61 protein-coding genes are annotated in these 56,177 nt (G+C 73.1%); 33 read left to right on the top strand and 28 right to left on the bottom strand.

What is annotated here, in order from left to right; genetic code table 11:
- Positions 1–146: 146 nt before the first annotated feature.
- Positions 147–578, bottom strand: coding sequence for an NUDIX hydrolase (locus AB7F12_RS27920; protein WP_428498424.1), 432 nt, complete (start codon positions 576–578; stop codon positions 147–149).
- A gap of 70 nt (positions 579–648) precedes the next feature.
- Between AB7F12_RS27920 and AB7F12_RS27915 the strand changes: the two genes are divergently transcribed.
- From AB7F12_RS27915 to AB7F12_RS27850, 14 genes are all read left to right on the top strand, one after another.
- The gene (locus AB7F12_RS27915; RefSeq protein ID WP_428498425.1) at positions 649–1,425 is read left to right on the top strand and encodes a GntR family transcriptional regulator; all 777 of its coding nucleotides are present in this window, start codon (positions 649–651) and stop codon (positions 1,423–1,425) included.
- Between the two features lie 110 nt (positions 1,426–1,535).
- Positions 1,536–1,913: a hypothetical protein gene (locus AB7F12_RS27910; protein WP_428498426.1), complete on the top strand. Its 378-nt coding sequence runs from the start codon at positions 1,536–1,538 to the stop codon at positions 1,911–1,913.
- Between the two features lie 35 nt (positions 1,914–1,948).
- Positions 1,949–2,146, top strand: coding sequence for a hypothetical protein (locus tag AB7F12_RS27905; protein ID WP_428518031.1), 198 nt, complete (start codon positions 1,949–1,951; stop codon positions 2,144–2,146).
- 318 nt (positions 2,147–2,464) lie between these two features.
- The gene (locus AB7F12_RS27900; RefSeq protein WP_428498428.1) at positions 2,465–2,668 is read left to right on the top strand and encodes a hypothetical protein; all 204 of its coding nucleotides are present in this window, start codon (positions 2,465–2,467) and stop codon (positions 2,666–2,668) included.
- A 3-nt stretch (positions 2,669–2,671) separates the two neighbouring features.
- Entirely contained in the window at positions 2,672–4,108 is a 1,437-nt protein-coding gene (locus AB7F12_RS27895) for an FtsK/SpoIIIE domain-containing protein (RefSeq protein ID WP_428498429.1), read from the top strand.
- 8 nt (positions 4,109–4,116) lie between these two features.
- Positions 4,117–4,323 carry a hypothetical protein gene (locus AB7F12_RS27890; RefSeq protein ID WP_428498430.1) on the top strand — a complete coding sequence of 69 codons (207 nt, stop codon included), beginning with the start codon at positions 4,117–4,119 and terminating at the stop codon, positions 4,321–4,323.
- Complete coding sequence (locus AB7F12_RS27885) at positions 4,320–4,883, top strand: hypothetical protein (RefSeq protein ID WP_428498431.1); 564 nt, start codon at positions 4,320–4,322, stop codon at positions 4,881–4,883. Before AB7F12_RS27890 ends, AB7F12_RS27885 begins: the two co-directional genes overlap by 4 nt.
- A complete protein-coding gene (locus tag AB7F12_RS27880; protein ID WP_428498432.1) occupies positions 4,880–6,214 on the top strand; it encodes a replication initiator in 1,335 nt (444 codons plus the stop codon). Before AB7F12_RS27885 ends, AB7F12_RS27880 begins: the two co-directional genes overlap by 4 nt.
- A gap of 5 nt (positions 6,215–6,219) precedes the next feature.
- Positions 6,220–6,399, top strand: coding sequence for a helix-turn-helix transcriptional regulator (locus AB7F12_RS27875; RefSeq protein WP_428498480.1), 180 nt, complete (start codon positions 6,220–6,222; stop codon positions 6,397–6,399).
- A complete protein-coding gene (locus AB7F12_RS27870; protein WP_428498433.1) occupies positions 6,399–7,658 on the top strand; it encodes a tyrosine-type recombinase/integrase in 1,260 nt (419 codons plus the stop codon). Before AB7F12_RS27875 ends, AB7F12_RS27870 begins: the two co-directional genes overlap by 1 nt.
- A gap of 295 nt (positions 7,659–7,953) precedes the next feature.
- A complete protein-coding gene (locus AB7F12_RS27865) occupies positions 7,954–8,703 on the top strand; it encodes an RluA family pseudouridine synthase (RefSeq protein ID WP_428498434.1) in 750 nt (249 codons plus the stop codon).
- 13 nt (positions 8,704–8,716) lie between these two features.
- Positions 8,717–9,271 carry a VOC family protein gene (locus tag AB7F12_RS27860; protein ID WP_428498435.1) on the top strand — a complete coding sequence of 185 codons (555 nt, stop codon included), beginning with the start codon at positions 8,717–8,719 and terminating at the stop codon, positions 9,269–9,271.
- A 252-nt stretch (positions 9,272–9,523) separates the two neighbouring features.
- On the top strand, positions 9,524–10,207 hold the full coding sequence (locus AB7F12_RS27855) for an SAM-dependent methyltransferase (protein WP_428498436.1): 684 nt from the start codon (positions 9,524–9,526) through the stop codon (positions 10,205–10,207).
- 31 nt (positions 10,208–10,238) lie between these two features.
- Complete coding sequence (locus AB7F12_RS27850) at positions 10,239–10,847, top strand: acid phosphatase (protein WP_428498437.1); 609 nt, start codon at positions 10,239–10,241, stop codon at positions 10,845–10,847.
- Positions 10,848–10,857: 10 nt separating this feature from the next.
- On the opposite strand, the gene AB7F12_RS27845 is transcribed toward AB7F12_RS27850, so the two are convergent.
- On the bottom strand, positions 10,858–11,370 hold the full coding sequence (locus AB7F12_RS27845; RefSeq protein ID WP_428498438.1) for a L,D-transpeptidase: 513 nt from the start codon (positions 11,368–11,370) through the stop codon (positions 10,858–10,860).
- Between the two features lie 125 nt (positions 11,371–11,495).
- Here AB7F12_RS27845 and AB7F12_RS27840 point away from each other — a divergent pair, with 125 nt between their 5' ends.
- Positions 11,496–12,023, top strand: coding sequence for an N-acetyltransferase family protein (locus AB7F12_RS27840; protein WP_428498439.1), 528 nt, complete (start codon positions 11,496–11,498; stop codon positions 12,021–12,023).
- On the opposite strand, the gene AB7F12_RS27835 is transcribed toward AB7F12_RS27840, so the two are convergent.
- On the bottom strand, positions 11,968–12,396 hold the full coding sequence (locus tag AB7F12_RS27835) for a hypothetical protein (protein WP_428498440.1): 429 nt from the start codon (positions 12,394–12,396) through the stop codon (positions 11,968–11,970). The two genes, AB7F12_RS27840 and AB7F12_RS27835, sit on opposite strands and share 56 nt — an antisense overlap.
- 33 nt (positions 12,397–12,429) lie before the next feature.
- On the opposite strand from AB7F12_RS27835, the gene AB7F12_RS27830 reads away from it, so the two are divergent.
- Together AB7F12_RS27830 and AB7F12_RS27825 are read left to right on the top strand one after the other, a co-directional pair.
- Positions 12,430–13,359, top strand: a complete 930-nt coding sequence (locus AB7F12_RS27830) for a diacylglycerol/lipid kinase family protein (RefSeq protein ID WP_428498441.1) — start codon at positions 12,430–12,432, stop codon at positions 13,357–13,359.
- Positions 13,360–13,781: 422 nt separating this feature from the next.
- A complete protein-coding gene (locus tag AB7F12_RS27825) occupies positions 13,782–14,033 on the top strand; it encodes a WhiB family transcriptional regulator (protein ID WP_428498481.1) in 252 nt (83 codons plus the stop codon).
- 263 nt (positions 14,034–14,296) lie between these two features.
- Here the strand turns inward: AB7F12_RS27825 and AB7F12_RS27820 are convergent, their stop codons facing one another.
- Complete coding sequence (locus AB7F12_RS27820; RefSeq protein WP_428498442.1) at positions 14,297–15,796, bottom strand: sensor histidine kinase; 1,500 nt, start codon at positions 15,794–15,796, stop codon at positions 14,297–14,299.
- A gap of 130 nt (positions 15,797–15,926) precedes the next feature.
- On the opposite strand from AB7F12_RS27820, the gene AB7F12_RS27815 reads away from it, so the two are divergent.
- Positions 15,927–16,001, top strand: a complete 75-nt coding sequence (locus AB7F12_RS27815) for a 50S ribosomal protein bL37 (protein WP_103380071.1) — start codon at positions 15,927–15,929, stop codon at positions 15,999–16,001.
- Between the two features lie 69 nt (positions 16,002–16,070).
- On the opposite strand, the gene rsrA is transcribed toward AB7F12_RS27815, so the two are convergent.
- Both rsrA and AB7F12_RS27805 read right to left on the bottom strand, forming a co-directional pair.
- Positions 16,071–16,406, bottom strand: a complete 336-nt coding sequence (gene rsrA / locus AB7F12_RS27810; protein WP_428498443.1) for a mycothiol system anti-sigma-R factor — start codon at positions 16,404–16,406, stop codon at positions 16,071–16,073.
- Positions 16,403–17,206 carry a sigma-70 family RNA polymerase sigma factor gene (locus AB7F12_RS27805; protein ID WP_428498482.1) on the bottom strand — a complete coding sequence of 268 codons (804 nt, stop codon included), beginning with the start codon at positions 17,204–17,206 and terminating at the stop codon, positions 16,403–16,405. The genes rsrA and AB7F12_RS27805 overlap by 4 nt, the downstream gene beginning before the upstream one ends.
- A gap of 77 nt (positions 17,207–17,283) precedes the next feature.
- Here AB7F12_RS27805 and ybaK point away from each other — a divergent pair, with 77 nt between their 5' ends.
- Positions 17,284–17,760 carry a Cys-tRNA(Pro) deacylase gene (gene ybaK / locus AB7F12_RS27800; protein WP_428498444.1) on the top strand — a complete coding sequence of 159 codons (477 nt, stop codon included), beginning with the start codon at positions 17,284–17,286 and terminating at the stop codon, positions 17,758–17,760.
- A gap of 10 nt (positions 17,761–17,770) precedes the next feature.
- On the opposite strand, the gene AB7F12_RS27795 is transcribed toward ybaK, so the two are convergent.
- From AB7F12_RS27795 to AB7F12_RS27785, 3 genes are all read right to left on the bottom strand, one after another.
- Positions 17,771–18,085, bottom strand: a complete 315-nt coding sequence (locus AB7F12_RS27795; RefSeq protein WP_428498445.1) for a YbjQ family protein — start codon at positions 18,083–18,085, stop codon at positions 17,771–17,773.
- Positions 18,086–18,198: 113 nt separating this feature from the next.
- Positions 18,199–18,822, bottom strand: coding sequence for an alpha/beta family hydrolase (locus tag AB7F12_RS27790; protein ID WP_428498446.1), 624 nt, complete (start codon positions 18,820–18,822; stop codon positions 18,199–18,201).
- Entirely contained in the window at positions 18,819–19,631 is an 813-nt protein-coding gene (locus AB7F12_RS27785; RefSeq protein WP_428498447.1) for an SOS response-associated peptidase, read from the bottom strand. Before AB7F12_RS27785 ends, AB7F12_RS27790 begins: the two co-directional genes overlap by 4 nt.
- Positions 19,632–19,670: 39 nt before the next feature.
- On the opposite strand from AB7F12_RS27785, the gene aroA reads away from it, so the two are divergent.
- The 4 genes from aroA to AB7F12_RS27765 are packed head-to-tail and all read left to right on the top strand — an operon-like array spanning position 19,671 to position 24,263.
- A complete protein-coding gene (aroA, locus tag AB7F12_RS27780) occupies positions 19,671–20,936 on the top strand; it encodes a 3-phosphoshikimate 1-carboxyvinyltransferase (RefSeq protein WP_428498448.1) in 1,266 nt (421 codons plus the stop codon).
- Positions 20,937–20,987: 51 nt separating this feature from the next.
- Entirely contained in the window at positions 20,988–21,989 is a 1,002-nt protein-coding gene (gene rsgA / locus AB7F12_RS27775; RefSeq protein WP_428498449.1) for a ribosome small subunit-dependent GTPase A, read from the top strand.
- A gap of 25 nt (positions 21,990–22,014) precedes the next feature.
- A complete protein-coding gene (locus AB7F12_RS27770) occupies positions 22,015–22,827 on the top strand; it encodes a hypothetical protein (RefSeq protein ID WP_428498450.1) in 813 nt (270 codons plus the stop codon).
- Positions 22,824–24,263, top strand: a complete 1,440-nt coding sequence (locus tag AB7F12_RS27765) for a protein kinase domain-containing protein (RefSeq protein WP_428498451.1) — start codon at positions 22,824–22,826, stop codon at positions 24,261–24,263. Before AB7F12_RS27770 ends, AB7F12_RS27765 begins: the two co-directional genes overlap by 4 nt.
- A gap of 6 nt (positions 24,264–24,269) precedes the next feature.
- Here the strand turns inward: AB7F12_RS27765 and AB7F12_RS27760 are convergent, their stop codons facing one another.
- A complete protein-coding gene (locus AB7F12_RS27760; protein ID WP_428498452.1) occupies positions 24,270–24,848 on the bottom strand; it encodes a TetR/AcrR family transcriptional regulator in 579 nt (192 codons plus the stop codon).
- A 90-nt stretch (positions 24,849–24,938) separates the two neighbouring features.
- On the opposite strand from AB7F12_RS27760, the gene AB7F12_RS27755 reads away from it, so the two are divergent.
- Positions 24,939–25,316 carry a DUF4267 domain-containing protein gene (locus tag AB7F12_RS27755; RefSeq protein WP_428498453.1) on the top strand — a complete coding sequence of 126 codons (378 nt, stop codon included), beginning with the start codon at positions 24,939–24,941 and terminating at the stop codon, positions 25,314–25,316.
- A 20-nt stretch (positions 25,317–25,336) separates the two neighbouring features.
- On the opposite strand, the gene pruA is transcribed toward AB7F12_RS27755, so the two are convergent.
- Complete coding sequence (gene pruA, locus AB7F12_RS27750; RefSeq protein WP_428498483.1) at positions 25,337–26,965, bottom strand: L-glutamate gamma-semialdehyde dehydrogenase; 1,629 nt, start codon at positions 26,963–26,965, stop codon at positions 25,337–25,339.
- A 93-nt stretch (positions 26,966–27,058) separates the two neighbouring features.
- Between pruA and AB7F12_RS27745 the strand changes: the two genes are divergently transcribed.
- A complete protein-coding gene (locus AB7F12_RS27745) occupies positions 27,059–27,619 on the top strand; it encodes a DUF1707 SHOCT-like domain-containing protein (RefSeq protein WP_428498454.1) in 561 nt (186 codons plus the stop codon).
- Between the two features lie 27 nt (positions 27,620–27,646).
- Here AB7F12_RS27745 and AB7F12_RS27740 read toward each other — a convergent pair whose 3' ends face one another.
- Positions 27,647–28,522 carry an enoyl-CoA hydratase-related protein gene (locus tag AB7F12_RS27740; protein ID WP_428498455.1) on the bottom strand — a complete coding sequence of 292 codons (876 nt, stop codon included), beginning with the start codon at positions 28,520–28,522 and terminating at the stop codon, positions 27,647–27,649.
- Positions 28,523–28,626: 104 nt separating this feature from the next.
- On the opposite strand from AB7F12_RS27740, the gene AB7F12_RS27735 reads away from it, so the two are divergent.
- Positions 28,627–29,424, top strand: a complete 798-nt coding sequence (locus tag AB7F12_RS27735; protein ID WP_428498456.1) for a formate/nitrite transporter family protein — start codon at positions 28,627–28,629, stop codon at positions 29,422–29,424.
- Here the strand turns inward: AB7F12_RS27735 and AB7F12_RS27730 are convergent.
- The 3 genes from AB7F12_RS27730 to AB7F12_RS27720 are packed head-to-tail and all read right to left on the bottom strand — an operon-like array spanning position 29,412 to position 32,067.
- Positions 29,412–30,077: an HAD hydrolase-like protein gene (locus AB7F12_RS27730; protein WP_428498457.1), complete on the bottom strand. Its 666-nt coding sequence runs from the start codon at positions 30,075–30,077 to the stop codon at positions 29,412–29,414. The two genes, AB7F12_RS27735 and AB7F12_RS27730, sit on opposite strands and share 13 nt — an antisense overlap.
- 50 nt (positions 30,078–30,127) lie before the next feature.
- Positions 30,128–30,634 (bottom strand): DUF6912 family protein, encoded by a 507-nt coding sequence (locus tag AB7F12_RS27725; RefSeq protein ID WP_428498458.1) that lies wholly within the window; start codon positions 30,632–30,634, stop codon positions 30,128–30,130.
- Positions 30,635–30,657: 23 nt separating this feature from the next.
- Positions 30,658–32,067, bottom strand: coding sequence for a WS/DGAT/MGAT family O-acyltransferase (locus AB7F12_RS27720; RefSeq protein WP_428498459.1), 1,410 nt, complete (start codon positions 32,065–32,067; stop codon positions 30,658–30,660).
- A gap of 36 nt (positions 32,068–32,103) precedes the next feature.
- Between AB7F12_RS27720 and AB7F12_RS27715 the strand changes: the two genes are divergently transcribed.
- The 4 genes from AB7F12_RS27715 (at position 32,104) to AB7F12_RS27700 (ending at position 36,055) form a co-directional block, all read left to right on the top strand.
- A complete protein-coding gene (locus AB7F12_RS27715; RefSeq protein ID WP_428498460.1) occupies positions 32,104–32,874 on the top strand; it encodes a TrmH family RNA methyltransferase in 771 nt (256 codons plus the stop codon).
- 74 nt (positions 32,875–32,948) lie between these two features.
- Entirely contained in the window at positions 32,949–34,487 is a 1,539-nt protein-coding gene (locus tag AB7F12_RS27710) for a hypothetical protein (protein WP_428498461.1), read from the top strand.
- An 80-nt stretch (positions 34,488–34,567) separates the two neighbouring features.
- Positions 34,568–35,788 carry an alpha-hydroxy acid oxidase gene (locus AB7F12_RS27705; RefSeq protein WP_428498462.1) on the top strand — a complete coding sequence of 407 codons (1,221 nt, stop codon included), beginning with the start codon at positions 34,568–34,570 and terminating at the stop codon, positions 35,786–35,788.
- A gap of 45 nt (positions 35,789–35,833) precedes the next feature.
- Positions 35,834–36,055 carry an antitoxin gene (locus AB7F12_RS27700; protein ID WP_428498463.1) on the top strand — a complete coding sequence of 74 codons (222 nt, stop codon included), beginning with the start codon at positions 35,834–35,836 and terminating at the stop codon, positions 36,053–36,055.
- A 4-nt stretch (positions 36,056–36,059) separates the two neighbouring features.
- Here the strand turns inward: AB7F12_RS27700 and AB7F12_RS27695 are convergent, their stop codons facing one another.
- Together AB7F12_RS27695 and AB7F12_RS27690 are read right to left on the bottom strand one after the other, a co-directional pair.
- Entirely contained in the window at positions 36,060–36,458 is a 399-nt protein-coding gene (locus AB7F12_RS27695; protein ID WP_428498464.1) for an HAD-IA family hydrolase, read from the bottom strand.
- On the bottom strand, positions 36,455–36,877 hold the full coding sequence (locus AB7F12_RS27690; RefSeq protein ID WP_428498465.1) for a MarR family transcriptional regulator: 423 nt from the start codon (positions 36,875–36,877) through the stop codon (positions 36,455–36,457). Before AB7F12_RS27690 ends, AB7F12_RS27695 begins: the two co-directional genes overlap by 4 nt.
- A 143-nt stretch (positions 36,878–37,020) precedes the next feature.
- Between AB7F12_RS27690 and AB7F12_RS27685 the strand changes: the two genes are divergently transcribed.
- The gene (locus AB7F12_RS27685; RefSeq protein WP_428498466.1) at positions 37,021–37,569 is read left to right on the top strand and encodes an Rv3235 family protein; all 549 of its coding nucleotides are present in this window, start codon (positions 37,021–37,023) and stop codon (positions 37,567–37,569) included.
- Positions 37,570–37,591: 22 nt separating this feature from the next.
- Here the strand turns inward: AB7F12_RS27685 and secA are convergent, their stop codons facing one another.
- From secA to AB7F12_RS27635, 10 genes are all read right to left on the bottom strand, one after another.
- A complete protein-coding gene (gene secA / locus AB7F12_RS27680) occupies positions 37,592–40,441 on the bottom strand; it encodes a preprotein translocase subunit SecA (protein ID WP_428498467.1) in 2,850 nt (949 codons plus the stop codon).
- Between the two features lie 205 nt (positions 40,442–40,646).
- Positions 40,647–41,378 (bottom strand): ribosome hibernation-promoting factor, HPF/YfiA family, encoded by a 732-nt coding sequence (gene hpf, locus AB7F12_RS27675; protein ID WP_428498468.1) that lies wholly within the window; start codon positions 41,376–41,378, stop codon positions 40,647–40,649.
- A gap of 392 nt (positions 41,379–41,770) precedes the next feature.
- Positions 41,771–42,553, bottom strand: a complete 783-nt coding sequence (locus AB7F12_RS27670; RefSeq protein WP_428498469.1) for a ComF family protein — start codon at positions 42,551–42,553, stop codon at positions 41,771–41,773.
- Between the two features lie 151 nt (positions 42,554–42,704).
- A complete protein-coding gene (locus tag AB7F12_RS27665) occupies positions 42,705–44,462 on the bottom strand; it encodes an LpqB family beta-propeller domain-containing protein (protein ID WP_428498470.1) in 1,758 nt (585 codons plus the stop codon).
- The gene (mtrB, locus tag AB7F12_RS27660) at positions 44,459–46,249 is read right to left on the bottom strand and encodes an MtrAB system histidine kinase MtrB (RefSeq protein WP_428498471.1); all 1,791 of its coding nucleotides are present in this window, start codon (positions 46,247–46,249) and stop codon (positions 44,459–44,461) included. The genes AB7F12_RS27665 and mtrB overlap by 4 nt, the downstream gene beginning before the upstream one ends.
- Positions 46,250–46,265: 16 nt before the next feature.
- Positions 46,266–46,943, bottom strand: a complete 678-nt coding sequence (gene mtrA / locus AB7F12_RS27655) for an MtrAB system response regulator MtrA (protein ID WP_428498472.1) — start codon at positions 46,941–46,943, stop codon at positions 46,266–46,268.
- 47 nt (positions 46,944–46,990) lie between these two features.
- Positions 46,991–47,635, bottom strand: a complete 645-nt coding sequence (locus AB7F12_RS27650) for a dTMP kinase (protein ID WP_428498473.1) — start codon at positions 47,633–47,635, stop codon at positions 46,991–46,993.
- A gap of 9 nt (positions 47,636–47,644) precedes the next feature.
- Positions 47,645–48,130 carry an NUDIX hydrolase gene (locus tag AB7F12_RS27645; protein ID WP_428498474.1) on the bottom strand — a complete coding sequence of 162 codons (486 nt, stop codon included), beginning with the start codon at positions 48,128–48,130 and terminating at the stop codon, positions 47,645–47,647.
- Between the two features lie 13 nt (positions 48,131–48,143).
- Entirely contained in the window at positions 48,144–49,652 is a 1,509-nt protein-coding gene (ahcY, locus tag AB7F12_RS27640; RefSeq protein WP_428498475.1) for an adenosylhomocysteinase, read from the bottom strand.
- Positions 49,653–50,023: 371 nt separating this feature from the next.
- Positions 50,024–51,322 (bottom strand): glutamate mutase L, encoded by a 1,299-nt coding sequence (locus AB7F12_RS27635; RefSeq protein WP_428498476.1) that lies wholly within the window; start codon positions 51,320–51,322, stop codon positions 50,024–50,026.
- Positions 51,323–51,499: 177 nt separating this feature from the next.
- On the opposite strand from AB7F12_RS27635, the gene AB7F12_RS27630 reads away from it, so the two are divergent.
- The gene (locus AB7F12_RS27630) at positions 51,500–53,140 is read left to right on the top strand and encodes a long-chain fatty acid--CoA ligase (RefSeq protein WP_428498477.1); all 1,641 of its coding nucleotides are present in this window, start codon (positions 51,500–51,502) and stop codon (positions 53,138–53,140) included.
- Positions 53,141–53,306: 166 nt separating this feature from the next.
- A complete protein-coding gene (locus AB7F12_RS27625; RefSeq protein ID WP_428498478.1) occupies positions 53,307–54,440 on the top strand; it encodes a YeiH family protein in 1,134 nt (377 codons plus the stop codon).
- Here AB7F12_RS27625 and AB7F12_RS27620 read toward each other — a convergent pair.
- On the bottom strand, positions 54,437–55,969 hold the full coding sequence (locus AB7F12_RS27620) for an amino acid permease (protein ID WP_428498479.1): 1,533 nt from the start codon (positions 55,967–55,969) through the stop codon (positions 54,437–54,439). The genes AB7F12_RS27625 and AB7F12_RS27620 overlap by 4 nt on opposite strands.
- Positions 55,970–56,177 lie beyond the last annotated feature (208 nt).

Raw genomic sequence — 56,177 nt, 5'->3', positions numbered from 1 at the left:
TCTTCACCCGCACGACCAGCGGAGCGATCCGTAATCTCAAGGCCCAGAACCGCTCAGTTTCCTAGCCCGGACGTCAACCATCACCCGGGACAGGAACGTCAAGCGTCAGGTGAGACCAGACAACGCTGACGCCGCGCCGTCGACGACTACGGGTCAGAGATGACCTGGACACCGTCGTGCGCTCGGGCAGCCACGCCATCGCCGAGAGCGTCGAGGACGCGGACCGCGTAGGCCGGCGCCATGAGCTGCTCGACCTCGACGGGCGTCAGCCAGCGGACGCGCTGGGCCTCGTCAGACTCTCCCGGGTCGCCACCGACAGCGGCGCATCGGAACACGAGTGCGACGACTCCGCGAGGCAGGTTCTTGTAGGCGCCGGTGAGCCGCTCGACCTCGACGTCGACACCGGTCTCTTCAGCGACCTCGCGCCGCACGCCTTCTTCGAACGTCTCGCCGAGTTCGAGCACGCCGCCCGGCGGTTCCCAATGCGCATTGTCTCGACGCTGCACAGCGAGAATGCGGCCGTCGTCGCGCACGACAATCCCGGCTACGCTCACGGAATGCTTCGGCGTGTCGGTCATGCCCCTGCTTTCCCTCGTTGACTCCGCGCAACTACGGTAACAGTCGTCTGGACGACTGGAGGAGTTCGAAGTGCAGCTCGGGAGCATCGACCGCGGCGATGATCGACCGCCGTACCGGCAGATCGCGGCCCAGCTGCGCGACGCCATCAACCGCGGCGAGCTGCGTCCCGGCGACCGCCTCCCGTCCGAGGCCGAGCTCACCGGCCACTACAGCGTCGCCCGCATGACCGCGCGGCAGGCTATCCAGGAACTGCGCACCGAGGGCCTGGTTGTGGCTGAGCACGGGCGCGGGGTGTTCGTGCGGCTTCCGGCCCCCGTACGGCGTCTGGCGTCGGACCGGTTCGCGCGCAAGCACCGTGAGGCCGGACAGGCCGCGTTCCTCGCCGAGGCAGAAAAGGCCGGCGTGCGCGCCCAGGTCGACCAGATTGAGGTCACCACCGCTCCCCCGGCTCCCGACGTGCGTGAACGCCTCCGACTCTCTGACGGTGACGCCGTGCTCGTGCGCTCGCGGCGCTACCTGGCCGACGACCGGCCGATCGAGGTCGCCGTCTCCTATCTGCCCGCCGAGATCGCTGAGGGCACTCCGATCGCGGCGGTCAACACCGGCCCGGGTGGCATCTACGCCCGCCTGGAAGACGCCGGGCACACCCTCGACCACTTCGTCGAAGAGGTCACCGCGCGGATGCCGACCGCCGACGAGCGCCGACGCCTGGAGTTGGCCGACGGGGTGCCCGTGCTCGTCGTCGTCCGGACCGCGTTCGACACGACTGGCCGCCCGGTCGAGGTCTGCGACACCGTCAAAGCCGCACCCGCGTACGTCCTTGAGTATGAGGTCCCAGCACGCTGACGTGCGACTACGGACAAATCCTCGCGACTTGTTGCGACTTGTCTAGACGTTCTGTTAGCCTCTTCTAACTCCCCTAGACGTCCAGTCAAGGGCAAGTGACGGAGGACAGCATGCGTGACATCCCGGTCAACCTCGGCGGCTACAAGCTCGTGATCGTCGAGCCCCCGGCACCGAAGATGCGCGAGGACGCCAACGGCGCGCAGGTCCCGGTGACAGACAAGGCCGGCGCCACCCAGTTCGTCGTCGCGCTGTTCGCGAAGCTGCGGACCAACCCCGGTGAGCGGTCGCAGAAGGGCGAGGAGATCAAGGTGACCCTGGCGACCGACCCGGGTGAGGGGTTCGGGGAGGACGTGCGGGTCGAGCTGCTCGACGCGCGCGTGAGCCAGTACCAGATCGACAACGGCGCGGGCCGGGTCACGTCTGGGCTGTCGTTCAAGGCGATGGGCATCAAGCACGCCCCGGCCCCGCGTGGTGGTGGCGACAAGTGAGCCGCCCCGACTGGCTGCCCTCAACCTCGGTGGACGTGAACGTGCACGTCCACGAGACGGCGCGGCTGATCCCACACCTCTACACGCAGGAGCAGCGGGCCACCGTGCGGGCCGAGGGCTCTGGCGGCTCGGTGACCCTCTACGCCACCCGCGACGGCCTCGTCCGCCTGCGCGACATCCTGGCCAAGGTCGTGGCCCAGCTCGACGCCGCCCGCCACAACCCGGCCGCCTGACCTTTTCCCGGCCTGCGGGGTAGCCACCCCGAATCTCGTCCGCGCCATTTCTGCGCACCCATCCCGCAATTCGCCGAATTCGGCTGTGGCTACCCCCATGCCCAAATCCGGAAGGACATCAGCGATGACCTGCACGGACTGCTCCGGCAGCGGCGCTTGTGACTGCTGCCAGGGCTACGGCACCACCGCCGACACCTACCCCGGCGCCGAGGACGGGACCGACTGCCCGGCCTGCGACGCCACAGGCGCCTGCTCGACCTGCCACGGCACCACCCACCCCTGCACGACTCAGCCCGTCACGACTCAGGAGGTCCTGACATGCAGGTGATCACCACGACCCGCCCCGGCGGCCGTACCCGCCCCACGACCTTCGGCGTCGGCCGCCTGGTCCGCCGGTTGGAACGCGAGCGGCGCCAATGGATCGTCCCGGACGGCCCGGAGCTGCCCACCGAACAGGCCTGGCGCGCCGGGATCGCCGAAGGTCTCCGCCTGGCCGCGCTCGCGATCCGCAAGGGGGTCTGAGCGATGGCCCACGCGTCCACGACGTCGCTGACCCGCGTCTACCCCCACGGCCGCAACCACCGCCCGTCCTCGCGCACCGCAGGCGCCGAGTGGCGCGCACTCGCCTGGCTGGCCCGCCACCCCGCGTTCCTGCTCGTCCTCGCCGCGATCATCGCTGCACTGGTGCTCGTCGGACCGGTCCTCACCGGCGCCGTGCTCGGCGCCCTGGTCCTCGCCGTGCTCGTGTGGGGCCGCTGCCACCCCGCCAGCTTCGACCGCTGGGCCGCCCCGATCCTGCGCCCGCTCTGGCGACGCTGGACCTGCTACCGCGGCCGCCGCTGGGCCGACACCCTCGCCGACTGCGACCTCGCCCGGGAGAACCGGCGCACCGGTCGCCTCGTCATCCCCCGCATCCTGCGCGTCCGCTCCGCCACGCTGTCGATCGACACCCTCTACGTCCGCCCCGCCCGTGGTCAGGACCTGCGCACCTGGACCGACCGCGCCGACGCCCTCGCCGACGCACTCACGGCGCATCGGGTCGCGATCACCCGCACCCGCCCCGGCGTCCTGGCCATCGTCGTCGAGCGGGACATGCCGTTCGACCACGTCATCCCCGCCCCCGCCATCCCCGTCGACGCTGCTGACGCAGACCTGTCGGCCCTCGACGTCGGCGACAACGAACACGGCCAGCCGTTCACCCTGCGCGTCCTCGGCACCCACGTCCTCGTCGCCGGCGCCTCCGGCTCGGGCAAGGGGTCGCTGTTGTGGGCGCCCATGCGCGCCATGGGACCCGCGATCCGTGACGGCCTGGTCCGGCTGTGGGTGATCGACCTCAAGGGCGGCGCCGAGACCTCACGCGGCGCCCCACTGTTCCACCGCCACGCCACCACCATGACCGACGCCCTGCGCGTCCTGCACGACGTCCGCGACGTCCTCAAGAACCGCCAGGAACACATGCGCGCCAACAACCTCCGCCGCCTCGACGTCTCCACCGACCGGCCTCTCGATGTCGTGGTGATCGACGAGATGGCCATGCTCACCGCCTACGGCGAACGCTCCGACGTCCGCGACGCCCTCCGCCTGCTCGCCGAGCTGCTCACCCAGGGCCGGGCCTGCCTCATCAGCGTCATGGGCTACGTCCAGGAGCCCTCCAAGGACGTCGTGGACGTCCGTGAGCTGTTCCCCACCCGGGTCTGCCTCGGGGTCACCGCCGCCTCCCACGTCGACATGGTGCTCGGCGACGGAGCGCGGGAGCGGGGTGCGCTGGCCGATGAGATTCCTGGCGACCCCCGCCACGCCGGGATCGGGTTCGTCATCGACCAGGGCTCGCGGCTGCCCGTGCGGTTCCGTGCCGCCTACGTGAGCGACACCGAGATCGACGAGCTCGTTGACCGCTGCACCCCACGGCCCCGTCTGCAGGCGATCGGGCTGCCCGCCGACGACGATGAGGGGGTGGCGTGATGTGGACCGTGACCGGTTGGGCGGTCGCCGTCTGGCTCAAGCTCACCCTGTTTCTCGCCGTCGCGGTCGGCGCCGCGTGGTGGCTGCTGCCCACCGGCTCCGGCTGGTTCCCGCTGATCCTCCTCACCGCCGCTCTGGTCGAGCTGTGGTCGGTCCGCGCACTGGCCGCTGAGTGGGCCTCGGAGGCCCGTAGCTCCTGGTGGTGGCACCGATGACCCGGCACCCCGAATCCGCCGGGCAAGCCCTGCTCTTCGACGACGACCTGACCCACCGGGTCCTGCGCGAGGCACGGGACCCCGGCTACGTGCTGGTCGGCATCGCAGAGAAGGTCCACAGCCGCGCGGTCGGCACCCGCGCCGCGGAGATGGCGATCCCGGCCCGACCCGACGAGGCCGCCACCGTGGCCCAGCTGCTCGCCGCCGGGCGACTCCTGCACGGTGCACGGGTGGCGGTCCTGCTCGACAGCCGCCGGGAACCCGAACCCGCCGTCCTGGTCGACGTCCCCGCCACCGCGACCACCGCCCCCGCCCCGGACGGCCTGGTCCGGCTGCTCGTCGACGTCGTCCGGCCCGGCCTGGGCCTGGTCACCGCCGCCGACGGGACGTTCTCCGGGTCAATCGTCCGCCAGGACGGCGCCTACCTCGTGGAGACCGAACACGGCGACGTCATCGGCCGGGCCTCGTCCTACCGGGCTGGGGCCGCCCGCTTGGCCCGCCACCACCAGCGCCGACCCGGTGCCGTCGAGATCGAGCACGAACGCGAGGTCTACCCATGACCACCACCCACGACACCGACAGCGCGTTGTCCGCCCGGCTGCGCTCGTTCGACTACCCGACCTGGCGGGCCCGCGTCGAAGCCACCGGCGGATGCGCCCACCCCGTCCGGCTCCGCGGCTCCTCCACCATCACCACCACCTCCGGCCGCGTCCTCGTCGAGCGCACCGGCGAGGTCTGGGCACCGTGCGGGAACCGCCGCGAAACCGTGTGCCCCGCCTGCTCGGACCGCTACGCCGCCAACGCCTTCCACCTCATCCGCGCCGGACTCGCAGGCGGCGACAAGGGCGTCCCGACCACCGTCACCGACCGGCCCCGCCTGTTCCTGACCCTCACCGCGCCCTCGTTCGGCTCGGTCCACTCCCGACGCCTCTCGGCTCGTGGGCGGGTCATTCCGTGTCCCTGCGGCACCCACCATCGTGACGGCGACCCGAATATCGGGACCCCGCTCGACCGAGACACCTACGACTACGTCGGGTCGGTGCTCTGGCAGGCCCACGCCGGGAAGCTGTGGCACCGCTTCACCATCGCCCTGCGCCGCGCCCTGGCCGCCGGGCTCGGACTCTCCGCCCGCGAGTTCGCCGGACGTGCCCGGCTGTCCTACGCCAAGGTCGCCGAGTACCAACGTCGCGGGCTGGTCCACTTCCACGCCGCGATCCGCCTCGACGGCCCCGACGGACCCACCGACCCGCCGCCCTCCGGCGCCACACACGACCTGCTCGCCGACGCGGTCCGTGACGCCGCCCGGTCGGTGCTGCTCGAGGTCGCCCGACCCGACGGCGAATCACTCGCGCTCGCCTGGGGGGCGCAGGTCGACGCCCGCCGCATCACCGCCACCGCAGCGGCCGAGGTCACCGACGACCGCGGCGAGATCACCGACCAGCGGTTGGCCGGCTACATCGCCAAGTACGCCACCAAGGGCACCGGCAAGACCGACCAGCACCCCGACCGCCCCATCCGATCGCTGGCCCACCTCGACCACCTCCGGCTGCACCCGCACTACCGGCGGATCATCGAAACCGCCTGGCAGCTCGGCGGCCTCGACACCTACGAGCCGCTCAACCTGCGGAAGTGGGCGCACATGCTCGGGTTCTGCGGCCATTTCCTCACCAAGTCCCGCCGCTACTCCACGACGTTCCGCGCCATCCACCACGACCAGCGCACCTGGCGTCTTGCCGAGCAGCTCGACGAGCTCGGCCACGACCCCGCCACCGAGCCGGTGATCGTCGTCAACAACTGGCACCTCGTCGGCATCGGCCACCGCGACCAGACCGATCGCGAACTCGCGATAGCCCACGCCGAACGCATCCGATCGACTCGGAGGACCCAGTGAGCACGATGGACAAGCTCCTGACGCTGCAGCAGCTTGCGGAACTCCTCGGGGTCCCGGAGGCGACCGTCTACCAGTGGCGTTCAAAGGGCTACGGCCCGCGCGGGCTGCGGGTGGGCAAGCACGTCCGCTACCGCCCCGCCGACGTCGAGAAGTGGCTGACGTCGCTCGCTCACGAGGTGGCCTGATGGCCCACGTCCAGGATCGGTGGTTCCGCACGCGCCCGGACCCCGACAACCCCGACAAGACCCTGCGCGAACAGACCGCACGCCACGGGCAGGGCCACCGCTACAAGGCACGATTCGTCGCGCCAGACGGCAACGAGGTGTCCCGATCGTTCGCCGATGGTCAGCTCAAGGTCGCCAAGCAGTGGCTCGCCAAGCAGCAGGTCGACCAAGCACTCGGAGTGTTCGTCGACCCACGCGCCGGAAAGATCACGGTCCGCGCCTTCGCGGCGCGATGGCTGGCCGATCTCGACGTCGACGAGATGTCGCGTGAGGCGTTGGAGATGCGCTTCCGCTCGCGAATCCTGCCTGAGCTGGGCTCACTGCAACTCGCAGCCGTCACGTCGAGCACGATCCGCGGTTGGGATCGCCATCTGCGCGAGGCCGGCATGTCCGACCGGTACCGGCACACGCTGTTCACGAACCTCTCCGCGCTGTTCACGGCCGCCGCCGACGACGGCCTGATCGGGAAGAACCCGTTCAGCGGCAAGTCGGTCCGCAAGCCGCGCCCGGTCAAGGACAAGGTCGTCCCGTGGCCTGCAAAGCAAGTGTGGGCGGTCAGGGCCGTGCTCCCCGAGCGGTTCCGCGTCCTCGTCGACCTCGCCGCCGGCCTCGGCCTTCGTCAAGGTGAGTGCTTCGGGCTCGCGGTGAGCGACGTCGACTTCCTCCGTGAGGTCGTCACGGTCCGGCGGCAGGTCAAGACCGTTCGCAATGCGCGAGTGTTCGCGCTGCCGAAGTACGACAAGACGCGGGAGGTCCCGCTACCGGAGCCGGTCAAGCTCGCCCTCGCTGCGCACCTGCGCCGGTTCCCTCCGGACCCCATCGAGCTGCCGTGGGACGTGCCCGGCGGCAAGCAGCAAGCGCACACGCTCGTCGTGACGTCGATGTGGCACCACGCGATCGCGGCCAACGACTTCAACCGGAACTACTGGAAGAAGGCGCTCGCGGACGTCGACGTCCCGCACGGCCGCTACGAGAACGGTATGCACGACCTCCGCCACTTCTTCGCCTCGGTGCTGCTCGAACACGGCCTGTCGATCAAGGCCGTGGCCGAGTGGCTGGGCCACACCGACGCCGCATTCACGCTCGCGACGTACACGCACCTGATGCCCAGCAGCGACGACAAGACCCGCTCGGCGATCGCGGACGCCTACGACGAGCAGGACGGCCCGACCGACTCCGACGGCCCAGCGACGGCCCAGGGCTCTGACAGCGACCAGTAATGCCAGGTCAGACCCAACATGACATCAGATCGACAAGATCTTCTGGGAGACCAAGCAGGCTGCCTGATCCAGGCGCTCCACGGACGGCGCCGACCCGCGGCTCGCGGGTCGGCGCCGTTTCCGTTGCCGGGGGGCGCGTCGCATCTCCGGCGGCAGACGAGGGCGCGGCGGCGGTGCCCTTGGGGAGAGCGTCGCGCGGCGCAGCAGCGCCCGGGCAGATCCGGCGAGCGCCCACCGGGCCGCGGCGATCATGACCGGGGCGTGGCAGGTGCGGGCGCCCTGAGAGGATCGCGGCGTGAGTCGCTGGTCCGAGCTGCGCGCCGAGACAGTCCTGTGGGAGGACGGGTCGTGCCTCGTCGTCGACAAGCCGTCCGGTCTGTCGGTGATGGGCGAGCGCCACGACACCGATCTGGTGACCATCGCCGCCGACGGCGGTGAGGAGCTGCGCTGGGTCAACCGCATCGACAAGGTCACCTCGGGCGCGGTGCTGCTGGCCAAGACGAAGGAGGCGCACGGGGCGCTGACGCGGCAGTTCCAGCAGCGGACCGTCGCGAAGACGTACCTGGCGGTCTGCCGGCCCGGCGGCTTCCCCGGGAAGGCGGTCGTCGAGCTGCCGTTGATGACCGCGGGCAGCGGGAGGATCCGGGTGGCGGCCGACCGCGACCACATCAGGTTCGACGAGGGACGCTGGTTCGTCCGCCCCGAGGACGAGCACTCCCGCAAGAGCTTCGCCTCGCGGACGGAGTGCACGTCGTTGTTCGACGACGGCGAGTCGGTGGTGGTGCGGGCCGACCCGGTGACGGGCCGCCGGCACCAGATCCGGGTGCACCTGGCGTGGGTGGGGCACGCGATCGTCGGCGACCCGCTGTTCCTGCGCAAGACCGACCCGCCGCAGCCGCGGACGTACCTGCACTCGTTCCGCGTCGGGTTCCGCTCCCCCGCGGGTGAGGACGTGACGGTCGAGGCCGTGCCGCCCGACGACTTCTGGGCGCCGGTTCCCGCTGCCGTCGCCGGTGACCTCGTGGACCGCGCGCGCGAGCGGTAGTTCACTCGGGCAGGTGCCCGATCTGGACCACGTCATCGTCTTCCTGCCCGGTCCCGACGCCGTGCCCGCGCTCGACGGCTTCGGCCTCGACGCGGGCACCCGCCACGAGGGGCAGGGCACACGCAACCGGCGGCTGCTGTTCCCGAGTGCGTACGTCGAGTTCCTGTGGGTCGACGAGCCGGCGGTCGCGGGCCTGGGCTTCTCCCGGCGGTGCGCGGGTGAGGGCACGGGCTACGGGATCGTCGCGCGCGGCGACCTGCCCGTGGGCGGGTTCACCGGTTACACGGTGCCGGGCGGCGGGCCGGCGTTGAGCCTGCTGTCGGCCTCGCTGACCGACCTGACGTTGCCGTTCGTCGGCGTGTTCGTCACCGGCGATCCCGACGCGCTGCGGCCCGAGCGGCGCGCCCCGGCGGGGGCGCTGCGGCATTCGAGCGGCGCCCGTGACCTCGTGTCCGTGCGGCTCAGCTGCCCGACACCGCCGGGGATCACCGTCCACGGCGTGACGTTTGTGGAGGGACCTCCCGGGGTGCGGCTGACGCTCGCGGGCGCGCCCGATCTCGTCCTCTGACTGCGGTGCACGTCACGTTCGCCCTAGGGTGCCCGCATGGCCTCCTGGGAGGAGTTCGCGGCCGTCGCGCCCCGCATCGCCGAGGTGTTCGCGCGCCGCCACGCCAGCCGGGGCCGGACCGGACGTGCCGGATCGGGACATGAGCGCCACCCGTGACGCCCATGTCCCGCGAACGGCGATCACCGCAGCGGGTGTTGCCGTTCCGGCACGACGGCTTGCCGTGCCGCGGCCCGCGGGGACAGGGTCGCAGGCGTGAACGAGACGCACGCCGACCACCGGGACATGCGCGAGATCCCCGACCTCGCCGACATGGTCTTCGACGAGGCCTTCTGGGACGGTCGCTACCGGGCCGCGCCCACGATCTGGAGCGGTAGGCCCAACCAGCAGCTCGTCGACGAGGTGAGCGGCCTCGCGCCGGGCACCGCGGTCGACGTGGGCTGCGGCGAGGGGGCGGACGCCGTCTGGCTCGCGAGCCGCGGGTGGACGGTGACGGGCGTCGAGATCTCGCGGGTGGCGCTGGAGCGGGCCGCGGAGCATACGCGGGCGGCAGGCGTGGCCGACCGGGCGACGTGGCTGCACCTCGACGCCACCGCGGACCCGCTTCCGGGAACCTATGACCTGGTCAGCGCCCACTTCGTACACCTGCGACCGGGGATGCGCGACGACCTGAACCGCCGGCTCGCGGCGGCGACGGCGCCGGGCGGGACGCTGCTGGTGGTCGGGCACCATCCCGACGATCTCGCCGCCGGTGTGCCGCGGCCGCCGATCCCCGAGCTGTTCTTCACCGCCGACGACGTGGCCGCGGTGCTGGACCCGCAGGAGTGGACGGTCGACACCTCGCAGGCGCGGACGCGGCCGTGGACGGACGGCGAGGGTCGTGAGTGGACGATCACCGACACGGTCCTGCGCGCCCACCGCCACGTCCCGACGACCTGACGGCGGGCGCCGCAGCCCATAGGCTTCCGCCGTGACCTCGAGCACCGGCCGGATCTACCTGCTGCGCCACGGCGAGACGGAGTGGTCGAAGTCGGGGAGGCACACGGGCCGAACCGACATCGAGCTGACCGACCGCGGCCGCGAACGTGCGGTCACGACGGGGGCACTGCTCCCCCGCCTGCGCGGCACGACCGGGCCGCCGGCGCTGGTCGTCGCGAGCCCACGTGTCCGGGCGCGGGTGACGGCCGAGCTGGCGGGCCTGCACGTCGACCGGATCGACGACCGGCTCGCCGAGTGGGACTACGGCGAGTACGAGGGTGTGACGACACCGGAGATCCGCGAGTCGGTGCCGGGGTGGACGGTGTGGACGCATCCGACGCCGGGCGGCGAGACGGCAGCGCAGGTCACGGCGCGCGCCGACGCGATGCTCGCCGAGGCGGCGACCCACCTCGGCGACGGCGACGTCGTACTGGTGGGGCACGGCCAGTTCAGCCGGGTGCTGATGGCGCGCTGGATCGGGCTGTCCGCGGCGGGCGGGCAGCACATCGCGATGGACCCGGCGGCGTGGGCGGTGCTGGGCTTCGAGCGTGAGGCGCACCAGCTGGCGGCGACGAACCTCACCCCCGACCTCGCGGGATGATGACGACGGGTCAGTGGACCTGGACCTCGTCGCCGACCTGCAGCGTCTGGTAGTAGTGCTGGGCGTCGGCGTCGGTGAGGTGGACGCACCCGGCGGAGTAGCGCTGCAGGCTGCCCTCGTGGAAGGCGATGCCGCCGTCGGCGAAGAACACCGACCACGGCATGGGCTGGTTCTGGGTGTTGACGTGGTGGGGGTCCTTCCACTCCACGTGGAAGGTGCCGACCGGGGTGGGCTGGTCGGGGGCGCCCGGCATCATCGGAACGGGCCCGCCGTCGACCTTGCCGTCGGTGATGAGCCACGACTGGCGGCTCGCGAGGTCCACGCAGGCCTTCGCGGTGACGGTGCAGGGCGTGCCCTCGACGAGTGACGTCGTGCCGCCGGGCTGGGGGTTGCCACCCGCCGGGCCGGGCGCGGCCTGGGCGACGGGTGCGATGAGCATCGAGCCGAGGCCGACCGCGCCGACCGTCGCGGCGGTGAGCCGCCAACGCATCCGCAACGCCCCGACCTTCGAGTGCCGTCCCACGGTTCCCCTTCCGTCCTGCCCCTCTGATTAGACGAATGGGAGGCATGGAGGTTGCGCCGTCCGGCCCACGGGTTCACCCGTCCTGCTCCCGGGTGATCACCGGGGCCCGCGGTTACGGTCGGCACGTGAGCGCATCCTCTTCCTCCGGTTCCGTCCGCCCGGTCGAGCGCGACGACGTCGCGACCGTCGTGGAGCTGGTCCACGAGCTGGCCGACTACGAGCGCGAGCCCGAGTCGTGCCGGCTGACCGCCGACCAGCTGGACGCCGCACTGTTCGGGCCCGCGCCGGCGTTGTTCGGGCACGTCGCGGTCGTCGACGGGCGGGTCGTGGGCTGCGCGCTGTGGTTCCTGAACTTCTCGACGTGGGAGGGCGTGCACGGGATCCACCTGGAGGACCTGTACGTGCGGCCGGCCCATCGCGGCGGCGGGCTGGGGCTGCGGCTGCTGGCGACGCTGGCGGCGGAGTGCACCCGGCGCGGGTTCGCCCGGCTGGAGTGGTCGGTGCTCGACTGGAACACGCCGTCGATCGAGTTCTACCGGGCGCTGGGCGCCGTCGGCATGGACGAGTGGACGAACTTTCGGCTGGACGGCGAGGCACTCACCGCGTTGAGCGGTCGTGCAGGTCGAGCGCCCACGTCCGGGAGCGCTCGCTGATCAGGAGCAGGAACGTCGCGATCACGACGGCGCCGACGACGATGCCCCACACGATCTGCCTGGACGGGCCGAGCAGGGAGTAGACGACGGGCAGCAGCAGGAGCTCGACGACGATGGCGGGGCTGCGCGCCCAGCGCCTGCCGCGGAGCAGTCCGATGCCGATGGCGACGCAGGCGGCGCCGATGACGACGAAGTAGCCCGTCTCGCCGAGGACGTAGCGGATGCCGACGTCGGCGCCCAGGCCCCGGACGAGCAGGACCACGCCGAACACGATGCCGACGAGGCCCTGCAGCGCGACGACGACCCCGGCGAGCCGGACCTGCGGTGGTGTGTCCGGCAGGGGGCGTGCTGTGGGCTCGGGCTCGCTCGTCACGTCCGCAGGATAGGCCCGACTACCCTCGGGCCGGTGCGCGCGCTGCTCGTGGTCAACCCGCAGGCCACGTCCACCACTCCGGCGGGACGTGACGTGCTGGCGCACGCCCTGGCGAGCGAGCTGAAGCTCGACGTCCTGCTCACCGACTACCGGGGGCACGCGGCGGAGATGACCGCGCAGGCGGTCGCCGACGGCATCGAGCTCGTCGTCGCCCTGGGTGGCGACGGGACGGTCAACGAGGTCGTCAACGGGATGCTGGCGCACGGGCTGCCCTCGGATCCGGAGTCGGCGCCGGCGCTCGCGGTGGTGCCGGGAGGGTCGGCCAACGTCTTCGCGCGGGCGCTGGGGATGCCGCGCGACCCGATGGAGGCCACCGGCGCGATCCTCAACGCGTTGGAGGAACAGCGCAGCAGGCTCGTGGGGCTGGGTCGCACCGCCGACCGCTTCTTCACCTTCAACGCGGGCCTGGGGCTCGACGCGGAGGTCGTGGCGGCGGTGGAGCGGGCGCGGGCGCAGGGTCTGGAGGCGACGCCGATGCGCTACGCACGCACGGCGTTGCGGGAGTACTGGAACGAGCGCCGCCGGCCGCCGTCGATGACGGTGGAGATTCCGGGGGCGGCCCCGTTGGAGGGGGTGCGGCTGGCGTTCGTCAGCAACACCGACCCGTGGACGTATCTGGACGGGCGGGCGGTGCGGCTGCATCCGGGTGCGTCCTTCACCGACGGGCTGGCGTTGTTCGCGTTGAAGGACCTGGGGCTGCCGACGATCACGGGTGTGCTGCGGCAGGCGCTGCGCCCCGACGGTGACCCGCGGGGGCGCCACGTTGCCCGCCAGGACGCCGTGGCCTGGGTGAAGGTGCGCTCCGACAGGCCATTGGCGCTGCAGATCGACGGTGACCACATCGGCGCGAGGACCGAGATGGAGTTCCACGCGGTGCCGCGGGCGTTGCGCGTCGTCGTGTGAGACGGGCTGCTCGTCGTAGCCGAACGGCGCGGCCACTCGACGGAGTGACGCAGGTGGTCCATTCACCGCTCGCGGTGGACCGTCGAGCCGCAAGGGTCTCGCACCTGGGGAAACAGTCCTTCAATCTAGACGAGCACCACGGCACCACAGCGGGAACCCCCCGCACCTTTGGTTCGTTGCAGACCGGGTACCCGGAAAGCAGTGAACCGGGTATGGGTTTGTCGCTCTTCGTGACGGGAATGCCCTCCGGTAACCAAATCCGGTGGACCTCGTTGGGTTGAGTGGGTGAGGATGCTCACCCGGGCGGACCTGGACCCTTGAAGACCCGCCGTGCTCGTGAAATCATTCACAAGCGCGGAAACACCGTGACAGAGCAGACGATCGGCGCGACCCCGATCGCGCAATACCGAGGAGCTAGCGAAATGGACTGGCGTCACCACGCCGTTTGCCGCGACGAGGACCCGGAGCTTTTCTTCCCGGTCGGCACCAGCGGCCCGGCGTTGCTTCAGATCGCCGAGGCGAAGACGGTTTGCCGTCGTTGCCCGGCCGTCACCGAATGCCTCGCGTGGGCGCTCGAGAGCGGCCAGGATGCGGGCGTCTGGGGCGGGCTGAGCGAGGACGAGCGTCGTGCGCTGAAGCGCCGCAACGCTCGCACGCGCGCTCGTACCGCCTGACTTCCGCCTCCGACCGGCTGCGACGCCTACGCGGCCGAGAACGAGAAGGACTCAGAACGAGAAGAACTCAGAGAGCGAAGAAGTACAGAGCAGAGAAGTACGGAGCTCCCTGACCGCGGGCCCGAATGCCGGACGCCACCGGCTTCGGGCCCGCGGTGCGTTCACCGGGCGCTCACCTCGCGGGAGCGCTCCAGGTGTGGGGCGATCCCGGGCCACGGAACCAGCGCGACCACGGCACCGGTACCTGGGATCACAGTGTCAGGCTATCTCCCCCCCAGAGGGAGCTCGAGAACGGCCTCCGTACCGCCGCCCGCACGGGGTCTGAGCTGCAGCGACGAGTCGAGCTCTGAGTGCAGCAGGGTCCGCACGATCTGCAGGCCCAGCCCGTTGGCCTGCTCCGGGTCGAAGCCCTCCGGCAGGCCCCGGCCGTCGTCGGCGATGACCACGACGATCTTCCCGGCCGACCTCGTGGCCGACACGACCACCTCGCCCGCCTGCCCGGCGTCGAAGGCGTGCCGCAGCGCGTTGTGCACCAGCTCGGTGACGATGAGGACGAGCGGCGTCGCCATCGCGGCAGGGTGCGTCCCGAAGCTGCCCTCGCGGCGGACCTTGGCGCGCACCTCCGCCGTCGCACCGTCGCCGATCGCGGGCAGCACCGTGTCGATCAGCCCGTCGATGTCGACCTGCTCGGCCACCGAGTACGCCAGCGCCTCGTGCACGAGCGCGATCGAGCTGACCCGCCGCACGCTCTCGGACAGGGCCTGCCTGGCCTCCGGGATCGACGTGCGGCGAGCCTGCAGCCGCAGCAGCGCCGCGACCGTCTGCAGGTTGTTCTTGACGCGGTGGTGGATCTCCCTGATCGTCGCGTCCTTGCTGAGCAGGGCGAGATCACGTCGGCGCAGGTCGGTGACGTCACGGACCAGCACGAGCGCGCCGGCCGCATCCCCGCGCGGGCGCAACGGCAACGCGCGCACCAGCATCACGGCCCCGCGCGCGCGGATCTCCAGGCGCAGCGACGAGCGGCCGGCGAGCGCGGACTCGATGCGCGCCACCACTTCCGCGGCATCGAAGGGGTCGCGGACCAGCTTGCGGGTGGCCTCGGCGAGCGGCAGCCCGACGAGGTCACTGGCGTGACCCATCCGGTGGTAGGCCGAGAGCGCGTTGGGGCTGGCGTAGGCGACGAGGCCGCGGGAGTCGAGCCGGATCAGGCCGTCGCCCGCGCGCGGGCTCGTGTCGGCACCGGCGACGCCCGCCGTGGGCGGGAACGTGCCGTCGGCGATCATCTGGCACAGGTCCGAGGCGCTGCCCAGGTAGGCGATCTCCAGCGGGCTGGGCACCCGCGGCATCGCGAGGTTGGTGTCGCGCGACAGCACAGCGAGGACACGGCCGTTGTGCCGCACGGGAATCGTCTCGCGCCGCACCGGCACCTCCAGGTGCCAGCGCGGATCCTCCTCGCGGCAGATCCGGCCCTCGACGACCGCCCGGCGCAGGTGCGGGTTGTCGACCGCCGAGACCCGCGCCGCGACGATGTCCTGCGGGTGCGCGGTCGGAGCGGTGTCGGGGCGGGCCTGCGCGACACACAGGAACTCGGTGGCACCACCGGCGAGCGCGTGGTCGGCGTCGGGCAGCGGGATCCACAGCAGGAAGTCGGCGAACGACATGTCGGCCAGCAGCTGCCACTCCGCGACGACGCGTTGCAGGTGGTCGACGGCCTCGCCGGGCAGCTGTGTGTGGGCCGCGAGCAGCTCGCTCAGCGTCGACACCCGTCACCGTCCCGTCCGGTCGTCCAGCTCTGCTCTCGTCACCCGCGGCGTGGGGCCCACCGGCGAAGCGTCCATCCAACCACGTGGGAGACTGGAACCATTCCACGACGAGTTGCTGTGAGGAGGAACCATGTCGAAGCGGGCCCGGAAGAAGCGCGACCGCAAGAAGAGCGGCGCGAACCACGGCAAGCGTCCCAACACCTGATGTGACGCGCCACGAACGTCGAGAGCCGGCCCCCGTGCAGGGGGCCGGCTCTCGTGTGTCCGGTGGAGGTCAGCCGAAGCGCTCGACCCGCGTCGTACGCACCTCGACGGTCGTGCCGTCCGGGCCCCGCTCCATCGTCACCTCGGCCTGCTCCAGCACCGCGTGCCGAATCTGGCGGCGCAACCGGTCGCGCAGCCCGTCGGGCGCGTGCTCGCCGCCGCACTTGTTGGCCAGCAACGCCTTCAGCTTCTCGTCGATGCCGTACTCGGCCAGGCACGGCGCGCACTCGTCGAGGTGGCGGGCCAGCAGCGCCCGGCGCTGCTGGTCGCACTCGTGGTCGAGGAACAACCACACCTCCGCGAGCACCTCCGAGCAGTCGGTCTCGTGGGACCCCTCGCAGTTCATCGGCTCGCCTCCTGCTGCTCGCCGCGGATGAACCCGCGCTCGCGCGCCGTGTCGGTCAGCATGTCGCGCAGCTGGCGACGACCACGGTGCAGCCGCGACATGACCGTCCCGATCGGAGTGCCCATGATCTCGGCGATCTCCTTGTAGGCGAAGCCCTCGACGTCGGCCAGGTACACCGCCATCCGGAAGTCCTCCGGCAGCGCCTGCAACGCGGCCTTCACGTCGTCGTCGGGGAGGTTGTCCATCGCCTCGACCTCGGCCGACCGCAGACCCGTCGAACTGTGCTCACCGGCCTGCGCGAGCTGCCAGTCGGTGATCTCGTCGGTCGGCGACTGCAGCGGCTGGCGCTGCCGCTTGCGGTAGCCGTTGATGTAGGTGTTGGTGAGGATCCGGTACAGCCACGCCTTGAGGTTCGTGCCCTCACGGAACGTGTGGAACGCCGAGTACGCCTTGAGGAACGTCTCCTGGACGAGGTCCTCGGCGTCGGCGGGGTTGCGCGTCATCCGCAGTGCCGCGCCGTAGAGCTGGTCGAGCAGCGGCATCGCGTCGCGCTCGAAGCGGGCGGCACGCTCGTCGGCGGTCTCGTCCGCGCGCACGCCGGCAGCGGCCGTGTCGTCGGCCTCCCGCTCGGCGGGTGCGGTGCCGTCGGCAGCCGGTTCGGGTGACGCCGGGGTGGCGGGCACCGCGCTCCTTCCGGGCCGGAGGCTCGTCACCCCCGGGAACAGGTCGCGCCCGACCACGTCGGCCGTGGTCAGGTCTGCGGGGAAGGGTACGCCCCTCCCTCGCGTGGGCGGGTCCATCACTGCGTACGTCACGTTCTGCCGAACGCCACCCTCCCGTCCCGGATTCCCGTTCCCGGCACGCTTAGTCTCACAGCGTGGCAGGGAAGGGAACACCCGCGACCGCGCTGCTGACCACGCAGCGGATCGCGCACACCGTGCACACCTACGTCCACGGCGACGGGCAGGCCTACGGCACCGAGGCCGCCGAAGCCATGGGCGTCGACCCCGGCCGGGTGTTCAAGACCCTGGTGGCCGACGTCGACGGTGTGCTGACCGTCGGGATAGTGCCGGTCGCCGGCAGCCTCGACCTCAAGGCCCTCGCGGCGGCCGTCGGCGGCAAGCGGGCGAGGATGGCCCAGGTGGCCGACGCCGAGCGCGCCACCGGCTACGTCGCGGGCGGCATCTCCCCGCTCGGCCAGCGCAAACGGCTCCGCACGGTGCTCGACGCGTCGGCCGACGAGTTCGAGACGGTGTTCTGCAGCGGCGGCCGCCGTGGGCTGGAGGTCGAGCTCGCCCCGGCCGACCTGGCCCGCGCCGCGAACGCGACGGTCGCAGCGATCGCAGCACCCTGACCGGGCGCCGTCAGACGACCGTGCAGGCCGTGCCGTAGGCACACACCTCGGTCCAGGTGTCGCCCATCTCCGTGGTGTCGAACCGCATGGCCACGACGGCGTTGGCGCCCAACGCCTCCGCCGCGGCGGTGAGACGCTCGATGGCCTCCTGGCGGCTGGACTCCAGGTTCTTCGTCATGCCCTTGAGCTCGCCGCCGGCCAGCGACTTGAGCGCCGCCCCGATCTGGGACCCGACGTGGCGGGACCTGACGGTCAGCCCGAACACCTCGCCGTGCACCCGCTGGACGGTCCTGCCCGGGACGTCGTTCATGGTGGTGATCAGCATGGTTCCCCCTCGCCGCGTCGCGATGGGCCGAACAGTAGTGGGCCGGCTCACACTCCAACCAGGACCCGACGGGGCCGTCACAGCGAGCTCCACAGCACCGGGCCGCCCGCACCTCACGGAATGCGGCCGCCGAGCACGCCGGTGAGCCAGGACTCGACGGCGCTCCGCAGCCCGGCGACGTCGGCCTTCAGCGAGTGGTCGCCCCGGATGACGACGACCTCGCGGCCGGGGGCCGGGCCCGGGCGGCCGAAGGGGTCGCGCTCGCCCTGCACGACGAGCACCGGGACGGTGACGGCGTCGATCTCCGGGGCGCGGGTCTTCTCCGGCCTGCCCGGCGGGTGCTCGGGGAACGCCAGGCAGAGCACCCCGTCCGCGCCGGTGGCGGCGGCGGTCCGGCACGCGACCCGCGCGCCCGAGCTGCGGCCGCCCACGAGGAACGGGACCTCCTCCCAGAAGCCGCGGACGTCGGCGCACACGGCCGTCCAGGCCGCGTCGAGCTGCGCGGCGGGAGCGGGGGCCCGGCGGCCGGCGACGCGGTAGGGCTGTTCGACCAGCCCGACGTGCAGCCCGAGGGCCCCGGCGACACCGGCGGCGGCGACGATGTCGGGCGCGGCCACGCCGCCCCCGGCGCCGTGGCCGATGAGCAGGACGCCGCGCCCGTCGCCGGGCAGGAGGTGGACGCGGGCCGGACCGTGCGGGGTCCCGACCTCCCGCACCTCGCTCGCCGTGACGCTCACTGCGGGTTACGGCCGGAGTTGAGCAGGTCGAGCTGCAGCGCCTCCTCGACGTCCTCGGGGCGCACCGGTTCCAGCAGCTCGGGCCCGTTGTTGCGGACGTTGTTGACCCGGTTCGACACCGGCCGCAGCTCCATCCGGTCGACCAGCGCCGCCGACGGCGGGGCCAGCAGGCGCGCCACCGACGCGTCCGCGGCGTCGGCGTCCGGGTTCAGCCAGGCGTCCCAGTCGGCCGGGTCGAGCACCAGCGGCATCCGGTCGTGGATGTCGGCGAGCGGGCCGACGGCCTCCGTCGTCAGGACGGCGACGGTGACCAGGCCGTCGGGGTACTCGGCGAGCAGCTTCTCGTCCTTGGGCTTCCAGTACTCCCACAGCCCGGCCATCGCGACCGACGAGCCGTCGCCGTACGTCGTGAAGTACGGCTGCTTCGTCTTCCCGGTGTCGGTGTCGCGGCGCTGCCACTCGTACCAGCCGTCGGCGGGCAGGATGCAGCGTCGCGACGCCAGGGCGCGGCGGAACGCGGGCTTGTCGGCGGCGGTCTCGGAACGGGCGTTGATCATCCGGGCGCCGCCCGAGGGGTCCTTCGACCACGACGGGACGAGCCCCCACCGGACCCGGCGCAGCGTCCGCTGGGTCTCGTCGCGGATCGGCGCACCGTCGTCGTCGCGGGGGTGGCGTTCCACGACCGTCGTGACCTGCTTGGTCGGAGCCACGTTGAAGTCGGGCGTGCCCTCGTCCTCGGTGGCGTCGACGGCCCGGAACTCGTCGGCGAGGTCGGCGGGGGCCTTCGTGGAGGAATAGCGGCCGCACATGCCTCCATCGTTCCACGCCTCTCGTGAAACCATGACGTCGTGACCGGCACCTGGCCCGCCCCGCACGCGACAGCACCCGTCCACGGCCGGGTCACCGTGCCGGGCTCGAAGTCGATGACCAACCGCGCGATCCTGCTCGCCGCGCTCTCCGGTGGCCCCGCGTCGGTGGACGGCGCGCCCGCGACGCGCGACACCATGCTGATGGTCGAGGCCTTGCGCGCCCTGCACGTGCCGATCCACGTCGACGGCGAGCACATCACCGTCGACCGGCACACGGGCCTCGCGGCCGGCTCGATCGACTGCGGTCTCGCGGGCACGGTCATGCGGTTCATGCCGCCCGCGGCGACGCTGGTCGAGGGCGCCGTGCGCTTCGACGGCGACGAACGCGCCCGGGAACGCCCGATGGGCCCGGTCCTCGACGCGCTGCGCTCGCTCGGCGCCGTCATCGTCGGCGACTCGCTGCCGTTCGTCGTCGTCGGCGAGCGCGGGATCGAGGGCGGCACGGTCACGATCGACGCGTCGGAGTCCTCCCAGTTCGTGTCGGGCCTGCTCCTGTCGGCGGCGCTGTTCGACAAGGGCGTCACCGTCCACCACGACGGCAAACCCGTCCCCTCGCTGCCGCACATCGACATGACGGTCGCGATGCTGCGCCACGCGGGCGTCGTCGTCGACGACTCCGAGCCGAACACCTGGCGCGTCGAGCACGGGCGGATCGAGCCGCGGCAATGGGTCGTCGAGCCCGACCTGTCCAACGCCTCGGTGTTCCTCGCGGCCGCGGCCGTCACCGCCGGGACGGTCACCGTCGCCGGCTGGCCGGCCGAGTCGACGCAGCCGGGCATCGGCATCCTCCCGGTGCTGCGCGAGTTCGGCTGCACCGTCTCCCCCGGGGCGGACGGGCTGACCGTCACCGGTCCCGATCTGCTGCGTGGTGTCGACGTCGACCTGCACGACGTCGGCGAGCTGACCCCCACGGTCGCCGCCGTCGCGGCCCTGGCCCCGACGCCGTCACGGCTGCGCGGGGTCGCGCACCTGCGTGGCCACGAGACCGACCGGATCGCCGCGCTCGCCGCGGAGATCACCGCGCTGGGCGGCGACGTCGACGAGACCCCCGACGGGCTGGAGATCCGGCCCGCCACGCTCACCGCGCCCACCGACCGGCCGTGGCGCGCCTATGCCGACCACCGGATGGCGACCGCGGGCGCGCTCGTCGGGCTCGTCGTCCCCGGCGTGGAGATCGACGACATCGGCGCCACCAGCAAGACGTTCCCCGACTTCCCGGGGAGCTGGACGGCGCTGCTCGCATGAGCCGGACGTGAGCATGGGCGTCGTCCGGGCGCGCTCCGGCACGGGCGTCCGATGAGCCCGGGCAGGCCGCGCGAGTACGACGAGACCGACGTCCGGGTCCGGCCGGGCCGGCGCGGGTCGCGGCCGCGCAGCAAGCGCCGCCCCGAGCACGCCGACGCGGCCGAGGCGATGGTCATCGGCGTCGACCGGGGCCGCTGGACGTGCGCCCCCGACGGCGACGCCGCCCGCCCGCCGGTCATCGCGATGCGGGCCCGGGAGCTGGGCCGGACACCGATCGTCGTCGGCGACCGGGTCGGCCTCTCCGGGGACGTGTCCGGCACCGTCGACACGTTGGCGCGCATCGTCCGCGTCGAGGACCGCGACACCGTGCTGCGCCGCACCGCCGACGACACCGACCCCTACGAGCGGATCGTCGTCGCCAACGCGGCGCAGCTGGTCATCGTGACGGCGCTGGCCGACCCGGAGCCGCGGACCGGGTTCGTCGACCGCTGTCTCGTCGCCGCCTTCGCCGGCGGACTCACCCCGGTGCTGTGCCTGACCAAGTCGGACCTCGCCGATCCCGGACCGTTCGCCTCGACCTACGCGGAGCTGGAGTTCCCGGTGGTCGTGACCCGCCGCGACGAGCCGCCGGACGAGCTCGCCGCGCTCCTGCAAGGCAAGGTGTCCGCCCTCGTCGGGCACTCGGGCGTCGGGAAGTCGACGCTGGTCAACGCGCTGGTGCCGGACGCCGAGCGTGCGGTCGGGGTGGTGTCGGGGGTCGGCAAGGGCCGCCACACCACCACCGCGGCGCTGGCGCTGCCGCTGCCCGACGGGCAGGGCTGGGTCGTCGACACCCCCGGGGTGCGGTCGTTCGGGCTCGCCCACGTCACGTCCGACGAGGTCATCGCGGCCTTCGACGACATGGCCGCGGCCGTGGAGGACTGCCCCCGCGGCTGCGGGCACCTCGGCCCGCCCGCCGATCCGGAGTGCGCCCTCGACACGCTCGTCGCCGCCGGCGCGTTGCGCCCCGCCCGGCTCGAGGCACTGCGGCGGGTCCTGGTCGCCCTGCGCTGACCGGCGTTCGCTAGCGTTCCGGGGCATGGCGGTGAGGTCGGCGGGCGGGCCCCGGTCCGTGCTGCTCGCCCTGCTCGCGGTCGTCGCCGTCGTCGTGTCCGCGTGCGGGTCGGGCCCCGGCGGCGACACGAGCGAGAACGGGCTGCCCCGCTACTACGACGCGACGCAGCTGCTCAACGTCCTGGTCGAGCGCCGCGCCGCCGACCGCACCGCGCAGCTCGCCGTCGCCGGCGACGTCACCGGGTCGGCGCCCGTCACGTTCAGCGCGCAGGGCGCGGTCAGCCTGGAGGGCCCCACCCCGGCGCTCGCCCTCGACCAGACCATCACCTGGCCCGGCGGCCAGCCCCAGACCTCCGGCTTCGTGCTGCGCGACGGCCAGGTGTGGCTGCGCTCCCTCGACGGCGGCACCCCGTGGCTGCGCGGCACCTCCGCCACCACCGGCGCCGACCGGATGCGCGCCGCCATCGCCGAAGCGTTGGGCGACACCACCGACCCCACAGCCAACCTGTCCCGCTACGCCGACGCCACGCTCGTCTCCGACGCCTCGGACGAGACCGTCGACGGGGTGGCGACGATCCGCTACACCCTCGTCGTCGACCTCACCCGGGCCGCCGCGATCGAACCCGACGACGCCGTCCGCGCCCAGCTCGAGCAGCAGGTCGCGAGCGGGCTCACCCGCATCACCTCGACGCTGTGGGTCGACGCCGACACCCGGCCTGTCCGCACCCGCCAGCGCCAGGAGCTGCCCGGCCTGGGCACGCTCGCGATGACCGGCGTCTACAAGTCGTGGGGCACACCCGTCACCATCACCCCGCCCGCCGCGGCCGAGGTGCGATGACCGCACCGGACCCGCGGTCGGTCGGACCGTTCACGATCCGCCGCGTCCTCGGCGAGGGCGGCATGGGCCGCGTCTACCTCGGCCGCTCACGCGACGGGCGCGAGGCCGCCGTCAAGGTGGTCCGCGCCGCGCTGGCCGACGACCCCGAGTTCCGGGCCCGGTTCCGCCAGGAGGTCGCCGCCGCCGCACGCGTCCACGGCGCCTACACCGCCGCGCTGCTCGGCGCCGACCCCGACGCCCCCGCGCCGTGGATGGCGACGGAGTACGTGCCGGCGCCGTCGTTGCGCGACGCGGTCGGCGAGCACGGGCCCATGCCCGCCGAACCGGTGCGGCGCCTGGGCATCGGGCTCGCCGACGCGCTCGCCGCCATCCACGCGGTGGGCGTCGTGCACCGCGACCTCAAGCCCGGCAACGTGCTGCTCGCCCACGACGGCCCCAAGGTCATCGACTTCGGGATCGCCCGCGCCGCCGACGCCACCACCCTGACCCGCACCGGCGCCGTCATCGGCACCCCCGGTTTCATCGCGCCCGAGGTGCTCACCCACGAGCGCGCCGGGCCGGCCTCCGACGTGTTCGCCCTGGGCGGGGTCCTGCTCTACGCGGCCACCGGCCGGGCGCCGTTCGGCGAGGGCGAGGCCGCCGTCCTGCTGTTCCGGGCCGTCAACGTCGAACCCGATCTCACCGGCGTCCCCGCCCCGATCGCGTCCGTCGTGCGGGCATGCCTCGACCGCGACCCCGCCCGCCGGCCCACGCCCGCGCAGATCCGCGACTCCCTCGGCGGCGACCGCGACCGCCCCACCAGCGGCTGGCTCCCCGCCCGGCTGGAGCCGACACCGCCGCGGCCCGTCGCCCGTCGCCGGTTGTCCCCCGTCCTCGCGATCGGGGCCGTCGCCGCGGTCATCGCCCTGGTCGGGGGCCTCGTGCTCGCGCTGCGCCCCGATCCCGGCGACCCGGCGTCGCCCCCGACGACGTTCCCGACCGGGCTGTCGATCCCGCCCACGGCGGCGGTGACGCTGCCGACGGTTGTCACCATCCCGACGCTGCCGCCGACCGGCACCGTCGCCGCCGCCGACGTCACCACCTCCCCGGTCGCGACCGGGTTCAGCACGCCGTCGAACAACATCGCCTGCTACCTGACGCCCAACTCGGCGCGCTGCGACGTCGCCGAGAGCACCTGGGACCCCTCGACGGTCCCCGCCCGCCCCGCGAACTGCCAGCAGGTGTGGGGCGACTCCCTCACCGTCAGCGGCGCCGACCGCCCCACGTTCACCTGCCACGGCGACACCGTCTTCGGCACCGGGGCGATCCTCGACTACGGCCGCTCCCTGCGCGTCGGCGACGTGACCTGCACGAGCCGGACCTCGGGCGTCGAGTGCAGGGTCGGCTCCAGCGGGCACGGCTTCTCGCTGTCCAAGGGCGCGTACCAGTTCTTCTGAGGGTCCTCAGGCCCCGTCCGCGAACGCGGCGACGAGGACCTCCAGCCGCGCCGTCCGGCCGGCCGGCGGGATGCGGCCGCTGCCGGCGAGGACGGCCATGCCGTGCACCGCGCTCCAGACGACCTCCGCCCGCGGTTCGCGACGTTCGTCGTCGGCGCGGAAGCAGCCGACGAACGCGTCGAAACCCGCCCGCATCGGCGCGGGCGTCGCGTCGCTCGCGAACGCGAGATCGGTCGGCAGCACGAACATCGCCTGGTAGAGGGCGGGGCGCTCGACCGCGAACGTCAGGTAGGCGCCGCAGACGGCGCGCAGCGCCCGGCCACCGGGCACGGGCACGCTCCCCCGCGCACGCCCCAACTGGTCGGCGAGCTCGGCGAACCCGTCGAGGGCGACGGCACGCACGATGGCGTCCTTGCCCGCGAAGTGGCTGTAGAGGACCGGCTGGCTGTACTCGACGCGGTCGGCGAGCCGCCGCGTCGTCACCGCCTCCCAGCCCTCGGCCTCCGCGAGCTCACGCGCGGCCGTGACGATCAGCTGGTGGCGCTGGGCGCGTTCGCGTTCACGACGCTCCGAAGTGGTCGACATCGCCGGATTCTAGCAGTGCTAGACATTCTGTCGGCGGCAGATTAGCGTCGATCTCATCGCTAGCAACGCTAGATTCTGGAGGGCCCCGCCATGCTCGTCACCATCGCGAACGTGCTCGCCGTACTGATTGCCGTCGGCATCATCGTCGTCGGGGCATGCGCCTTCTGGGCCCCCCGCGCCGCGGCCGGGTTCGGCATCCCCGCCACGCCCACCGACGACCACACCTTCCAGGCCTGGCTGACCGTCAAGGGCGTGCGCGACATCGCCAGCGGCCTCTTCGTCGTCGTCCTGCTGCTGACCGCCACACCGCACGTCCTCGGCTGGTTCATGCTGGCCGCCGCCCTGATCCCGCTCGGCGACGGGTCGATCGTGCTGCGCAGCAAGGGCCCGCGCGCCGCCGCGTTCGGTGTCCACTGGGCGACGGCCGCGGTCATGGTCGTGATCGCCGTGCTGCTGCTCGTGTCGTGAGCTGCCGGCCACGCACAGGGTCAGCCCATGTGCGGGTACCGGTGGTCGGTGGGCGGCACCAGCGTCTCCTTGATCGCACGGGGGCTCGTCCAGCGCTGCAGGTTGTAGATCGAGCCCGCCTTGTCGTTGGTGCCCGACGCCCGCGCCCCGCCGAACGGCTGCTGGCCGACGACCGCGCCGGTCGGCTTGTCGTTGACGTAGAAGTTCCCCGCGGCGAAGCGCAGTGACTCCTGGGCCGCGACGACGGCGGTGCGGTCCGTCGCGAACACCGACCCGGTCAGGGCGTAGGGCGTGGCGGTGTCGACGGTGCGCAGCACGTCGGCCCACGCCCCCGGCGCGGAGTCGTCCCACACGTGGACGGCGAGCACCGGCCCGAACAGCTCGGTGGTGAACACCTCGTCAGTGGGGTCGTCGCCGACGAGCACGGTGGGCTCGACGAACCAGCCGTCGGAGTCGTCGCAGCCGCCGCCCGCGAGGACCTCCAGCCCCCCGGTGTCGCCCAGGACCTTCGCCAGCCGGGCGTAGGCGCGGGCGTCGATCACCGCACCGCCGAACGTCGACAGGTCCTCGACGTCGCCGAAGGACACGGCGCGGGTCGTGTCGGCCAGGGCGTCACGCACGCCACCCCGCCACAGCGACGCCGGCACGAATGCCCGCGACGCCGCCGAGCACTTCTGCCCCTGGTACTCGAACGCGCCGCGGACCAGCGCGGTCACCAGGGCGTCCGGGTCGGCGCTGGGATGGGCGACGACGAAGTCCTTGCCGCCGGTCTCGCCGACGAGGCGCGGGTAGGTGCGGTAGCGCTCCAGGTTGCCGGCGACCGACCGCCACAGGTGCCGGAACGTCGCCGTGGAACCGGTGAAGTGCACGCCGGCCAGGTCGGGCGAGGTGAGCGCGACCTCGGAGACCGCCGTCCCGTCACCGGTGACCATGTTGACCACGCCGGGTGGCAGCCCGGCGGCCTCCAGCAGCCGCATCGTGTACCAGGCGGCCAGGGTCTGGGTCGGGCTCGGCTTCCAGACGACGGTGTTGCCCATCAGCGCGGGCGCCGTCGGCAGGTTCGCGGCGATCGCGGTGAAGTTGAACGGCGTGATCGCGAGGACGAAGCCCTCCAGGGGGCGGTGGTCGAAGCGGTTCCACACCCCCGGCGAGGAGACCGGCTGCTCCGCGAGCAGCCGCCGGGCGTAGTGGACGTTCCAGCGCCAGAAGTCGATCAGCTCGCACGCGGAGTCGATCTCGGCCTGCTGCACCGACTTCGACTTGCCGAGGATCGTGGCCGCGTTGAGGGTGTGCCGCCACGGCCCGGACAGCAGGTCCGCCGCGCGCAGGAACACCGCGGCCCGCTCGTCGAACGGCAGGTCCCGCCACGCGGGGGCGGCGGCGCGGGCCGCGGCGACCGCGGCCTCCACGTCGGCGGCGGTGGCCTGTGCGGACACCCCGAGGACGCGACGACGCCGGTGCGGTGACACCACCTCGACCCGCTCGCCACCGCCCATCCGCTCCCGCCCGGCGACGGTCCCGGTGAGCTCGTGCCCGGTCGCCCCCAGCTCGGCGAGCCGCGCCGCCAACGCCGAACGCTCGGGGCTGCCGGGTGCGTGACCGAGGACGGGCTCGTTGCGCGGAGCGGGGACGTCGGTGACTCCGGTCAACTCGGGCATGTCCCCAGGGTGGCCCCGTCGGACCCGGCTGTCATCCGCCGATCCCCTACACGGGAGGGCGCCCTGGATGGCAAGCTCGGCCCCATGACCACGGGGGGAACCGAGGACGCCGCGGCGCCGGACCCGACTCCGCAGCGGGCCGGCACCTCCGGACCGCCCGCGCTGCGGATCGGGACGGCCGAACGCGATGCCGCGGCGAAGGCGCTCGACGCGCACCTGGAGGCGGGACGGCTCGGCGTCGAGGAGTACGCCGACCGGTCGGCCGCCGCCGCGGGCGCGACCGTCGCCAGCGAGATCCAGGCCCTGTTCACCGACCTCCCGGCGCCGCACCCGCGGCTGCCGGGGCAGCCGACGACCGAGCCGCCTCCCACGTCGCGGCTCCCCGTCATCGACGCGACCTCCCGCGAGCCCGAGTCCCGGGGCGGGTTCTCCGGGTGGGGGCCGCGGATCGTCGCGGTCACCCCGATCGTCGCGCTCGTGCTCTTCCTGGCACTCAACGGCGTGTTCGCGCAGGCGTGGATCTTCTTCCTGCTGGTCCCGCTGGTCGGTGGCATCGTCTACGGCGGCGACCGTGGCCGGGACCGCGACCGGCGCCTCCTCGACCGGGACGACCGCCGGGAGCTGCGCCGCGGCGACCACGACTAGCTCACCGCCCTGCACGGCGCGAACGGGTCAGGACGTGCGCGGCGGCCAGGGCGGGACGACGTCCGGGTAGTCGGCGGGGACCCGGCCGGGGAAGGCGGCGGCCCGCTTCTCCAGGAACGACGTGACACCCTCCGCGGCGTCGGGGGTGCGGCCCAGGGCGTCGATGGCGCGCGAGTCGAGCCGGTGGGCCTCCCACGGCCCCGGTGCGCCCAGCATCGACCACAGCAGCTGCCGTGACACCGCCACCGACACCGCCGAGGTGTTGTCGACGATCTCCGCCGCCAGCGTGCGCACGGTGTCTGCGAGGTCGGCATCCGGCACGACGCGGGACACGAGCCCACCGGCGAGGGCCTCGGCGGCGTCGAACACGCGGCCGGTCGCGACCCACTCCATCGCTCGCGAGATGCCGACGACCCGCGGCAGGAACCAGCTCGACGCCGCCTCCGGCACGAGCCCGCGACGGGCGAAGACGAACCCGAACCGGGCGGACTCGGCCGCGATCCGCACGTCCATGGGCAGCGTCATGGTGGCGCCGATGCCGACGGCCGGGCCGTTGATCGCCCCGATGACCGGCTTGCGCGACGCCGCGATCCGCAATGAGGTCACGCCGCCGCGGTCGCGGGGGACGCCGTCGACGGTGCCGTGGGTCTGGTCGGCGGCGCGGGCGCCGTCGGAGGAGTCGAAGGTCGAGGCGCCCCGCCCGAGGTCGGCACCGGCGCAGAACCCGCGGCCCCGGCCCGTCACGACGACCACGCGGACCCCCGGGTCGGCGTCGGTCGCGTCGAAGGCGGCGACGATCTCGTCGGCCATCGTGCTGGTGAACGCGTTGAGCTTCGCCGGGCGGTCGAGGGTGATCGTCGCGACGCCGTCGGCGACCTCGTAGGCGATCTCGGTGTAGGACAACGGGCTCCTCCTCGTCGGGGACCCCTCAGGTCTAGCCGATCCGGGCGCGGCGCGCGATCACCGCCCGCCCGGCGCGACCCGGACATCCGACCTAATCTCCGGCGATGCACGCACGAAGTGCCGGGGAACCGGACGTCGCCCAGGCCGACACCGAGCGGACCTTCGACCGGCTGGTCGACGAGGGCACCCAACGGCTCGGCCGGTCGTGGTCGGGGCTGCTCGCCACCGGGACGCTCGGCGGGCTGGACATCGGCGTCGGTGTGCTGGGCCTGCTGCTGGTCGAGCACGCCACGGGCAGCACGCTGCTGGGCGGGCTGGCGTTCGCGATCGGGTTCGTCGCGCTCACCCTGGCCCGCTCGGAGCTGTTCACCGAGGACTTCCTGGTGCCGGTCGCCGCGGTCGTCGCCAAGGCCAGCCCGTTGACGGCGCTGCTGCGCCTGTGGGTGGTCACGCTGGCCACCAACCTCGCGGGCGGCTGGGTCATCACCTGGATCCTGATGGCCGGGTTCCCGTCGCTGCACGAGACGGCGATCGAGTCGGCGGGCACCTACATACGGCTCGGCATCGGGTGGCAGGCGTTCGCGCTGGCCCTCACCGGCGGGTTCCTCATCACGCTGATGACGCACATGCAGCACTCCACCAACTCCGACGGCGTGCGGCTCGTCCCCGCCGTCGGGATGGGGTTCCTGCTCGGCGCCGGCTCGGTCAACCACGCCGTCGTGGCGTCACTGCTGTGCTTCGCCGCCCTCCACGCCGGCGCCCCCTTCGGCTACGGCGACTGGGCAGGACTGGCCGCCTTCGCCGCCCTGGGGAACATGCTCGGCGGCCTGCTGCTGGTGACGATGCTGCGGCTGCTCCAGGTACCGCACAAAGTCTCCGAGGAGCGCCGTCACCGGGCCTGAGCAGCCGTGCCCATCTCGACGCCGAGCGCAACGGCGAGGGCAGCCGCGTCGGCGCAGATCACCTCGGCGCCCGCGGCGAGCAGCTCACCGGGCAGACCGTAACCCCAACCGGCCCCCACGAACGGGATGCCGTGCACACGGGCACCGACCACGTCGAGATGCCGGTCCCCCACCATCATCGCCGAAGGGTTGCCGATGCGGCGCAACACCTCGGCGATGACGTGGGCCTTGGTGGGGCGGGCGTGCTCGGGGGTGTCTCCGCAGACCGTCGCGAACACGTCGTCGAGCCCGACGTGGGCGACGATGAGATCGGCGTTGACCTGCGACTTGCTCGTCGCCACCGCGACGACGACGCCCGCGGCGTGCAGCCGCCGCACGACCTCGTCGACACCCGGGAAGACCCGCACCGCCTCCGCCCCGTGGTCGGCGTAGAGCGTGCGGTAGACGGACAGGACCGCGGCGGTGACGTCGTCGCCGACCAGCGGCGGCAGTGCCGTCGACAGCGGCGGGCCGAGGATGCCGCGGTCCAGCGCCGCGGCAGGCGCGACCACCCCGATCTCGGCGAACGCCTCGGCGAGGCAACCGAGGATCGAGTCGGCGGAGTCGACGACGGTGCCGTCGAGGTCGAACAGGACGGCGTCAGGCAGGTGCACCCGTCCAGGGTCGCTGCCCGACGGCGTGCGCGGATCACCCCCGCGGGGGATCAGCCCAGCTCGACGACGAAGGCGACCTCCCCCGGCGCGTACCAGGCCAGCTCGTGGTCCTCGGCCTCACCGATGAGGAACTCGGCGTCCAGGTCGCCCAGGTCGGCGGCATCGACCGCGCCCGCGGCCTGGCGGACGGCGTGCTCGGCGTCGGCGACGTCGACGTGCACCGCCGCGATCGCCTCCATCGGTACCGCGCCGGTGACGCGCACGGCGCCGTCGTCGAGATCGGGGCGCAGGGTGACGTCGTCGATGTCGGCGGCCACCACGACGCGCCGCGCCGGGGTGTCGTCCTCGCCCAGCCCGAACTCGACGGCGAGCAGCCGCAGCGACGCCCGTGCCGCCTCCAGCATCGCCGCGTACTCGAGCTCCTCGTCGTCACCGGCGACGTAGGCCTCACGCAGCCGCGGCGTCAACGCGAACGCGGTGCCGCCGATGGGCTCGAACTTGCCCGTCTTGACCAGCCGCGCCAGCATCGGCCACGTCCCTGGCAGGTAGATCCGCACGTTCGCCCTTCCGGAGCTGTTCGTCAGCCGGCGGTGGCCAGCAGTTCGTCGAGCGCCTCGTCCACGAGGCCTGCGAGCACGTCGACGTCGTGCATCGCGTCGCGATCACCGTTGAACCCGTAGTACACCCCGCCGTCGTAACTGGTCAGCCCGATCGAGAGCGCCTGTCCCTTGGCCAGCGGCACGACGGGGAACATCTCCAGCATGCGCGCCCCCGCGGCGTAGAGGGGGAACTGCGGGCCGGGGACGTTCGTCACGACCAGGTTGAAGATGCGTTTGGAGAACCCGCTCGCGGCGCGGGCGCCCAGCGCGTGCAGCGTCGGCGGCGCGAACCCGCCGATGCGCACCAACGTGTCCGCACCGACCGACTGGCCGCCCGCCGTGTGCTCGGCCATCGCGTGCGAGACGTGGCGCAGCCGCACGAGCGGGCTCGCCTCACCGACCGGCAGGTCGACCAGGAACGACGACACCCGGTTGCCCAGCGAACCCGCCGTCGCGGAGCTGGGGACATCGGCCTCGCCCCGCACCGACAGCGGGACCATCGCCCGGACCGACGCCGACGCCGTGACCGGCTCGCCGCGGGAGAGCAGCCAGTCGCGCAGGGCACCGGAGATGACGCTGAGCACCGCGTCGTTGACGGTGCAGCCGTGCACCGCGCGGATCCGCCGGTAGGCCTGCAGGTCGGTGCGCGCCACCGCGAACCGGCGCTGCGTGGAGATGTCGACGTTCAGCGGCGTCCCCGGGGCCCGCCGGGACGCGGTGCGCGCCATCGTGAACAGCTTCGTCGCGACCCCGGCGACCTTGCCCACCGTCGCGATCGCGTCACCCGTCGCCGTCCGGACGTTCTCGACCAGCTCCTGGGGCCGCGCCACCATGTCCCCCAACGCCTCCAGCAGGAGCGTCGGCGCGCTGGGCTCCGGGTGGGGCATCCACAGCTCCTCGGGGACCTCGCGAGGGTCCGGGGAGACGTCGAGGATGACCTGGCCGATGTCGATCGCGCTGATCCCGTCGACCATCGCCTGGTGGGTCTTGGTGATGACGGCCGCCCGGTTGCCGGCGAGCCCCTCGACCAGGTACATCTCCCACAACGGACGCGTGTGGTCGAGCGGGCGCGACATCAGCCGCGCCACCAGCTCGGCCAGCGCCTCGTCGGACCCCGGGCGGGGCAGCGCCGACCGCCGCACGTGGTAGGCGATGTCGAAGTCTTGGTCGTCGACCCACACCGGGCGGGCGATGTTGCCCGGAACGTGGCGCACCTTCTGCCGGTAGCGGGGCACCAGGGCGATGCGCTGCTCGACGAGGTCGACGAGGCCGTCGTAGTCGAACCCCGTCCCGGGCCGCTCGAAGACGGCGACCCCGCCGACGTGCATGGGCGTGGACGCCTCCTCCAGGTAGAGGAACGAGGCGTCGAGCGCGGAGAGCCGGGGCGGCATGCCGGTGATCCTACGGTCGCGTGGGAGGCTTCTGCCGTGCCCGAACCGCGTTCATCGACCCGATCGCCCAAGGACACCTTCATCACGGTGTACGGCCGCAAGCCGGTCCTGGAGGCGTTGCAGGACGAGTCGCTGCGCGTCGACAAGGTGCTGCTCGCCGAGGGCTCGCGCGGCGAGCCGGTCCGCGCGATCCGCGACGCCGCCCGCTCCCGCGGTGTGCCGGTGCAGACGGCGTCGGCGCACCGGGTCAAGGTGCTGGCGGGCAACGGCCGGCACGACCAGGGGGTGCTCGCCGACGTCGTCGCCCCGCGGATGGCGCCCGTCGAGGAGTTCGTCGGCGACCTGGGCACCCGCCGCGGCGCCTCCGTACTCGTGCTCGACGCCGTCACCAACCCCGCCAACGTCGGCATGATCCTGCGCAGCGCCACCGCCGCCGGGCTCGACGGGGTGCTCGTGCCCCGGCGCGGGGTCCCGTCCATCGACCCGCTGGTGATCAAGGCCTCCGCCGGCGTCGCGTTCTCCGCGCCGGTGCTGCGGTCCTCGACCGCCGCGGAGGGGTGTGCGACCCTGCGCGCCGCCGGGTTCGCGGTGTTCGGGCTCGCCGCCGGCGGCGACTCGCTGCTCGACGCCGAGCTGCCCGAGCGGGTCGCGCTGGTGCTGGGCAACGAGACCGACGGCCTGTCCGCCGACGTCCGCGACCACCTCGACGGCACGCTGTCGATCCCGATGTTCGGCGGCGTCGAGTCGCTCAACGTCGCGAGTGCCGGCGCCGTCGCCGCCTACGAGCTGCTGCGCCGGCGACGCTGAGCGCCGGGTGCGCTGACACACCCGCCGGGTGACGGAGCCGGACGCCGCGCCGCAGACGCAGTTCAATGGGGCGCGTGACCCCGCACGCCACCCGCGGCGCGCCGCCGGCCCGCAGCGGTCCGGCCCGGCGCCGCTCCGGGCGCGCGCGGCTCGTCCCGGCGGCGGCCGCCGGGCTGCTCACCCTTCTCGTGCTGGGCGCGTCGACGGGGCTGCTGCTCGGCAACCCCGCCGGGGCCGGCGACAACGGCGACGGTGCCCGGCTGTGGTGCGGGGCCGGGCTCGTGCCGCACACCCCGGACGGCACGTCGGCCTGGAAGGGCGGCGTCGTCCTCGACTTCACGACCGGGGCGCCCGCCTGCGCCGACCCGCTGCCGTCGTCGGCGCTGGCGGTGCTGCGGGCCGTCACCCCCGCGGGCCCCGGCACCTGGTCACTGACGTCGCTCGGCTGGGCCTACCTCGTGATCGCCGTTGCCGCAGCGGCCGTCGCGGGATGGGCGGCGTCGGCGCGCGGACCGTGGCGGGCGGCCCTGCTCGCCGTGCCGGTGCTGCCGCTCACCGAGCCCGCGTTCAGCCGTTTCCTGATCTCGACGTTCAGCGAGCCCGCCGGTCTGGTCGGCCTGTTCGTCCTGCTCACGGGCGTGGTCACGGCCGCTGTCACCCACCGGGCCGATCGGGCCGAGCGTGTCGTCGCGCTGCTCCTCGTCGCCGCCGGTGGGGTGTTCGCGGCCACCGCCAAGACCGGGTTCGTGCCCGTCCTCGCCGTCGCGGTCCTGGTCTGCCTCCTCATCCCGGTGGGTGCCCCCGGCCGACGCGCCCGCGTCCCGGGCGTACTCGTGGCCGTCGCCCTCGCCGCGGTGACCGTCGGCCCGGTCCTCGACGCCGCGCAGTGGCAGGCCCGGCACTACTCGACGGTCAACACCGTCGACATCGTCTTCACGACCGTGCTGCCCGAGATCGGTCACGACGCGATCGGCCCGCTCGGTCTGCCCGCCGGCGCCGCCGCGCAGTCCGGCCAGGCCTGGTTCCCGCGCGCCGACGGTTCCCTGCCCGGCAACGCCGCCGTCGCCGCGGACCCGACGGCGGTCCGCAACGCCGCCTGGGCCGAGCTGGCCACGACGCCGGGCGCGCTGCTGCGGTCGGCGGGGGTGGCCGTCCAGGCGACCGAGGGCCGCGGGATCGGCTACCTCCCGTCGACGCCGTGGACACCGACGACGCCGCCGCAGGCCCTCGGGCACGCCGCCGGCGCCGTGGGCTCCGACACGGCGACACTGCGCGTCTGGCTCGACTCCATGGCGGTGCCGTGGTGGCCGTCGGCGGTGCTGCTCACCGGTGTGCTCGCCGCCGTGGCCGGGCTGGGTGGACCGCTGCGCAGGAGGTTCCCGGCCGCCGCGACCACCGCCCGGGTCGCCGGTCTCTGCGCGGCCACGTCGGTCGCGCTGGCGCTCACGGCGGTCCTCGGCGACGGCTACTTCGAGATCGCCAAGCACGTCTGGCCGGCGGCGTACCTCGTCGACGCGACGGTCCTGGCCCTGGCGTCGACGGCCGTCGCCCTCGCCGTGGACGTGCGGCGGCGCCGCGACCCGGCGGCCGGGGCCGGAGTCGGGGCCGGGTAGCGCGGCACCCCGGCGGTCCGCCGGACCCATTCCGCACGGATCGACAAGGGGAACAGGCGCGCACTCCCTATGGTGGCTCCATGGTGCACCGTCGGATGCCGAAACCCTCCGAGATCCTGCCGCTGCTGCGGCCGGCGCCGATCCGCTGGGACGCGACCGAACGCCGCCTCGCCCGCGCCGCGAACATCGCCGACCTGCGCACCATCGCCCGCCGCCGCACCCCCCGCGCGGTGTTCGACTACACCGACGGCGCCGCCGACGGCGAGCTGAGCCTGTCCCGCTCCCACGACGCCTACGCCCGCGTCGAGTTCGTCCCCACCGTGCTGCGCGACGTCTCCGAGATCGACACCTCCCGCACCATCCTCGGCACCCGCTCCGCGCTGCCGTTCGCGTTCGCCCCCACCGGGTTCACGCGCATGATGCACACCGAGGGCGAGAGTGCCGTGGCCTCCGTCGCGCAGCAGGTCGGGATTCCGTTCTCGCTGTCCACGATGGGCACCACGACGATCGAACAGATCGTCGACGTCGCGCCCGACGTGCGGCGCTGGTTCCAGCTCTACCTCTGGCGCGACCGCGCGTACGCCAAGGACCTCGTGCACCGTGCCGCCGACGCCGGCTACGACACCCTCATGCTCACCGTCGACACCCCTGTCGGCGGGGCCCGGCTGCGCGACGTCCGCAACGGCCTCACGATCCCGCCCGCGCTGAGCCTGCGCACGTTCCTCGACGGCGCCCGCCACCCGCACTGGTGGTTCGACATGTTCACCACCGATCCCCTGGCGTTCAGCAACCTGCAGGGCACCGACGGCACCATCGCCCAGATGATCAACAGGGTGTTCGACCCGGCCCTGACGATGGCCGACGTCGAGTGGCTGCGCGAGACCTGGCCCGGCACTCTCATGATCAAGGGCATCCAGAGCGTCGCCGACGCCCGCAGGGTCGTCGACGCCGGCGCCGATGCCGTGCTGCTGTCCAACCACGGCGGCCGCCAGCTCGACCGCGCCCCCGTCCCGCTGGAGCTCATCGAGCCGACCGTCGCCGAGCTGCGCGGCGACGCCGACGTCCTCGTCGACACCGGGATCACCCACGGCGCCGACATCGTCGCCGCGATCGCGCTCGGCGCCAACGCCGCCCTGATCGGCCGCGCCTACCTCTACGGGCTCATGGCGGGCGGGCGCCGCGGCGTCGAGAAGACCGTCGCCATCCTGCGCGGCGAGATCGAACGCACCCTCGCGCTCATGGGCGTCACGCGCGTCGACGACCTCCGCCCGGAGCACGTCCGCCTTCGCACGAACGGGTGAGCCTCCGGGTGGCGGGACCGGCGCGGGGGGGCCACAGTGCTGGGCATGGGACTCATCGACAAGGCGAAGGAACTGCTGAACCAGCACGACGACAAGGTGGACCAGGGCCTCGACAAGGCCGGTGACGCGGCCAAGGGGCGTTTCGCCGGTCACGACGACCAGATCGACGGCGTCGTCGGCAAGGCCAAGGGCGCCACCGGCGACGGCGACACCACCGCCCCGGCCCCCGCCCCCGACGAGGAGCAGGCGCCGCCGCCCAACGCCTGACCGTTCAGCGACCCCGGTGCTCGGGGTGCAGGTCGAGCAGGATCTCCACCTCGAGCACCGTCGCGTCGGCGGCGACGTGCCTGACGACGACCGCCCCGGCCTCCCGGGCCCCGCGCACGTTGGCCTCCGCGTCGTCGACGACCACACACTCCTCGATCGGCACCCCGAGGGCCGCTGCCGCCGCCCGGAACGCCTCCGGGTGCGGCTTGCGGGGACCGTCGGAACCGAGGCGCACGACGTCGACGAGGGCCGCCAGGCCCGGCGGCACTGACGACGCGTCCGTCAGCAACGCCGTTCGCACCCCGACCGCGCGCGACCGGGCCGGGAGGTCGGTGACCGGCGGCCCGTCGGTGAGGACGCCGCCGACGTCGAGGATCAGACCCCGCAACCTGCGGGTCGTCACTGGTCCGCGATCCGCGCCAGGTAGCCGCGCAGCTCCGCCGGCGGTGCGGGCAGCCATGCCGCGACGTCACGGTCCACCGCCCGGGAGGCGAGCGCCGAACGGGTGCGACCCGTCGCGGTGACCGCGATCCGCACGACCCGCCGGTCCCGGACGTCGCGCTCCCGCGTGACGAGGCCGGCGCCGTCGAGTGCGTCGAGCACCGGCGTCAACGTGGCCGGGGTGAGCCCGAGAGCACCCGCGAGGTCGCGGTGCGACGCGCTCGGCACGTCGAGGAGCGCCTCCAGCACCGCCAGCCCGGTGGCGCTCAGCCCGTGTGCGGCCGCGGCGGCCTGGCGCCGACGCTCCACCGCGCGACCCGCCCTCACGAGCAGCAGGTCGAGACCCGGGCGGTGGCGGGCGGTGGCGGTCCAGGTCGGCACCGCCGGACCATAGCCGCCCCGTGGGCGCGTCCGTCGCCGTTCCGCGACGGCGTTCACACCCGCGTTCGTGCGGCGGCGCACCGTATGCCGGCGTATCGACGTGGACCGGCCCCCGCCGGTGACCGGCCGCGGATGCTTGCGACGTGACCACGACCGTCGACGGGCCGCCGCGCAGGAGCTTCCGGATCCGGGTCCTGCAGCACGAGCCCGATCCCGAACCGATCTGGCCGCTGCCGCTGCCGCGCCCCGCCGCCGACACCTGGTGGCCCGGCGCCTCGCCCGCCCCGGTGCCGCAGCCGTCCGCGCCCGATCCCGCCGCCGTGCAGGCCGCCCACGCCGCCGAGCGGGCCGAACAGCGCGTCATCGGCGCGTCCGTCGGGCTGATCCTGCACGTCATCGGCGGCCGGGTACCGGCGCCCCGGCTGGCCCGGATCGCCGCACCGCAGGTCCAGCGCTACGCCGCCGCGGCCGCCCACCGCGCCGACCTGCGACGCGGCGTCGGCTCCCGCCGCCCGACCGGGCCTGCCCCGGGCGACCGCGTGTGTTCGCTGCGCATCGACCGGCCCGCCGCCGGCGTTGCCGAGGTCGCCGCGGTGTGCCGGTTCGGCGAGCGCGTCCGCGCGCTCGCCGCCCGATTCGAACAGCGCTCCGGGCAGGCCCCCTGGACCTGCGTCGCGCTCCGCCTCGGCTGATCCCGCCCCGGCGGCCGCCGCGTCAGTTCCCGCGCCGGCGGGCCTTCTCCGCCTGCCGCTGGGCCGCCCGGCGCTCCGACCGGTTGCCCTGGCCACCGCCCTGCGGCTTGGTCGGCCGCCGACCGCCGTTGCCGCCGCCGCGCACCGCCTCGCCACCGTCCTCGTCCGGACCGCTGTAGCGCAGGTTCTCCGGCTGCCGCTGCGGCGGCCCGCCGAAGACCGCGGGCAGCACCGTGGTCGCGTCGTCGTCGGGCTGCGGGCGGCCGTTCCCGTTCGCCGCACCGTTGGGCGCCGGCTGCACCGGCACCTCCCTGGTGACGGCCGCCGCGTCCGGCGCCGGCGCCGGCGCAGGGGCGGGCTCCGGCTCGGCGACCTGCACCTCCACCTGGAACAGGTGCCCGACGGTCTCCTCCTTGATGCCCTCCAGCATCCGGGAGAACATGTCGAACCCCTCGCGCTGGTACTCGATCAGCGGGTCGCGCTGGGCCATCGCGCGAAGGCCGATGCCCTCCTTGAGGTAGTCCATCTCGTAGAGGTGCTCGCGCCACTTGCGGTCCATGACCTGCAGCAGGATCTGGCGCTCCAGCTCCCGCATGCCGCCCTGCGCGCCGATCAGGGTGTCGATCTCGGCCTCGCGCTTCTCGTAGGCCTCCCGCGCGTCGGGCAGCAGCTCCGCCAGCAGCGCCTCCGACGTCAGGTCGTCCATGTCGCCGTCGTCGACCAGATCCTTCCAGCGCAGCGACACCGGGTAGACGGTGCGCAGCGCCGTCCACAGCCGGTCGAGGTTCCAGTCCTCGGCGTACCCCTCCGACGTCTCCCCCCGCACGTAGGCCGTGACGACGTCGTCGAGCATGTTGCGGACCTCGTCGCGCACGTCCTCACCGTTGAGCACGCGGCGGCGCTCGTCGTAGATGACGGTGCGCTGCTGGTTGAGGACCTCGTCGTACTTCAGGACGTTCTTGCGGATCTCGAAGTTCTGCTGCTCGACCTGCGTCTGCGCCGACCGGATGGCCTTGGTGACCATCCCCGCCTCGATCGGGACGTCGTCGGGCAGGTTGAGCCGGTTCATGATCGACTCCACGAGCTGGCCGTTGAAGCGGCGCATCAGCTCGTCGCCCAGCGACAGGTAGAACCGCGACTCGCCCGGGTCGCCCTGCCGGCCGGATCGACCCCGCAGCTGGTTGTCGATACGCCGCGACTCGTGCCGCTCGGTGCCCAGGACGTAGAGGCCACCCGCGTTGCGGACCTCCTCCGCGTCGGCCGCGACCTGCTCCTCGGCCTCCGCCAGCGCCGCGTCCCAGGCGGCCTCGTACTCCTCCGGAGTGGACACCGGGTCGAGCCCGCGGGCCCGCAGCTCCAGGTCCGCGATGAACTCGGGGTTGCCGCCCAGCATGATGTCGGTACCACGACCGGCCATGTTGGTGGCGACGGTGACCGCGCCCGGCACACCCGCCTGCGCGACGATCGTCGCCTCACGCTCGTGGTGCTTGGCGTTGAGCACCTCGTGCGGCACCTGCAGCTGCACCAGCAGCTTCGACAGGTACTCCGACGTCTCGACGCTCGTCGTGCCGACCAGCACCGGCTGGCGCTGCTCGAACTTCTCGGCGATGTCCTCCGCGACCGCCGCGAACTTCGCCTGCTCCGTCTTGAAGATGACGTCGCCCTGGTCCTGTCGGATCATCGGCCGGTTCGTCGGGATGGTGACGACGCCCAGCTTGTAGATCTGGTGCAGCTCCGCCGCCTCGGTCTGGGCGGTACCGGTCATCCCGGAGAGCTTGTCGTAGAGCCGGAAGTAGTTCTGCAGCGTGATCGTCGCGAGCGTCTGGTTCTCGGCCTGGACCTCGACGCCCTCCTTGGCCTCCAGCGCCTGGTGCATGCCCTCGTTGTAGCGGCGCCCCGCCAGCACGCGACCGGTGAACTCGTCGACGATCATCACCGCGCCGTCGCGGACGATGTAGTCCTTGTCCTTCTTGAACAGCTCCTTGGCCTTGATCGCGTTGTTCAGGTAGCCGACCAGGGGCGTGTTCGCGGCCTCGTACAGGTTGTCGATGCCCAGCTGGTCCTCGACCAGCTCGACACCCTCCTCGGTGACGCCGACAGTGCGCTTGCGCTCGTCGACCTCGTAGTGGACGTCGCGCTGGAACATCGGCGCCATCCGCGCGAACTCCTGGTACCAGCGGGCGCTCTGCTCGGCGGGGCCGGAGATGATCAGCGGTGTGCGGGCCTCGTCGATGAGGATCGAGTCCGCCTCGTCGACGATCGCGAAGAAGTGGCCGCGCTGGACGAGGTCGTCCTTCTTCCACGCCATGTTGTCGCGCAGGTAGTCGAAGCCGAACTCGTTGTTGGTGCCGTAGGTGACGTCGCAGGCGTACTGCTCGCGCCGCTCGGCGGGCGTCATCTCCGAGAGGATCACCCCGACCGTGAGGCCCAGGAAGCGGTGGATGCGACCCATCTTCTCCGCGTCGCGCCTGGCCAGGTAGTCGTTCACCGTGACGACGTGGACGCCCTGCCCGGCGATCGCGTTCAGGTAGGACGGCAGCACACATGTCAGGGTCTTGCCCTCACCGGTGCGCATCTCGGCGACGTTGCCCAGGTGCAGCGCCGAGCCACCCATGATCTGCACCGGGTAGGGGCGCTGGCCGAGCGTGCGGCTCGCGCCCTCGCGGACCACGGCGAACGCCTCGGGCAGCAGCTCGTCGAGCGACTCCCCGGCCTCGTGGCGCTTGCGGAACTCCTCGGTCTTGGCCCGCAGCTGCGCGTCGGTCAGGTCCTGCAGGTCGGCCTCGAGCGAGTCGACGTGGTCGGCGATCCGGGACAGCCGCTTGACCAGCTTCGTCTCGCCGGCTCGGAGCAGACGGTTCAGGAACGACACTGGTCGACCTCATTCACGATCGCGGCACGGGCACTTGACACGGCACGGGCGGACTGCGGGCCCACGTTGCGGGCGCCGGACCGCGGCCCGGCTCGGCCCATGGTAGAGGCACCGGGGTCATGGCGGCCCCGCAGCGCCGACGGGGGTGGCCCGGCACGCACGTCGGTGCGGCCGGACCACCCCCGTGGGTGATCGTCGTGGAGTGTCAGCTGCCGAGGCGGATGAGCCCGTAGTCGTACCCGCGGCGCCGGTAGACGACGCTCGGTTCGCCGCTGTCGGAGTCGGCGAACAGGTAGAAGTCGTGCCCGACCAGCTCCATGCGGGCCAGGGCGTCGTCGACGGTCATCGGTTGCGAGGTGTGCACCTTGCGGCGGACCACACGGCCCGGGCACGGATCCGGATCGTCGGCGCCGTCGCCGTTGTAGGCGGCGGCCAGCGCCTCCACCTCCGCGACCTCGCGGTCGGCGAGGTCGTGGTCGCCGTCGCCGTGATGGCCGTCGAGATGCTCGTCGTGGGCCCGGGGGGTGGGTATCGGGATCTCGCCCGTGGTCAGGTCCTCGACCATGAGGTCGGGAAGCTCGTCCGTGATGGTCGCGCCACCGCGGCCGGCCGCTGCGCGGGTGCGGCGGCTGCCGATCCTGCGACGGTCGTGCGATCGGCGGAGTCGGCCCTCGAGCTTGGAGATCGCGAGGTCCAGGGCGGCGTAGAAGTCCTTCGCCGTCGCCTCGGCGCGGGCGACGGCTCCGCAGCCGCCGCGGCCGGTGATCTCCACTCGCTGGCAGGTCTTGAGCTGCCGGCGGTTCGGCTCGTGGAAGAGCTCGACGTGCATTCCCATCATCTTGTGGTCGTACCGCTCGAGGCGGCCGACCTTGTCGGTGACGTGGACCCGGAAGTGGTCGGGAACCTCGACATTGCGGCCGGTGACGACGATCTCCACTAGGACATCCCTCGCTTTCGACGTCGATTCGACGGGGCTGGCTGCGCGGCCGGGGATGCGTTCCCCCGGTCACTGACACGGCGTCAGACGAACCTCCCGAAGGGGGACGGGGACTGTTGGGAGAGCACCGTAGCCCGGATCACGATTTGACAACAGGGGTCGATTGACAGTGTCGCTGACCTGTGTGGTAGCGACGAATGACATTCCCTGCGGCCTGCCGGAGCGGTAACGTCCGGTGTTCGTGCGGTTGCCCAACGTCGTCGACCGTGCTCCGTCCGCAGCCGTCGGCCCGCGTCCTGAGGCAGCAACCGGACGGCGCCCGGCGCCACCGCGCACCACCCGACAGACACCACCGCGGGTCCGGTGTCGGCGAGGCGTCACCGGCATCCCGATCACCTCCGCTCCTCGGCCCTCCCCGTCGATGTCCGTCCGTCACGTCCACCGCCGGTGCGGTCACGTGGTGTGGAGCCCGCTGTCGCGTCGCACAACACCAGAGCCGCTACCGGTACAACGCCCGAGGCGGCCAAGGAGTGCCGGCACGCGCGCAGCGTCGCGCCCGTGGTGATCACGTCGTCGACGAGCAGGACCCGCGCACCCGGCGGCGGCAGCCCCGGCCCCACCGCGCGCAGGCGGCCCGACAGGTTCGCGGCGCGCCCGGCGGCGTCGAGACCCACGGAGTCGGCGACCCCGCCCGCGAGCGCGAGCGCCGGCGCGACCGCGACCTCGTGCCCGCCACGGGCGAGCAGCGCGGCCAGCCGATGGCACAGCAGCAGGACGTGGTCGCCCCCGCGGTCGCGGGCCGCCCCCGGCCGGGACGGGGCCGGGACCAGCCAGCGGACCGGGCGGCCCCGCGCTCCCGTCCACGCCGGGCCGGGCCACGTCGCCGGCGGCATCGCCGTGGCGAGTGCCGCGGCGAGCAGACCCGCGAGCACCGGGGCGAGGTCGCGGCGGCCGCGTTCCTTGTAGACGAGCAGCGCCCGGCGCAGCGGGCCCCCGTAGCGGCCGGCCGCGAGCACCGGGGGCCCGCCACGTCCGCGGGCCCAGCGCGGCGGGCCCGTGCGGCCGGCACAGCCCGCACACCAGGCGTCACCCGGGGCGGCGCAGCCGCCGCAGCCGCCGGGCAGCAGCAGGTCGAGCAGCGCGGGCAGGAGGGCGGTCGCTCCGGCGGGGGTCATGGCGCGAGCGTGCCCGGCCCCGCCGACCCTCCGGACGCGCCCGGCCCCCGCGGGCCCGAGTTGTCCACAAGCGCGCGCTCACCCCGGTGGCCCTGTGGACAACTCCCCCGGCCGGGCGCGCCGGCCGGTACAACGGACCGGGCACAACTGATCAGCCCGGATAGAAGGGCATCGCGTCGGGCATCCCGCCCGCCACCAGGCGCCAGGTGTCGAGCTGCCCGCCCGAGAAGCTCCACACCCCACCCTGGTCCACCACGAGCAACGGCCGGTTGGGAGCGGCCGCCACCGCCCGCAACGGCGGAGTCAGGTTGCTGCCCGACACCGAGTCGAGCGCGAGCCCGTCGGCCGACACCAGCGACACCGCCCGGTCGCTGCGTGCGCCCACGACGACGACCGTGTCGGTCGACCGCCAGTCGACCGCGACGGCGTCGCCGAGCTCGCCGGGACGCAGCAGCCGCACACCCCGCAACGTCACCGACCCGTCGGCCGCCCGCGCGACCGAAGCGGTCACGACCCGCCCGCCCACGACCGCGGCGACACGCATTCCGTCGCGCGACATCCGGAAGGAGGTGATCGCCCCGCCCTCGGCGGTGAGCGCCGACGCGTCGACCTGGGCCCGCCGCGGGGGCACACCCGGGTCGGTCACGACCCGCGCGACCGTCGTCCCGTCGGCGACCGTCCAGACCTCGGTCCCGCCGGGCGCCCACGTCGGCCGGGTCAGGACGCTGCCCGTGACATCGGTGGCCTGCAGCGGCAGGTCGCCCTCGCCGACGATCAGCCGGCTGCGGGCACCCTCGCGGGACGCGACCGCCTGGTGGCGGCCGTCGACCGTGATCGCGGCCGACGCGATGTCGAAGGCGCCGTTGCCCGTCTGGCCCGCGACGACACCACCCGGGTCGTCGCCACCCAGCTTGCGCACGCGCCCACCCGCCGCCACCAGCGGCGGCTGTTGCGGGGCACCGGCGTCGGCGGCGTCGGCGGCGGTCGAGGCGACCGCGGCGCGGGTGATGTCGGGCGTCGCGGGCAGGACCGGGGAGCCGTCGATCAACAGCCGGACGCGCGAGACGTTGACCTCGGACAGCGTCAGCACGACCTGGGCGGCCAGCAACCGGCGCCCGGCGTCGTCGAGGGTGCCGACGCCGGTCAGGTCGACGACGAGCCCACCGTCGGCGGCCTCGGTGACGTTCGAGGTCAGCGAGGCCGTCCCGGGCAGCCGGCTCGCGACCGCGCCGGCCAGCGCCGGGGACGGTCCGTCGAGCAGCATGTCGACCGCCCGCGCCGCCTGGGCCTTCGCCGGGACGGCCGGGAGGTAGCGCAGGTCGGGCACGACCGTCGAGCGGACGGGATCGACGAAGAACACCTTGATCGAGCGGTAGTTCGACCGCAGGTCCGACAGCCGGACGAACACCCCCGGCGGGAGGGCGGAGATGCGCCACTGGCCGTCGCGGCGCACGACGGTGACGTCGGCCTCGACGGGGGCCTCGTCGGGCTCGAACGCCCCCGACGTCGTGAGCGTGCCGATCCGGGTACCGCGGATCCGCACGGTCGTGGTGTCGGTGCCGGTCGCGACGGGCACGGTGCCGAACTGCTCGTCGAGCACCGTGACCGACGAGCCGTCGTCCCAGGTGCCGGCCTCGGGCGCGAGGAACCGGCGGGCGGCGCCGTGCCGGTCGGCGCTGCTGCCGGAGGCGTAGACGAACCCGCGGACGAGGTCGAGCGGGTTGGTGCCGTCGACCGGGCCGGGCGGCGCGGGCGGGGCCTGGCCGTCGCTGACCTTGCGCAGGACCTGGACCGAGGAGTCACCCGGAACGGTCGCGCACCCGGCCGCGGCCACCGCGAGGACGGCGAGCAGCACGACCAGCACGGCCCGCGCGCGACGGCCGGCCCCCGGCTCGCAGCCGGGGCTCATCGGTGGACCCCCGGGCGGGAGGCGGGCGGGGCGCCGTGGACGCTGGCGGCGTCGGCGGCCGCGTCGCGCAACTGGCTGATGGGCGTCCCGAGCGGCGGGGTCGGCACGGAGTTGGTCTCGACCGGCCTCGTCCCCTCCGGGCCCAGCGGCAGCGGGCTCGACACGAGCTTGCCCCCGACCTCGCGGGGCAGCGTGAGCCGGAACGTCGAGCCCTGCCCGGGGGTGCCCCATGCCTGCAGCCAGCCGCCGTGCAGCCGCGCGTCCTCCAGGCTGATCGACAGCCCCAGGCCGCTGCCGCCGCTGCGCCGCGCCCGCGACTCCTCGGCCCGCCAGAACCGGTTGAACACCAGCCCGGCCTCACCGGGCCGCAGCCCGACACCGTGGTCGCGCACGGCGACGGCGACACCGACCGCGTCGCCGCGCAGGGTCACCTCGACCGGGCGGCCCTCACCGTGGTCGAGCGCGTTGGCGACGAGGTTGCGCACGATCCGCTCGACGCGCCGGGAGTCGACCTCGGCCATCACATCCGTCGGCAGGTCGAGCACGAGCGGGGTGCCGCTCTCCTCCGCGAGCCCGCGGACGGCCTCGACCGCCCTCGACACGACACCGTGCATGTCGAGGCGTTCGGCGCCGAGCTCGGCGACCCCGGCGTCGAGACGGCTGATCTCGAGGAGGTCGGCGAGCAGGGCCTCGAAGCGGTCCAGCTCGTTGACGAGCAGCTCGGAGCTGCGCCGCAGGGCGGGCAGGAGCTCGTCGCGGGACGCGTACAGGACGTCGGCGGCCATCCGGACCGTCGTGAGCGGGGTGCGCAGCTCGTGGGACACGTCGGAGGTGAAGCGGCGCTGCAGGGCGCCGAACTCCTCGAGCTGGCGGATCTGGCTCTGGATGCTGGAGGCCATCTCGTTGTAGGACTCGCCGAGGCGGGCCATCTCGTCGTCGCCGCGGACCGGCATGCGCTCGTCGAGGTGCCCGTCGGCGAACCGTTCGGCGACCTCGGCGGCCTGCCGCACGGGCCGCACGACCTGCCGCGTCACCAGGCTCGTGATGGCCGCGAGCAGGATGATCAGCACCAGCCCGGAGACGATGAGCGTGGACTGCACGAGCCCGAGCGTGCGCTTCTCGGCATCGAGCGGGAAGAGCAGGTAGAACTGCAGGTCGCGGCCCGCGGTGGTGACCGGCTGGCCGATGATCAGGGTCGGCGTCTCCCCGACGGTGACGTACTTGCGCGCGAGCCCGCCCGCGGTGACGGCGGCGGCCATGTCGGCGGGGATGTCGGCGACGGTGCCCGCCGACACCGGTGCCCCGGACGCGCCGGGGGTGTCACCGGTCGTCAGCACCGCCCGGAACTCACCGGCGGTGGGCGATCCGGGCTGGTCGGCGATGCTGGAGTTGGTGAGCTGCTCGAGCGCGTTGGTCAACGTCGACTGCGCGCCCTCACGGTCGGGGTCGACCCCGGCGAGGTCGCGTTCCAGCACGCCGCGGGCAGCCTCGGTCTGGGCGACGGCGGCGTCGAACTTGCCCTGGACGAGGCGGTCGGCGATCTGGGTCTGCAGCACGAGGCCGAGGACAAGGACGACCGCGGTCGACAGGGCGAGCGTCGACACGGCGACACGCAGCTGCAGCGAGCTCCGCCAGGCCGCGGCGAAGGCGTTGCGGACCTCGACGACCCCCAGGACGGTGGCGTGGACGACCGCACCGACCCGTTGTCCGGGGCCCGTGCGCCCGATCCTGCGCCCGGCCCTGCCCAGCATCCTGCCGGTGGCGCGGGCGCCGTCGATCAGTCCCACAGCCGGGGCCGGGCCGTCACGGCGGGCCGGCCTTGTACCCGACGCCGCGCACCGTCAGGACGACCTCGGGGTGCTCGGGGTCGCGCTCCACCTTGGAGCGCAGGCGCTGGACGTGCACGTTGACCAGGCGGGTGTCGGCGGCGTGCCGGTAGCCCCACACCTGTTCGAGCAGGACCTCGCGGGTGAACACCTGCCGCGGTTTGCGGGCCAGCGACACGAGCAGGTCGAACTCCAGCGGCGTCAGCGCGATGGGCACCCCGCCGCGGGTGACCTGGTGGGCGGGGACGTCGATGTCGACGTCGCCGATGGAGAGCTGCTCGGCGGGCTCGTTCTCCACGCGGCGCACGCGGGCACGGATGCGGGCGACGAGCTCCTTGGGCTTGAACGGCTTCACGACGTAGTCGTCGGCGCCGGACTCCAGCCCGAGCACGATGTCGACGGTGTCGCTCTTGGCCGTGAGCATCACGATCGGCACCCCGGACTCCGACCGGATGGCGCGGCACACGTCGATGCCGTTCATGCCGGGCAGCATCAGGTCGAGCAGCACGACGTCGGGGCGCAGCTCGCGGACGGCGGGCAGTGCCTTCGTCCCGTCGCCCACGACGGCGGTGTCGAAGCCCTCCCCGCGCAGAACGATGGTCAGCATCTCGGCCAGTGCCGGGTCGTCGTCGACCACCAGAACGCGCGACTTCATGCGCGCAGCATCCCATCACCGTGCGACACGCCGGTGAGGGGCTCGACTCACGCCCGGGTGATGCGGGCGGCGAGGGCGGCGGTGTCGACATGGGTGGTGCCGTCGACGACCACCCACTCCGACAGCCACGACGCGGCGGCGAGCCGGGCGTAGACGGCGCCCGTGCGGGCCTGCAGGTCGTCGTCGGACTCGTAGCGGTCGCGGTGGCGGCCGGTCTCGGTGCGCGCGCGGCCGACCGCCCGCTCGGCGGCGACCTCCGGCGGCACCTGCAGGAGGAGCTGCAGGTCGGGCACCGGCAGGCCGAACCGCTCGATCTCCAGCTCCCGCACCCATCCGACGACCTCACCGGCCGCGTCCTGGTGCAGCCGCGCGGCGTTGTAGGCGGCGTTGGACGCGACGTAGCGATCGACGATCACGACGTCGACGGCCGCGAGCAGCTCACGGAGCTCGGGGATCGCGGCGCGCCGGTCGAGGGCGAACAGCACGGCCATGCCGTGGACGGAGTCCGACAGGTCGCCGAGGCGCCCGTAGAGGGCGTCGCGTGCCAGCTCGGCGTGCACGTCGTCGTCGTAGCGGGGGAACGCGAGCCGGGCCGTCGACGTACCCTGCGCGGCCAGCGCGGCACACAACCCGTCGGTCAACGTCCGCTTGCCGGCCCCGTCGAGCCCTTCGATCACGACCAGCCGCCCCACGGGCGGAACCTATCCGGCGGCCCCGACCGACCTGACCGCGGGCCAGCTCGCGGCGAACCCGGGGTGCAGGGACATCTCGCCGAGATCCGGGACGGGGGCCCAGGCGAACTCCACGCTCTCGGCCCCGCGGACCGCGACGGCCGCCATCGCGGGCAGCCACAGGGCGACGGTGGTGTAGGTCCAGCCGCCGTGGTCGTCGACGAACTCGCCCGCGGCGCGGACGTCGGTGACGTCGAGGTCGGATTCCTCCGTGACCTCCCGGCGGGCCGCGTCCTCGGCGGACTCGCCGAGGTCACGGGCCCCGCCGGGGATGCCCCAGGTGCCGCCGTGGTGGCTCCAGGCGGCGCGGTGCTGCAGCAGCACCCATTCGGTGCCACCGGGGTCGCGATGACGGGCGAGCAGGCCGGCCGCACCGTGGATCCCCCAGTGCTTGTGGCCCTGGGCGCAGTAGGTCCAGCCGTCGCCCGACGTGGTGGGCGCGACCCCGGCGGTCACCTCGGGGCGCCGATCAGTAGCGGTAGTGCTCGGGCTTGAAGGGGCCCTCGACGTCGACACCGATGTACTCGGCCTGGTCCTTCGTGAGCTTCGTCAGCTCCCCGCCGAGCGCCTCGACGTGGATCTTCGCGACCTTCTCGTCGAGGATCTTCGGCAGCCGGTAGACGTCCTTGTTGTACTCCTCGTGCTTGGTGTACAGCTCGATCTGCGCGATGACCTGGTTGGCGAAGCTGTTGCTCATCACGAACGACGGGTGGCCGGTCGCGTTGCCCAGGTTCATCAGCCGGCCCTCGGACAGCACGAGGATGGTGTGGCCGTCGGGGAAGACCCACTCGTCGACCTGCGGCTTGATGTTGACCTTCTTGATGCCCGGGATGCGGCCGAGCCCGGCCATGTCGATCTCGTTGTCGAAGTGCCCGACGTTGCCCAGGATCGCCTGGTGCTTCATCTTCTTGAGCAGCTCGACGGTGACGATGTCCTTGTTGCCCGTCGTGGTGATGACGATGTCGGCCCGGCCGATGACGTCCTCCAGGCGCGCGACCTGGAAGCCTTCGAGCAGCGCCTGCAGGGCGCAGATCGGGTCGACCTCGGCGACGATGACGCGGGCGCCCTGCCCGGCCAGCGCCTCCGCCGAACCCTTGCCCACGTCGCCGTAGCCGGCGACGACGGCGACCTTGCCGCCGATGAGGACGTCGGTGCCGCGGTTGAGCCCGTCGATGAGCGAGTGGCGGATGCCGTACTTGTTGTCGAACTTGCTCTTGGTGACGGAGTCGTTGACGTTGATCGCCGGGAACAGCAGCAGCTCCTGCTCGGCGAGCTGGTAGAGCCGGTGGACGCCGGTGGTGGTCTCCTCGGTGACGCCGCGGATGTCGGACGCGACGCGCGTCCAGTACTGGCCGTCGGCGGCCAGGCTGCGGCGCAGCGTGTCGAGGATGATCCGGAACTCGTCGGCGACCGTGAGGTCGTCCTTCTCGACGGTCGGGACGACGCCGGTCTTCTCGAACTCGACGCCCTTGTGCACGAGCAGGGTGGCGTCGCCGCCGTCGTCGAGGATCATGTTCGGGCCGACGACCTGGCCGTTGTCGTCACGGAACTTGAACAGCTGCTCCGTGCACCACCAGTACTCCTCGAGCGTCTCGCCCTTCCAGGCGAAGACGGGGACGCCGGTGGGCGCCTCGACGGTGCCGTGCGGGCCGACGACGGTCGCGGCGGCGGCGTGGTCCTGGGTGGAGAAGATGTTGCAGCTGACCCAGCGGACGTCGGCGCCCAGTGCGGTCAGGGTCTCGATCAGCACCGCGGTCTGCACGGTCATGTGCAGGGAGCCGGCGATGCGGGCGCCGCGCAGCGGCTGCGCCTCGGCGTACTCACGGCGCAGCGCCATGAGACCCGGCATCTCGTGCTCGGCGAGCCGGAGCTCCTTGCGCCCGAAGTCGGCAAGCTCCAGATCGGCGACGGCGAACTCCAGGCCGTTGCGCTCCTGGCGCCGGGCTCCGGGGTCGGTCGTCGTGTCGGTCACGCTCATCGGGTGGTCAGTCCTCCTCGTGGGCCGCGTGCGCGCGGCGGTGTTCCGTCATGGTGCGGTGGGGGCGGCGTGGTGGCGACCGGCGACGCCGCGACGGGGAGGCCGCGCAGAAGGGACGACATGTGGGCGGCCTCCTCCGACGAGTGAGGCGCCCTTCGTTCAGCAATGGCCCGGTGGTCGAGCGTGGCGGACATCGTCCGTCGCAGCGCCCCTCGACCCCGACACAGCGATCGCGCCTTCCACTTTCGTCGCCGGGTGCGGCCGGTGTCAACTCGCGTTCCCGTGGTGCGGACTCGCAGGTCGGGCGTGTGACGGCGCTCACGAGCGGGTCGTAGTGCAACTGGGGGCGCCGCCGCCCCGGTGAGGGGCGCTCAGTCCAGCAGGTGGTCCTGCAGCAGTGCCTCGGCCGCCACCTCGCGGTCGTGGGCGGCGAGCAGCCCCGCCGCGGCGAGGACGACGTCGTTGTCGACGACGACCCGCGCGTCGGCGAGGACCGGCGCCAGCACGGGGTCGAACCTCAGCGTCGACACCACCGACCGCAGCGCGTCACCCTCGCGCTGCCGGAACACCCCACCGGACAGGACGACGACCCCCGGCCGGCTCTCGGGGTCCCCGGACGCAGGCACGGACGCGAGGTGGCGCCGGACGGCGACGGCCGCGGCGAGCGCGGCGATCCGCCGGTCCTCGGCGGCGCCGCCCGCGTCGCGCGGGATCCAGCCGGGCTCGGCGGCCATCCGCTCGACGGCGGGTGCCAGCAGGTCGGCCTCGATGGGGTCGACGAGCCCTTCGGCCTGCCCTTCGGTGAGCACGCCCGCGGCGGCGGACCGCAGCCCCAGGTCGCCCTCGACGGTGCGGTGCAGCCCGCCGTCGGGGGTGGCGGCGTGCACGTCGGTGGTGGCGCAGCCGACGTCGACGAGCAGCACCCGCGACCCGGTGATCCGGGCGATCTCGGCGGCGCCGCGGGCGACGGCGTCGAGTGTCGTGGACCGGACGAGCCGGCGGAACCGGGGTGCGGCGGCGGGTCCGCGGTCGCCGAGCACGTGCCCGGCGAAGACGTCCGCGACCGCCTGCCGCGCCGGCCCGGCCACGACGGTGCCGATCGCCGGGGCCACGTTGTCGCAGGCCACGACGGTGCGGCCGGTGCCGCGGAGCAGGGCCATCGCGTCGTCGCGGGCCTCGGTGTTGCCCGCGAGCACGATCGGGTAGCGGACCCTGGCCCGGGCGAGGCGCCCGGCGTTGTGCAGCAGCACCGAGGGGTCGTCGCCGTCGGCGCCGCCCATGAGCAGCAGGGCCCCGGGCCGGCTCCCGCGCACGGTGCGGACGTCCTCGGCGGCGAGCGGCCCGGCGTGCACGTGGACGACCCGCGACCCGACGGTCCGCGCGACGTGGTGCCCGGCGTCGGACGTGGTGAGGGCGTCGGTGCCGATCACCGCCAGCCGCAGGCCACCCCCCGCCGACGACGCGGCCAGTACCTCGGCCTCGCCGTCGACCCGGGTGGCCGCGGTGACCGCCCCGACGGCCGCGTCGACGCCTGCGAGCACGTCACCGGTCGTGGTCGGGTGCTCGGCGAAACCCTGGATGGTTCCGTCGGCGCGGACGAGGACCGCCTTGGTCCAGGTCGAGCCCACGTCGAGGCACACGGCGGCGCCGGCGGGGCGGTCCCGGGTCATGGCGGACGAGCCTACCGACCGTTGCGGCCCCGGCACCCCGGGCGACACCGACTTCCCGGGGCCGTCCACATGCTGGGAGCCCGCCGGGGCCGAACGACCCGTGGTCGCTGCGGCGGAGCCGGTAACGTTCGGCCCACGGCGGCGTCGAGGCCGCCGGATGCGCCGTCAGGAGGTTCCATGCGCGGGCTCATGCAGGACAGGCCGCTCTCCCTGCCCCACGTCTTCCACCGGGCCGAGCAGCTGTTCGGGCACAAGACGATCGTGACCGCCACCGTCACCGGGCGCACCCGCACGACGATCGCCGACTGGGCGGTCCGGGTGCGCCGGCTCGCCACCGCCCTCGACACCCTGGGAGTGAGCGCCGACGGCCGGGTCGGCACCTTCTGCTGGAACACCGCGCGCCACCTCGAGCTGTACCTGGCGGCGCCGTGCACGGGCCGGGTCCTGCACACCCTCAACATCCGGCTGTTCCCCGAGCAGCTGGTCTACATCGCCGAGCACGCCGAGGACGAGGTCGTCTTCGTCGACCGGTCGCTGCTGCCGCTGCTGCTGCCGCTGATCGACAAGATGCCCACGGTGCGGCGCTACATCGTCATCGACGACGGCGCCGACCACGCGGTCCCCGACGACGAGCGTTTCCTCGACTACGAGGAGCTCCTCGCGGCGTCCGCGCCGTTCGAGGGCCGTTTCCGCGTCGACGACGAGAACACCGCGGCGGCCATGTGCTACACGTCCGGCACCACGGGCAACCCGAAGGGTGTCGTGTACTCGCACCGCTCGTCGGTGCTGCACTCGTTCTTCACCCTCACCACCGACGGGCCGGCGCTGTCCGAGCGCGACGTCGTCATGCCGGTGGTGCCGATGTTCCACGCCAACGCCTGGGGGCTGCCCTACGGCGTCCTGATGGCCGGCGCCGACGCCGTCTTCCCCGGTCCCAACATGACCCCGGACGCGATCCTGGAGCTCCTGGCGTCGGAGAAGGTGACCGTCACCGGCGGCGTCCCCACCATCTGGATGGGTGCACTTCCCAAGCTCGCCGACCACGACCTGTCGTCGCTGCGGACCATCCTGTGCGGTGGCTCGGCGGTGCCGCGCTCGCTGTCGGAGGCCTACCGCGAGGCGATCGGCGTCCCCATGTTCCAGGCCTGGGGCATGACCGAGACCAGCCCCATCGCCACCACGGGCACCTCCCGCTCGCACCACGACGAGCTCGACGAGGACGGCCGCGCCGACATGCGCGCCCGGCAGGGCCACCCGGTTCCGCTGGTCGAGCTGCGGATCGTCGACCCCGAGACCGGCGAGGAGCAGCCCTGGGACGACACCGCGACCGGTGAGGTCCAGGCCGCGGGGCCGTGGATCGCGTCGGAGTACTACCGCGGCGAGGGTGGCGGTGCCCAGTTCACCGAGGACGGCTGGCTGCGCACCGGCGACGTCGCGAGCGTCGACCGCTACGGCAGCTTCCGGCTCGTCGACCGCACGAAGGACCTGATCAAGTCCGGTGGCGAGTGGATCTCGTCGGTCGAGCTGGAGAACGAGATCATGGCCCATCCGGCGGTCGCGGAGGCCGCGGTCATCGCGATCCCGCACGAGAAGTGGGTGGAGCGGCCGCTGGCGTGCATCGTGGTGAAGCCGGGGCAGTCGGTGACCAAGGACGAGCTCGTCGCCTTCCTGGAGCCGCGGGTGGCGAAGTGGTGGCTGCCCGACGCCGTCGAGCTCATCGACGAGGTGCCCAAGACGTCGGTGGGCAAGTTCTCGAAGAAGACGTTGCGCGACAAGTTCTCCGGCTATCGGATCGACGCGCCCGACGGTAAGGCCTGACCCACTCCACCCCCTCGACCGACGGCCCGTGTCGCACCTCGCGACGCGGGCCGTCGTCGTGTGCGCCCGGCGGCGTCACGGTCCTCCCCCGATGAACCGTCCCCGGCGGCGGGCGGATCAGCCTGTCGTGCGCTAATGTCCATACATTTACTGCCGGGCGTCTTACATGACGGACGCCCTCGGTACGGACACCGACATCGTCGGCATCGGGGGGCGGATGAGCACCTGGGCGAACCACTCCGAGGGCACATGGCACCTGCCGAGGCCGGCCTGGCTCGCCGGGGCCGGGCGCAAGGGTCGCCGGGTCGCCCCCGGCCTCGCACTGGCCGTCGCGGTCGCGCTGGTCGCGACGGGACTCGGGCGGCTCGTGCCGGTCGTCGGCGGACCCGTGTTCGCGATCGTCCTCGGCGCCGCGGCCGGCGTCCTGATCAAGCCGGGTGACCGCCTCGTCCCGGGCATCGGCGTCGCCGCCAAGCCCGTACTCCAGCTGTCGATCGTGGTACTCGGCACCGGGCTCTCGCTGCAGCAGGTCGTGCAGGTCGGCGCGGGCTCGTTGCCGGTCATGCTCGGGACGCTGGCCGTCGCGCTGGTCGGCGGCTGGCTGCTCGGCCGGGCACTCGGCGTCGGCGGCGGGACGCGGATCCTGATCTCCGTCGGCACCGGCATCTGCGGGGCGTCCGCCATCGCCGCCACCACCGCGGTCATCGACGCGAAGCGCCACGAGATCGCCTACGCCCTGGGCACGATCTTCGTCTTCAACGTCGTCGCCGTCCTCACCTTCCCCGCGCTCGGCCACCTCATGGGCATGAGCGACCAGGCGTTCGGCCTGTGGGCGGGCACGGCCGTCAACGACACGTCGTCGGTCGTGGCGTCGGCGGTGTCCTACGGCGGGGACGCGTCCTCGTACGCGATCGTCGTGAAGCTGACCCGCACGCTCCTGCTGGTGCCGATCGTGCTGGCACTGGCGATCTGGACGGCACACCGCTCCGCCCGGGCAGCCGGCGGCGGGCAGCGCAACCTGCGCGACGTGCCGTGGCGCCGCGTCGTGCCGCTGTTCCTGATCGGCTTCCTCGCCGCCGCCACACTCGACACCCTGGGGCTGATCCCCGACGGCTGGCACCCGACGCTGTCGCTGATCGGGACGTTTCTGATCACCGTCGCGCTGGCCGGCGTCGGGCTGACCCTGCGGCCCGCCGAGATCCGCGGCGCGGGGGCGCGGCCGCTGCTGCTCGGCGGGCTGCTGTGGGTGGCGGTCGCCGGGGCGAGCCTGGGACTGCAGGTCCTGACCGGGACCCTCTAGTCCCGGCTCTTCCCGGCCGCCTGCTCCGTACGCACCCGGGAGTGCGTACGCCCGTACACGAAGTAGACGACGACGCCGATGACCATCCAGACGACGAACCGGAGCCACGTCTCGACCGACAGGTTGAGCATCAGCCACACGCAGGCCAGGACGGCGAGGATCGGCACCAGCGGCACCAGCGGGGTGCGGAACGAGCGCTTCAGGTCGGGCCGGGTGCGGCGCAGGATGATGACGCCGATCGCGACGAGCACGAACGCGAACAGCGTGCCGATGTTGACCATCTGCTCGAGGTCGCCCGCCGGGAAGAACGTCGCCCCGACCGCGACGAGCGCGCCGACGATGACGGTCGCCCGCGTCGGGGTGCCGCGCGAGCCGGTGCGCGCCAGCGACCGTGGCAGCAGGTTGTCGCGGCCCATCGCGTAGATGATCCGGATCTGGCCCAGCATCAGCACCATGACGACGGTCGTGAGGCCCGCGAGCGCCCCGACCGCGATGACCGTCGCCGCCCAGTCGACGCCGAGCTCGGAGAACGCCGTGGCCAGCGTGGCCTGCGTGCCGTCGGGACGGTCGGCGAGCTGGGTGTACTTGACCATGCCGGTGAGCACCAGCGAGACCGCCACGTACAGCACGGTCACGATGGCGAGCGAGCCGAGGATGCCGCGGGGCAGCGACTTCTGCGGGTCCCTGGTCTCCTCCGCCGTGGTGGCGACGACGTCGAACCCGATGAACGCGAAGAACACCACCGACGCCGCGGCCAGCAGCCCGTACACGCCGAAGTTGCTGCTCCCGGCGCCGCCGAACAGCGACAGCAACGACTGCGTCAGCCCACTCTCGCCCTCGCCGCCCGGGGCGGCCGGGGGGATGAACGGGGAGTAGTTCGAGGCCTTCACGAACCCGATGCCGACGATGATCACCAGCAGCACGATGGCGACCTTGATCGTCGTGAACACGAGGCTGACCCGGCTCGACAGCTTGGTGCCGAGGGCCAGCAGGGTCGTCAGGACGACGACGAGCAGCAACGCGCCCCAGTCGAGGGTGAACGACCCGCCGAGGGAGAACTGTGTGGGGACGTCGAGGCCGAACTGCTCGAACGTCTGGTTGAGGTACTTCGACCAGCTCTTGGAGACGACCGCGCTGCCCACCGCGAGCTCGAGGATGAGGTCCCAGCCGATGATCCACGCCACGATCTCGCCGAACGTGGCGTAGGAGAACGTGTACGCGCTGCCCGCGACGGGGACCGTGGACGCGAACTCCGCGTAGCAGAGCGCCGCCAGCCCGCAGGCCACCGCCGCGATCACGAACGCGATCGACACCGACGGCCCCGCGACATTCCCGGCCGTGGTCGCGGTGATCGTGAAGATGCCCGCCCCGACGACGACGGCGACGCCGAAGACGATCAGATCCCAGGTGCCGAGGTCCTTGCGCAGCTTGCTGTCCGGCTCGTCGGTGTCCTTCATGGACTGCTCGACACTCTTGGTCCGGAACACCCCGCTGCGCTGCGTCGCGGGCCGCACGTCCTCTGCCGTCATGAGACGGGGACCGTACGCCGCAACGCCGCCGTCGGCATTCGCTGGCGAAGGGTGTGCGGCGGGGCCCGGCCCCCACCCACCGGACGCTCCTATGGTTCGTCAAGTCGCTTGTGGGTGTTCGAGCTGTCGGTAGAGCTGGCGGGTGATGTAGCGCTTGAGGCAGCGGCGGATCTCGGGGTCGGTCTTGCCCTGGGCGCGGCGTCGTTCG

This window comes from Pseudonocardia sp. (assembly GCF_050250275.1).
GTDB lineage: Bacteria > Actinomycetota > Actinomycetes > Mycobacteriales > Pseudonocardiaceae > Pseudonocardia.
The sequence above is the reverse complement of the archived record's forward strand: the minus strand, read 5'-3'. Positions and strand labels throughout refer to the sequence as shown.

Coding starts and splice junctions, on each gene's coding strand:
- AB7F12_RS27920 (WP_428498424.1), bottom strand. CDS start 578: ATGACCGACACGCCGAAGCATTCCGTGAGCGTAGCCGGGATTGTCGTG.
- AB7F12_RS27910 (WP_428498426.1), top strand. CDS start 1,536: ATGCGTGACATCCCGGTCAACCTCGGCGGCTACAAGCTCGTGATCGTC.
- AB7F12_RS27900 (WP_428498428.1), top strand. CDS start 2,465: ATGCAGGTGATCACCACGACCCGCCCCGGCGGCCGTACCCGCCCCACG.
- AB7F12_RS27895 (WP_428498429.1), top strand. CDS start 2,672: ATGGCCCACGCGTCCACGACGTCGCTGACCCGCGTCTACCCCCACGGC.
- AB7F12_RS27885 (WP_428498431.1), top strand. CDS start 4,320: ATGACCCGGCACCCCGAATCCGCCGGGCAAGCCCTGCTCTTCGACGAC.
- AB7F12_RS27880 (WP_428498432.1), top strand. CDS start 4,880: ATGACCACCACCCACGACACCGACAGCGCGTTGTCCGCCCGGCTGCGC.
- AB7F12_RS27875 (WP_428498480.1), top strand. CDS start 6,220: ATGGACAAGCTCCTGACGCTGCAGCAGCTTGCGGAACTCCTCGGGGTC.
- AB7F12_RS27870 (WP_428498433.1), top strand. CDS start 6,399: ATGGCCCACGTCCAGGATCGGTGGTTCCGCACGCGCCCGGACCCCGAC.
- AB7F12_RS27825 (WP_428498481.1), top strand. CDS start 13,782: ATGGACTGGCGTCACCACGCCGTTTGCCGCGACGAGGACCCGGAGCTT.
- rsrA (WP_428498443.1), bottom strand. CDS start 16,406: ATGAACTGCGAGGGGTCCCACGAGACCGACTGCTCGGAGGTGCTCGCG.
- AB7F12_RS27805 (WP_428498482.1), bottom strand. CDS start 17,206: ATGGACCCGCCCACGCGAGGGAGGGGCGTACCCTTCCCCGCAGACCTG.
- AB7F12_RS27795 (WP_428498445.1), bottom strand. CDS start 18,085: ATGCTGATCACCACCATGAACGACGTCCCGGGCAGGACCGTCCAGCGG.
- AB7F12_RS27785 (WP_428498447.1), bottom strand. CDS start 19,631: ATGTGCGGCCGCTATTCCTCCACGAAGGCCCCCGCCGACCTCGCCGAC.
- rsgA (WP_428498449.1), top strand. CDS start 20,988: ATGAGCCCGGGCAGGCCGCGCGAGTACGACGAGACCGACGTCCGGGTC.
- AB7F12_RS27770 (WP_428498450.1), top strand. CDS start 22,015: ATGGCGGTGAGGTCGGCGGGCGGGCCCCGGTCCGTGCTGCTCGCCCTG.
- AB7F12_RS27765 (WP_428498451.1), top strand. CDS start 22,824: ATGACCGCACCGGACCCGCGGTCGGTCGGACCGTTCACGATCCGCCGC.
- AB7F12_RS27760 (WP_428498452.1), bottom strand. CDS start 24,848: ATGTCGACCACTTCGGAGCGTCGTGAACGCGAACGCGCCCAGCGCCAC.
- AB7F12_RS27755 (WP_428498453.1), top strand. CDS start 24,939: ATGCTCGTCACCATCGCGAACGTGCTCGCCGTACTGATTGCCGTCGGC.
- AB7F12_RS27745 (WP_428498454.1), top strand. CDS start 27,059: ATGACCACGGGGGGAACCGAGGACGCCGCGGCGCCGGACCCGACTCCG.
- AB7F12_RS27735 (WP_428498456.1), top strand. CDS start 28,627: ATGCACGCACGAAGTGCCGGGGAACCGGACGTCGCCCAGGCCGACACC.
- AB7F12_RS27720 (WP_428498459.1), bottom strand. CDS start 32,067: ATGCCGCCCCGGCTCTCCGCGCTCGACGCCTCGTTCCTCTACCTGGAG.
- AB7F12_RS27705 (WP_428498462.1), top strand. CDS start 34,568: ATGGTGCACCGTCGGATGCCGAAACCCTCCGAGATCCTGCCGCTGCTG.
- AB7F12_RS27700 (WP_428498463.1), top strand. CDS start 35,834: ATGGGACTCATCGACAAGGCGAAGGAACTGCTGAACCAGCACGACGAC.
- AB7F12_RS27670 (WP_428498469.1), bottom strand. CDS start 42,553: ATGACCCCCGCCGGAGCGACCGCCCTCCTGCCCGCGCTGCTCGACCTG.
- AB7F12_RS27665 (WP_428498470.1), bottom strand. CDS start 44,462: ATGAGCCCCGGCTGCGAGCCGGGGGCCGGCCGTCGCGCGCGGGCCGTG.
- mtrA (WP_428498472.1), bottom strand. CDS start 46,943: ATGAAGTCGCGCGTTCTGGTGGTCGACGACGACCCGGCACTGGCCGAG.
- ahcY (WP_428498475.1), bottom strand. CDS start 49,652: ATGAGCGTGACCGACACGACGACCGACCCCGGAGCCCGGCGCCAGGAG.
- AB7F12_RS27635 (WP_428498476.1), bottom strand. CDS start 51,322: ATGACCCGGGACCGCCCCGCCGGCGCCGCCGTGTGCCTCGACGTGGGC.
- AB7F12_RS27630 (WP_428498477.1), top strand. CDS start 51,500: ATGCGCGGGCTCATGCAGGACAGGCCGCTCTCCCTGCCCCACGTCTTC.
- AB7F12_RS27625 (WP_428498478.1), top strand. CDS start 53,307: ATGACGGACGCCCTCGGTACGGACACCGACATCGTCGGCATCGGGGGG.
- AB7F12_RS27620 (WP_428498479.1), bottom strand. CDS start 55,969: ATGACGGCAGAGGACGTGCGGCCCGCGACGCAGCGCAGCGGGGTGTTC.